The sequence below is a fragment of the Sporofaciens sp. JLR.KK001 genome (assembly GCF_036941055.1).
Lineage (GTDB): Bacteria > Bacillota > Clostridia > Lachnospirales > Lachnospiraceae > Sporofaciens.
Genome location: NZ_JAYMNO010000002.1, coordinates 115,343 through 173,013 on the forward strand (window position 1 = coordinate 115,343; position 57,671 = coordinate 173,013).

The 57,671-nt window shown below is 42.1% G+C and carries 59 protein-coding genes and 1 pseudogene (2 of these 60 running past the window's edge); 11 read left to right on the forward strand and 49 right to left on the reverse strand.

Going from position 1 to position 57,671, the window contains the following annotated elements:
- The 3 genes from VSQ62_RS25750 to VSQ62_RS25760 all read right to left on the reverse strand — a co-directional run.
- Positions 1 to 566, reverse strand: the 5' portion of a protein-coding gene (locus VSQ62_RS25750; RefSeq protein WP_334637915.1) for an ABC transporter ATP-binding protein. The gene continues 112 nt to the left of window position 1, outside the view; the window shows 566 of its 678 coding nt (coding positions 1–566); the start codon lies at positions 564 to 566; its stop codon lies beyond the left edge, outside the window.
- Between the two features lie 99 nt (positions 567 to 665).
- Positions 666 to 1,850, reverse strand: coding sequence for a sensor histidine kinase (locus VSQ62_RS25755; protein ID WP_334637916.1), 1,185 nt, complete (start codon positions 1,848 to 1,850; stop codon positions 666 to 668).
- On the reverse strand, positions 1,847 to 2,518 hold the full coding sequence (locus VSQ62_RS25760; RefSeq protein WP_334637917.1) for a response regulator transcription factor: 672 nt from the start codon (positions 2,516 to 2,518) through the stop codon (positions 1,847 to 1,849). The genes VSQ62_RS25755 and VSQ62_RS25760 overlap by 4 nt, the downstream gene beginning before the upstream one ends.
- A 647-nt stretch (positions 2,519 to 3,165) precedes the next feature.
- Between VSQ62_RS25760 and VSQ62_RS25765 the strand changes: the two genes are divergently transcribed.
- Entirely contained in the window at positions 3,166 to 3,507 is a 342-nt protein-coding gene (locus tag VSQ62_RS25765; RefSeq protein WP_334637918.1) for a hypothetical protein, read from the forward strand.
- Between the two features lie 92 nt (positions 3,508 to 3,599).
- Here the strand turns inward: VSQ62_RS25765 and VSQ62_RS25770 are convergent, their stop codons facing one another.
- The 21 genes from VSQ62_RS25770 to VSQ62_RS25870 all read right to left on the reverse strand — a co-directional run bounded on the left by VSQ62_RS25770 (position 3,600) and on the right by VSQ62_RS25870 (position 26,830).
- Entirely contained in the window at positions 3,600 to 4,259 is a 660-nt protein-coding gene (locus VSQ62_RS25770) for a hypothetical protein (protein WP_334637919.1), read from the reverse strand.
- Between the two features lie 100 nt (positions 4,260 to 4,359).
- Positions 4,360 to 4,776, reverse strand: a complete 417-nt coding sequence (locus VSQ62_RS25775; protein ID WP_334637920.1) for an ImmA/IrrE family metallo-endopeptidase — start codon at positions 4,774 to 4,776, stop codon at positions 4,360 to 4,362.
- Complete coding sequence (locus tag VSQ62_RS25780; RefSeq protein WP_334637921.1) at positions 4,764 to 5,066, reverse strand: ImmA/IrrE family metallo-endopeptidase; 303 nt, start codon at positions 5,064 to 5,066, stop codon at positions 4,764 to 4,766. Before VSQ62_RS25780 ends, VSQ62_RS25775 begins: the two co-directional genes overlap by 13 nt.
- A 42-nt stretch (positions 5,067 to 5,108) precedes the next feature.
- Complete coding sequence (locus VSQ62_RS25785; protein ID WP_334637922.1) at positions 5,109 to 5,432, reverse strand: hypothetical protein; 324 nt, start codon at positions 5,430 to 5,432, stop codon at positions 5,109 to 5,111.
- A 688-nt stretch (positions 5,433 to 6,120) separates the two neighbouring features.
- On the reverse strand, positions 6,121 to 7,521 hold the full coding sequence (locus VSQ62_RS25790) for an ATP-binding protein (RefSeq protein ID WP_334637923.1): 1,401 nt from the start codon (positions 7,519 to 7,521) through the stop codon (positions 6,121 to 6,123).
- A gap of 58 nt (positions 7,522 to 7,579) precedes the next feature.
- Positions 7,580 to 8,089, reverse strand: a complete 510-nt coding sequence (locus VSQ62_RS25795) for a YkgJ family cysteine cluster protein (protein WP_334637924.1) — start codon at positions 8,087 to 8,089, stop codon at positions 7,580 to 7,582.
- Between the two features lie 144 nt (positions 8,090 to 8,233).
- Positions 8,234 to 9,130, reverse strand: coding sequence for a phospholipase D-like domain-containing protein (locus VSQ62_RS25800; protein ID WP_334637925.1), 897 nt, complete (start codon positions 9,128 to 9,130; stop codon positions 8,234 to 8,236).
- A 16-nt stretch (positions 9,131 to 9,146) separates the two neighbouring features.
- Positions 9,147 to 10,940: an ATP-binding protein gene (locus VSQ62_RS25805; RefSeq protein WP_334637926.1), complete on the reverse strand. Its 1,794-nt coding sequence runs from the start codon at positions 10,938 to 10,940 to the stop codon at positions 9,147 to 9,149.
- Between the two features lie 9 nt (positions 10,941 to 10,949).
- A complete protein-coding gene (locus VSQ62_RS25810) occupies positions 10,950 to 12,683 on the reverse strand; it encodes a DEAD/DEAH box helicase (RefSeq protein WP_334637927.1) in 1,734 nt (577 codons plus the stop codon).
- A 4-nt stretch (positions 12,684 to 12,687) separates the two neighbouring features.
- Positions 12,688 to 13,839 (reverse strand): aminotransferase class V-fold PLP-dependent enzyme, encoded by a 1,152-nt coding sequence (locus tag VSQ62_RS25815; RefSeq protein ID WP_334637928.1) that lies wholly within the window; start codon positions 13,837 to 13,839, stop codon positions 12,688 to 12,690.
- Positions 13,839 to 17,429: a DUF6079 family protein gene (locus VSQ62_RS25820; protein ID WP_334637929.1), complete on the reverse strand. Its 3,591-nt coding sequence runs from the start codon at positions 17,427 to 17,429 to the stop codon at positions 13,839 to 13,841. The genes VSQ62_RS25815 and VSQ62_RS25820 overlap by 1 nt, the downstream gene beginning before the upstream one ends.
- 9 nt (positions 17,430 to 17,438) lie before the next feature.
- On the reverse strand, positions 17,439 to 18,308 hold the full coding sequence (locus tag VSQ62_RS25825) for a DUF4007 family protein (protein WP_334637930.1): 870 nt from the start codon (positions 18,306 to 18,308) through the stop codon (positions 17,439 to 17,441).
- A gap of 1 nt (position 18,309) precedes the next feature.
- Positions 18,310 to 20,043 carry a phosphoadenosine phosphosulfate reductase domain-containing protein gene (locus tag VSQ62_RS25830; protein WP_334637931.1) on the reverse strand — a complete coding sequence of 578 codons (1,734 nt, stop codon included), beginning with the start codon at positions 20,041 to 20,043 and terminating at the stop codon, positions 18,310 to 18,312.
- A 24-nt stretch (positions 20,044 to 20,067) separates the two neighbouring features.
- A complete protein-coding gene (locus VSQ62_RS25835) occupies positions 20,068 to 20,283 on the reverse strand; it encodes a helix-turn-helix domain-containing protein (protein ID WP_334637932.1) in 216 nt (71 codons plus the stop codon).
- A gap of 282 nt (positions 20,284 to 20,565) precedes the next feature.
- The gene (locus VSQ62_RS25840; RefSeq protein ID WP_304973926.1) at positions 20,566 to 21,498 is read right to left on the reverse strand and encodes a tyrosine-type recombinase/integrase; all 933 of its coding nucleotides are present in this window, start codon (positions 21,496 to 21,498) and stop codon (positions 20,566 to 20,568) included.
- A gap of 82 nt (positions 21,499 to 21,580) precedes the next feature.
- Complete coding sequence (locus tag VSQ62_RS25845; protein WP_334637933.1) at positions 21,581 to 22,390, reverse strand: tyrosine-type recombinase/integrase; 810 nt, start codon at positions 22,388 to 22,390, stop codon at positions 21,581 to 21,583.
- A gap of 525 nt (positions 22,391 to 22,915) precedes the next feature.
- Positions 22,916 to 24,388 (reverse strand): transposase, encoded by a 1,473-nt coding sequence (locus VSQ62_RS25850; protein ID WP_334636582.1) that lies wholly within the window; start codon positions 24,386 to 24,388, stop codon positions 22,916 to 22,918.
- Between the two features lie 146 nt (positions 24,389 to 24,534).
- Positions 24,535 to 25,635 (reverse strand): tyrosine-type recombinase/integrase, encoded by a 1,101-nt coding sequence (locus VSQ62_RS25855; protein WP_334637934.1) that lies wholly within the window; start codon positions 25,633 to 25,635, stop codon positions 24,535 to 24,537.
- Positions 25,636 to 25,723: 88 nt separating this feature from the next.
- A complete protein-coding gene (locus tag VSQ62_RS25860) occupies positions 25,724 to 26,077 on the reverse strand; it encodes a TnpV protein (RefSeq protein WP_334637935.1) in 354 nt (117 codons plus the stop codon).
- Between the two features lie 20 nt (positions 26,078 to 26,097).
- Entirely contained in the window at positions 26,098 to 26,616 is a 519-nt protein-coding gene (locus VSQ62_RS25865) for a tyrosine-type recombinase/integrase (RefSeq protein ID WP_334637936.1), read from the reverse strand.
- Between the two features lie 19 nt (positions 26,617 to 26,635).
- The gene (locus tag VSQ62_RS25870; protein ID WP_334637937.1) at positions 26,636 to 26,830 is read right to left on the reverse strand and encodes a DNA-binding protein; all 195 of its coding nucleotides are present in this window, start codon (positions 26,828 to 26,830) and stop codon (positions 26,636 to 26,638) included.
- Positions 26,831 to 27,021: 191 nt separating this feature from the next.
- On the opposite strand from VSQ62_RS25870, the gene VSQ62_RS25875 reads away from it, so the two are divergent.
- Entirely contained in the window at positions 27,022 to 27,447 is a 426-nt protein-coding gene (locus tag VSQ62_RS25875) for a hypothetical protein (protein WP_334637938.1), read from the forward strand.
- Between the two features lie 148 nt (positions 27,448 to 27,595).
- Positions 27,596 to 28,060 (forward strand): helix-turn-helix domain-containing protein, encoded by a 465-nt coding sequence (locus tag VSQ62_RS25880; RefSeq protein WP_334637939.1) that lies wholly within the window; start codon positions 27,596 to 27,598, stop codon positions 28,058 to 28,060.
- Positions 28,061 to 28,518: 458 nt separating this feature from the next.
- Here VSQ62_RS25880 and VSQ62_RS25885 read toward each other — a convergent pair whose 3' ends face one another.
- Positions 28,519 to 29,895, reverse strand: coding sequence for an ATP-binding protein (locus VSQ62_RS25885; protein WP_334637940.1), 1,377 nt, complete (start codon positions 29,893 to 29,895; stop codon positions 28,519 to 28,521).
- Positions 29,896 to 29,983: 88 nt separating this feature from the next.
- Positions 29,984 to 30,196: a helix-turn-helix domain-containing protein gene (locus VSQ62_RS25890; RefSeq protein ID WP_160260579.1), complete on the reverse strand. Its 213-nt coding sequence runs from the start codon at positions 30,194 to 30,196 to the stop codon at positions 29,984 to 29,986.
- Between the two features lie 448 nt (positions 30,197 to 30,644).
- Here VSQ62_RS25890 and VSQ62_RS25895 point away from each other — a divergent pair, with 448 nt between their 5' ends.
- Positions 30,645 to 31,007: a SymE family type I addiction module toxin gene (locus VSQ62_RS25895; protein ID WP_334637941.1), complete on the forward strand. Its 363-nt coding sequence runs from the start codon at positions 30,645 to 30,647 to the stop codon at positions 31,005 to 31,007.
- Positions 31,008 to 31,110: 103 nt separating this feature from the next.
- On the opposite strand, the gene VSQ62_RS25900 is transcribed toward VSQ62_RS25895, so the two are convergent.
- From VSQ62_RS25900 to VSQ62_RS25920, 5 genes are all read right to left on the reverse strand, one after another.
- Positions 31,111 to 31,425, reverse strand: a complete 315-nt coding sequence (locus VSQ62_RS25900; protein WP_334637942.1) for a hypothetical protein — start codon at positions 31,423 to 31,425, stop codon at positions 31,111 to 31,113.
- A gap of 19 nt (positions 31,426 to 31,444) precedes the next feature.
- Positions 31,445 to 32,794, reverse strand: coding sequence for a plasmid recombination protein (locus VSQ62_RS25905; RefSeq protein ID WP_334638518.1), 1,350 nt, complete (start codon positions 32,792 to 32,794; stop codon positions 31,445 to 31,447).
- A 356-nt stretch (positions 32,795 to 33,150) separates the two neighbouring features.
- A complete protein-coding gene (locus tag VSQ62_RS25910; protein WP_334637943.1) occupies positions 33,151 to 34,128 on the reverse strand; it encodes an AAA family ATPase in 978 nt (325 codons plus the stop codon).
- A gap of 98 nt (positions 34,129 to 34,226) precedes the next feature.
- Positions 34,227 to 35,303 carry a tyrosine-type recombinase/integrase gene (locus tag VSQ62_RS25915; RefSeq protein WP_334637944.1) on the reverse strand — a complete coding sequence of 359 codons (1,077 nt, stop codon included), beginning with the start codon at positions 35,301 to 35,303 and terminating at the stop codon, positions 34,227 to 34,229.
- Positions 35,304 to 35,321: 18 nt separating this feature from the next.
- A complete protein-coding gene (locus VSQ62_RS25920) occupies positions 35,322 to 35,516 on the reverse strand; it encodes an HTH domain-containing protein (RefSeq protein WP_016283686.1) in 195 nt (64 codons plus the stop codon).
- A 246-nt stretch (positions 35,517 to 35,762) separates the two neighbouring features.
- Here VSQ62_RS25920 and VSQ62_RS25925 point away from each other — a divergent pair, with 246 nt between their 5' ends.
- Together VSQ62_RS25925 and VSQ62_RS25930 are read left to right on the forward strand one after the other, a co-directional pair.
- The gene (locus VSQ62_RS25925) at positions 35,763 to 36,245 is read left to right on the forward strand and encodes a helix-turn-helix domain-containing protein (RefSeq protein WP_334637945.1); all 483 of its coding nucleotides are present in this window, start codon (positions 35,763 to 35,765) and stop codon (positions 36,243 to 36,245) included.
- 62 nt (positions 36,246 to 36,307) lie between these two features.
- Positions 36,308 to 37,318 (forward strand): Abi family protein, encoded by a 1,011-nt coding sequence (locus VSQ62_RS25930; protein ID WP_172537395.1) that lies wholly within the window; start codon positions 36,308 to 36,310, stop codon positions 37,316 to 37,318.
- Positions 37,319 to 37,590: 272 nt separating this feature from the next.
- Here the strand turns inward: VSQ62_RS25930 and tuf are convergent, their stop codons facing one another.
- From tuf to VSQ62_RS25960, 6 genes are all read right to left on the reverse strand, one after another.
- Entirely contained in the window at positions 37,591 to 38,778 is a 1,188-nt protein-coding gene (gene tuf / locus VSQ62_RS25935; protein WP_334637946.1) for an elongation factor Tu, read from the reverse strand.
- A 117-nt stretch (positions 38,779 to 38,895) separates the two neighbouring features.
- Positions 38,896 to 41,013, reverse strand: a complete 2,118-nt coding sequence (fusA, locus tag VSQ62_RS25940; protein ID WP_334637947.1) for an elongation factor G — start codon at positions 41,011 to 41,013, stop codon at positions 38,896 to 38,898.
- A gap of 13 nt (positions 41,014 to 41,026) precedes the next feature.
- Entirely contained in the window at positions 41,027 to 41,497 is a 471-nt protein-coding gene (rpsG, locus tag VSQ62_RS25945) for a 30S ribosomal protein S7 (protein WP_334637948.1), read from the reverse strand.
- Between the two features lie 273 nt (positions 41,498 to 41,770).
- Positions 41,771 to 42,193, reverse strand: a complete 423-nt coding sequence (gene rpsL / locus VSQ62_RS25950; RefSeq protein ID WP_334637949.1) for a 30S ribosomal protein S12 — start codon at positions 42,191 to 42,193, stop codon at positions 41,771 to 41,773.
- Positions 42,194 to 42,331: 138 nt separating this feature from the next.
- The gene (locus tag VSQ62_RS25955; RefSeq protein WP_334637950.1) at positions 42,332 to 43,483 is read right to left on the reverse strand and encodes a phosphotransferase enzyme family protein; all 1,152 of its coding nucleotides are present in this window, start codon (positions 43,481 to 43,483) and stop codon (positions 42,332 to 42,334) included.
- Positions 43,483 to 44,409, reverse strand: coding sequence for a nucleotidyltransferase family protein (locus VSQ62_RS25960; protein ID WP_334637951.1), 927 nt, complete (start codon positions 44,407 to 44,409; stop codon positions 43,483 to 43,485). Before VSQ62_RS25960 ends, VSQ62_RS25955 begins: the two co-directional genes overlap by 1 nt.
- A 202-nt stretch (positions 44,410 to 44,611) precedes the next feature.
- Here VSQ62_RS25960 and VSQ62_RS25965 point away from each other — a divergent pair, with 202 nt between their 5' ends.
- On the forward strand, positions 44,612 to 45,526 hold the full coding sequence (locus VSQ62_RS25965; protein WP_334637952.1) for an AraC family transcriptional regulator: 915 nt from the start codon (positions 44,612 to 44,614) through the stop codon (positions 45,524 to 45,526).
- 51 nt (positions 45,527 to 45,577) lie between these two features.
- Here VSQ62_RS25965 and gnpA read toward each other — a convergent pair whose 3' ends face one another.
- The 9 genes and pseudogenes from gnpA to VSQ62_RS26010 form a co-directional block, all read right to left on the reverse strand.
- A complete protein-coding gene (gene gnpA, locus VSQ62_RS25970) occupies positions 45,578 to 47,785 on the reverse strand; it encodes a 1,3-beta-galactosyl-N-acetylhexosamine phosphorylase (RefSeq protein WP_334637953.1) in 2,208 nt (735 codons plus the stop codon).
- A 35-nt stretch (positions 47,786 to 47,820) separates the two neighbouring features.
- Positions 47,821 to 48,552, reverse strand: a complete 732-nt coding sequence (nagB, locus tag VSQ62_RS25975; RefSeq protein WP_334638519.1) for a glucosamine-6-phosphate deaminase — start codon at positions 48,550 to 48,552, stop codon at positions 47,821 to 47,823.
- A gap of 114 nt (positions 48,553 to 48,666) precedes the next feature.
- Positions 48,667 to 49,248, reverse strand: a pseudogene (locus tag VSQ62_RS25980) (carbohydrate-binding family 9-like protein); the annotation flags it as partial.
- 177 nt (positions 49,249 to 49,425) lie between these two features.
- A complete protein-coding gene (rpsR, locus tag VSQ62_RS25985) occupies positions 49,426 to 49,692 on the reverse strand; it encodes a 30S ribosomal protein S18 (protein WP_101695879.1) in 267 nt (88 codons plus the stop codon).
- A 29-nt stretch (positions 49,693 to 49,721) separates the two neighbouring features.
- On the reverse strand, positions 49,722 to 50,177 hold the full coding sequence (locus tag VSQ62_RS25990) for a single-stranded DNA-binding protein (RefSeq protein WP_334637954.1): 456 nt from the start codon (positions 50,175 to 50,177) through the stop codon (positions 49,722 to 49,724).
- A 21-nt stretch (positions 50,178 to 50,198) separates the two neighbouring features.
- On the reverse strand, positions 50,199 to 50,486 hold the full coding sequence (gene rpsF / locus VSQ62_RS25995) for a 30S ribosomal protein S6 (RefSeq protein ID WP_334637955.1): 288 nt from the start codon (positions 50,484 to 50,486) through the stop codon (positions 50,199 to 50,201).
- 106 nt (positions 50,487 to 50,592) lie between these two features.
- The gene (locus tag VSQ62_RS26000) at positions 50,593 to 50,787 is read right to left on the reverse strand and encodes a DUF951 domain-containing protein (protein WP_334638520.1); all 195 of its coding nucleotides are present in this window, start codon (positions 50,785 to 50,787) and stop codon (positions 50,593 to 50,595) included.
- A gap of 16 nt (positions 50,788 to 50,803) precedes the next feature.
- Complete coding sequence (srtB, locus tag VSQ62_RS26005; protein WP_334637956.1) at positions 50,804 to 51,673, reverse strand: class B sortase; 870 nt, start codon at positions 51,671 to 51,673, stop codon at positions 50,804 to 50,806.
- An 18-nt stretch (positions 51,674 to 51,691) separates the two neighbouring features.
- Complete coding sequence (locus VSQ62_RS26010; RefSeq protein ID WP_334637957.1) at positions 51,692 to 53,062, reverse strand: L-cysteine desulfidase family protein; 1,371 nt, start codon at positions 53,060 to 53,062, stop codon at positions 51,692 to 51,694.
- Positions 53,063 to 53,230: 168 nt separating this feature from the next.
- Here VSQ62_RS26010 and VSQ62_RS26015 point away from each other — a divergent pair, with 168 nt between their 5' ends.
- Genes VSQ62_RS26015 through bilS form a run of 4 tightly spaced genes read left to right on the forward strand, consistent with a single transcriptional unit; the run spans position 53,231 to position 55,792 of the window.
- Complete coding sequence (locus VSQ62_RS26015; protein ID WP_334637958.1) at positions 53,231 to 53,626, forward strand: zinc ribbon domain-containing protein; 396 nt, start codon at positions 53,231 to 53,233, stop codon at positions 53,624 to 53,626.
- Positions 53,627 to 53,639: 13 nt separating this feature from the next.
- Positions 53,640 to 54,461, forward strand: a complete 822-nt coding sequence (locus VSQ62_RS26020) for a DUF5685 family protein (protein WP_334637959.1) — start codon at positions 53,640 to 53,642, stop codon at positions 54,459 to 54,461.
- A gap of 53 nt (positions 54,462 to 54,514) precedes the next feature.
- A complete protein-coding gene (locus VSQ62_RS26025) occupies positions 54,515 to 55,231 on the forward strand; it encodes a J domain-containing protein (RefSeq protein ID WP_334637960.1) in 717 nt (238 codons plus the stop codon).
- 36 nt (positions 55,232 to 55,267) lie between these two features.
- The gene (bilS, locus tag VSQ62_RS26030) at positions 55,268 to 55,792 is read left to right on the forward strand and encodes a flavodoxin family protein BilS (RefSeq protein ID WP_334637961.1); all 525 of its coding nucleotides are present in this window, start codon (positions 55,268 to 55,270) and stop codon (positions 55,790 to 55,792) included.
- A gap of 218 nt (positions 55,793 to 56,010) precedes the next feature.
- On the opposite strand, the gene VSQ62_RS26035 is transcribed toward bilS, so the two are convergent.
- From VSQ62_RS26035 to VSQ62_RS26045, 3 genes are all read right to left on the reverse strand, one after another.
- Positions 56,011 to 56,415, reverse strand: coding sequence for a sugar transporter (locus VSQ62_RS26035; RefSeq protein WP_502957842.1), 405 nt, complete (start codon positions 56,413 to 56,415; stop codon positions 56,011 to 56,013).
- 142 nt (positions 56,416 to 56,557) lie between these two features.
- Entirely contained in the window at positions 56,558 to 57,235 is a 678-nt protein-coding gene (locus VSQ62_RS26040; RefSeq protein ID WP_334637962.1) for a 3'-5' exonuclease, read from the reverse strand.
- Positions 57,236 to 57,319: 84 nt separating this feature from the next.
- On the reverse strand, positions 57,320 to 57,671 hold the 3' portion of the coding sequence (locus VSQ62_RS26045) for a DeoR/GlpR family DNA-binding transcription regulator (RefSeq protein WP_334637963.1). Its footprint extends 419 nt past the window's final position; only the last 352 of its 771 coding nucleotides appear in the window; the start codon falls outside the window, past its right edge — the gene reads right to left on this strand; the stop codon is at positions 57,320 to 57,322.

Consider the following 57,671-nt stretch of genomic DNA (forward strand, 5'->3'; position numbering starts at 1 on the left):
CGGTTGGAAAGCTTTAACATATCAATAATTTCTTTTGAATTTTTTTTGTCCAGATTTCCAGTTGGCTCGTCCGCCAGAAGCAGCGCCGGACGATAAATCAGTGAACGTGCAATCGCCGCCCGTTGCTGCTGGCCGCCGGATAACTGGCTTGGCAAAGCATCAAGCTTCTCAGCAATGCCCAGAGTACGGATAACCTTCTCAAAATATTCCTGATTTGGCTTTTTCTTGTCAAGGGCAAGAGGCATGAGGATATTCTTCCGCACTGTGAGAGTAGGAATCAGGTTATAAAACTGGTATACAAGTCCTACTTTCCTGCGCCGGAAAATTGCTGCCTGTGTTTGGTTTAGTTTTAAAAGATCCGTTCCGTCTATGATAACCTTCCCGTCCGTAGGCTTATCCACACTGCCGAGAATATGCAGCAGAGTAGACTTACCAGAGCCGGATGCTCCGACAATTGCCGCAAATTCCCCTTTGCCAACAGACAGATCAATCCCATCCAGTGCTGTTACTTGATTGCCGCCGGAACCATATACCTTTCTGACGCCCTCACATTTCAAAATTTCCATTCTGTACTTCTCCTTTCTTCTGCATATCTCTGCAATTTCCATGACTGCCGCACCGACAAGGTACTCTCCATTAACAGTATAGCAAACGAAAGTTACAACTCAGTGACCATAAAAACGAATCTCAAAAAATGCGCCGGCATGCGGCTTATTCTTTGCCCGTATGGTTCCATTCTGGCGTTCGACAATTTCTTTTGACAGGGACAATCCTATTCCAATACCACCTGCCCCTGCATTCTGTCCGCGATAAAATCGCTCAAAGAGATGCGGAATATCCTCTTTTGCAAATCCCGCCCCCTCATCCCATATCAGAATTTCTGTATATAGTGGATTCTGTGCGTAGGAACAATGGATGGTTCCCCCTTGATTATGCTCCATGCAATTTTTCATTACATTCATTATTGCCTCCATGGTCCAATCCAAATCAACAATAACAAGCATCTCACCCAGTTCTGATATATCTATGGAAGTGCCAGAACTGACAAACAGTTCCTGCAGGTTATCTGCTGCAAGGACAAGAAGAGTAAAGACATCTACCTCATTCTTTTGTAAAAGCAATGTTCCTGCATCAAGCCGTGATAAGACCAGCAGGGCTTCCTCCAAATGAGTCAGCCGCAAGAGCTGTTTCTCTACCTGTTCCAAATGTCTACTTTCAGGCTCTTGCTTCACCATCTGGACAGACAGGGAAATAGCAGTAATCGGGGTTTTAATCTGATGTGCAATATTGGCCAGATTCTCTGCGAAATCATTCCTTGCCCGCACCGCAGATTCCTTCGCCTGATAGAGAAATGTCACTGTTTTATATATCTCATCTTCCAGTTTAGAAAAATCATCCTCCCCAGACGTGGAGAGAATGACCGCTTTTCCAATATTCACCTGTTCCAGATACTCCGCTAACGCCCAAATACGCGCTGTTTCTATTTTATTCCGATATGAATAAGTAAAAAAATAAAGTAAAAGTCCCAGCATAAAACCCATTATTACAAATAAAACATTTTTTTCATAAGTAAAATTCGAAAAATCAGATATATGATATCCCAATTCAGATAAAACATCAGCTTCCATGGCATCGTCAGGAATTCCCTCTGTATATGCTTTTAATGCCGCAGCAATCATTTTTTTCGCCTCAGGCACCTGCTCCGCCACTTCACCGCATACTGCATTTAACAAGTCAAACTGAAGCCGGCTGCAATGGCGAGAGACCAACAAGGCAGAGACAGCAGCGGCAATCAGACTGACAGATAATACAAATCCAAGTGTAACTAACATATTCTTTTTTCCGCTCATATGTCATCCTCCATGCGGTATCCTACACTTCTGACCGTTTTTATACATCTCGGCTGGTAAAGCTTATCCCTCAGCCGTTTCATGGTAACCGTCAGGGTATTATTGTTCACATAGTTTCCATTTACATCCCATACCTGCTCTAGTAATTTTTCCCTGGTAATCGTTCTCCCCTTATTTTGCATCAAATACAAAAGCAACTGATATTCCGCTGCGCTTAGCGATATTTCCTCAGAATGGCAGGAAACTGTATGGCGGTTTTGGTCAATAATAATACCGGCACAGGAAAGATATTGGTCCGCTTCATTTCCTATTCTGCGCCGCAGCGCCTGAATCCTTGAATACAATACCTCTAATTCAAATGGCTTCACTACATAATCGTCCGCACCGTTTTTAAACCCCGAAACAATATCCGCACTGTCTCCGCGAACAGTAAGAAATATAATAGGCAATTCCTTCCAATTACTGCGAATCCACTGACATAAACTGTCTCCATGCCCATCCGGCATATTCCAGTCCAGCAAGACAAAGGCCGGAACATGGTCTCTTAATATCTGTCTTGCCTGTGCAAGCGTCGCACAAATCGTTACCTTAAAATTCTTTTGCTCCAGATATTCTTTTACAGCAGATGCAATATTAGGGTCATCTTCGATATAATATAAATCAACCATAGCAGATTTCCACCTTTTCTGTTTATATTCGTTGGATTGGCTAATAATGTCCAATAAGATGTATTTCACCCACGGCAACACTACCTGTTCGCTTAGGAAGTTTGCTATTATAAGTAAACATCTTATATATTATAGCAAATATAAATGACAGTTTAATGACTAATCTTTAACTTCTTGTCCAAAATCATTGTATGTAAAAGCAGCTCATCAAATCCTGTCTGATACTTTTCTGCTACAATCAGCACATTAAATGCCTTGTGGTATCTCTGAATGTCTCCACAATTATTTGTGATTTCTGACCGATATTATAAGGATGCAACTCTTGATAAAATAAATTTCTCCTCAATCGCCTATCTCGTTGCTATATACATGAAACGGATGAAGCGATCCGTCCCCCTGTTCCTGTCCAAATATTTCCAGTGTAGTTGCCTTTGGCGTAGCAGTAAACGCAAAAAAGGATAAATTCTTATGTTTGCCTTGGGTGAAGTGGTAAACTAAAACTGGATACAGGGATGCAAAAACTGGACACAATGATATAATCTATATACAAAGGTAATATCATCCGTGGACGGCTATCTTCGCCTTTACCGTGCCGAAAAAGGACTTCCGCCCAGAACACGCGGGAAGAAAGCCGGGAATGTCACGCCTTGCGGTTGGCAAACGAATTAGAAATTAATGTGAATGAGATATGCGCCGCCAGTCCATTTTCCAGCGCTATTACCGAAGAAGAAATATATCTCACGCTCCCCGATGGACTAAATGGCGCTCTTGACGGAAACCGGGTAAAGGTATATCTGAAAAATTCCCTATATCCACTTATGTATCTGTTTGGGAAAAACAGTATGCCCGATGTGGATAACCTGTTGACTTCATTTTATCAGCTAGACGATGAAGCTAGAAAGGAAGTAGTGGAAACGATACAGTTCAAGTTGCAGTACCACAAAGACAAAGAGCGGGCAGAACAGGTAAAGCAAATAAAAGGTTGGTAAAAAATGACTCCAGGGAATTTAATCATTCACTGGAGCTTTATAAATACATCCCTATTAAGACTCTTAATATTACATAGCCTGCTTACCCCTTTTTAAACAGTATGATTTTCCCTCCACACTGCCTTTATACTTGATATAGCATCTCGTTTTCTCATAGCTTTTAAAATTGATTCTATCTCTTTAACTGATATCGAAGTGTTTTGTTTTTTAGCAATTTCCTCTATGAGCTGAGTGCCATTAAGTATTTGCAACGAATATTGACCTAATCGCATTCGCCTTTTCGCTATATCACGCAACATTTCAATATCTGAATCCTCAGCTAATAAGATAGGCATCTGCAAATAGGATGCCATTAAAATCATATGAACATCCCCCATACTGCTACCTTGCTTATGTGTATTATATATGGTTTGTCCTTTATGTAAACACAATTTCTCTACTTGCTTTAGACTATTCATTGCTTCCAAAGCCAATCTCATATCTTCATATAGTACACCGTAATAAGCTTCATACGACTGTTTATCAATTGCATCTTTTTGAAATTCATTATACTGAATTACTCTTATATACTTTTCCTCAACTAAACGAACAAAGTATGAATGTAACGATAATTCATGTTCATAAATATACGGATGCGTAACAGGAATGTACTCTAACTCAGCCAATACCTTTTTTATATTGTCTATTGCCTTTCCCTCTGAAGATAACTTTTGAAGAAAACAGGTGTCTACAATAACCTCAGTTCTCCTCATGCTTATCTCCTTCTATAGAAATATCCACAATATCATCAGTCCCATTTATATCATCAATATCAAAGTCGCTCTTTATCCTATTAATAGTATAAATGCTCAATTATCTGCCCTTTTCAACTGTTTCCAACAAATTTCTTAAACCAGGAATTGTTTTCTTAGCGGTCACTCTATCTAACATTGTATTCTGATCTTTTGAAAAAGCATTGACCAAAGGCAATATGGTTTCTTCATTCTTCAAAAGAACATCTCCAAACTTCTGAGTGATTATTTTTGTTTCAATGACCCTCTTTCTTACAGATTCGTATGGAACCATATAATCATTCATTTGTAACACTATGACACGAATCAAATCCACAAGTCTAAGCCTGCTAGGGTCAAGACCCAACTTTTCCATATGCACCCAAAAAGTTTTCCTAAATTCTTTTGCTGGCATTAACAATTCCGCTGCAAATCTATTAATTATTCGTTCTTCTATCTTACTCTCTAATACACCTCGTTCTCCAGCTAACTCCCACACTTGGGTAGCACCCCCCATACATGTCCCAACTCATGAGCAGCCGCAAAAACTTGTTCAGCAACAGTCTTTGCAGTATTAATATATACAAAGTCCTCTAATTTATCTTTAACAAAACGCTTTGTATGAAAACCACAGTTAATTTCATTTTCTGTTGGATAATATACAACTGTACAATGCTTTTCCAAAATTCCAAATATATCATCCTTAATTATCATGTTATTTAAAACATAATCTGTTCTAACTTTTTCTATTGCTGTTGGAATTTGTTCCACTATCTTTTCCCAATTCATTTGCCACCTCAAAAAAGCTGTACTTTCGTACAGCTTTCCCTTTTATATAGCTTCTCTAAGTTCCACATATTCATCCATCAAATCCAATATTTTATCCAAATTATCAGGATTACTAAACTCTTTCATATACTGCAAATCCGGCACCAAACTGTCCGATTCATGATTAATCAATTCACTCTTTGTTGTTTTAAGAAGACTTGCCATCTTATCTAATTCAACTGGAGGAATTATAACCTTTCCTTCGATAACATTCCACACATCTTTAATTGAATACCCCAAATGTTTGGCAAAGCTATCAAGACTAATGTTAGCTTCCAGCATACACGTGCTGATGTTAACGCCAAGCCTTCTTCCTACGTTAGCCATATTACATCCTCCTTTATAATCCTCACTACAAAACATCTTCAGCAAAATAATATACAATATTAAAAATTATAGCATTAGTGCATTGACCCGTCAATCACTTTCTTATATATCTATGCTGATTTTATGCTGATTTTCCGACACTTATGCCGTATTGTTATTTATATCGTCTATCCTCGTTTTTATTATAACACATTTTAAACCTTTCATGTATTTTTATTTTTTCCATTACCATTATATTCATATGCAGTAATATTTCTACGATTTTAATCCTTTACGGCACCGTTTTGGCACCGCTTTACATTTTTTCACTGTTGCAAAATTTCAAAAATGGCTTCCCGATTTCTCGGAAAGCCCCATAAAATCTAGCTTTTTACTAATTACTCAATGATAGTAGCAACCCTTCCAGAACCTACTGTTCTACCACCCTCACGGTTTTCTGTGAGGGAAATCGGTGTGATTTTACTTGATTTATAGGGCTTTTTCAGTGATTTTTTCTTTGATATGCGCCTTGTATCTGACGTTTTTCAAATTTTTGTTATCATGGTGTTATCACGAAAGCATTTCAATCTCTATTGTTGTATGCCTTTATCATTTTCAATTTTCCCATTTCAGACACCATAGATATTTTGGGGTAGTTTTGGAGTCATTTTGGGGTAGTTTTGGGGTAATTGGAGTGCAATAGCCAAAATCATTTTACTTCCCAATAGCCTCCCCGTGAAGCACCTATATGCTCGATCAATCCTTTACTTTTCATTTTTTTCAGCTGATATTTCACGCCATCTTCTGAAATCATTAACAGCTTTGACAATTCCTTTCTTGAAATATACGGATTATTACGCAAAGCATTCAGAAATACTTCTTCTGTGCGTTGGACATATTGTTCAGCTGCTTGTGAAACATCATTTATTTCACTTTTATTATCTCTGTTTTCCCCATAGTTCAAATTTTTCAATATAACTGTAAATTCCACTCTTGATGAGATAAACTGCGGCGCTTTACTTTCATCATAATTATTTGCATTCTTGTATGCATTTATTATCTTCGTCAGTCCACTGCCCTTACGCTCCATATATCCTAACCGCTGAAACACATCTGCCAAAACAGGATTGCGCCTTGTCGAAGGAATTGCATCTATAACCCGTTCCTGTACCAAGGTTCCGTCCGGCATTCCTCCGGGCGAGTATATCACCATCCGATCGTCAAACATATCTATATGGACTTCACTGCCATTTACCAAATAATCCCGATGCACCAATGCATTAACTAATGCTTCAAAATAACTCCGTTCACAATATTCCGGCATATCAATCCTCGAATTGGCTGTCTTTTTCCACATTGTTTTCATATTTCTTTTGATAAATGCAACTCCTTCATTCAAAAGACTGATTAAACTTCCTGAATATTCTGCATCATCAAAAGCATCCATAATGCCGCCACCCTTATCCAATCCATTCCATCTTGTGCAGAAAACCCTTGACCATCTAATAGGCGAATCATCTGCCAGCAATGCTCCGGCATTTGTAAGTTTTCCCTTATCATCTACTAAACCAAATGACACCAGCTCTTTATCATCCAAGCTTTCTCCTGTCCATGCTTTATACCGCTCGCGTAATTTGCTGAACGCATAATCCGATACGCTGTAGGTTGTACCCAACGCATCATAGGATGAATTCTTTCCACGCAGCACCAATCGCTTTAATTCTGTTGCGTCTGCTTTCACACTCTCATTCCCCAGACGGACATATGCTTCCATTACACCGTCTGCCAAATAATAATACGGAGTTTCCTCCCCCTGTCGAATGTTTAACAAAATCAATGTTTTATTATCTTCCGTTCTAAAAAAACTAAGATGAAATTCCGGAATCGGGTCAAGGCGTGTCTTTATCTGCTCACTGATAATCTCTGCATCTTTCTCTGCATCCAAAAGTCCTCTTACTTCATTATCATTTGAGACGCCAAAAATCAAAGTTCCACCAATGCCATTTGCAAAAGCGCTGACACTTTTGCACCAACTTTTTGGTCTTTTCACTTCCAATGCAAGTTTTTTATCATAATCCGTTGTCTCACCAATAATATCTTTTAAATTCATCCTGCCCATCTCCATTATATATTCACCACACACAATTTTCTGACATTCATTAAATGATTTATCTGCGTGTTCTAAATCTATACTCCTGCTTTAATCTCTCAAATATTTCAAAAGCTACTGGACATATTTCTATCGTATCCAATATACTCAGCAAACTTGATAATCTTTCTGGCTGGTCGGTATATGGATATTTTTTACAACTATCAGGCTTACAATCGCCCAATTTACAGTTACCGTCTTCCTGCAAAAAATCACATGGTTTATGCTTGGTCTGATAGTTTATGCCATAATCTTCTTTTTCCAAGTAAGTATCAATAAACTGTTCAGGCGTTATTTCTAAATGTTGTGCATCCCTATCAATATCTTCTGCCGGAATACTCCCCTTATACATCTTGCAGCAGTTTCTGCATTGGTTGCAATCGTAGTCTGCAAAGAGTTCTTTATGTAATCGTAAGAATTGACTGTCTAACTCGTCCTCATCTGCATGACATTTCAGGAAAGTACGGAACTTAAAGTTTTCGTTTTCTTTTTTCTTGGCTTCTGCTCTTACTTTGTCTGGTTGTAGCATACATCTTCCCCTTTCTCTCATAAAAACAGTTTCTAATATTTCAATTAAAATACAATTTTTAGTATAGCAACAACGAAGCAATCAAAAATTTTCCATATATTCTCAATTTATAAACCATTCCCTCTGCTCCATTTTATCACTTGTTCAACGTAGGCGGACCCTCTGTGAGAAATTAGGTTTATCAATCATTATCTCATCCATCTGCAGTTCTTCTACCATACTCAATAAATTCGCCAAGAGCTGTTTTACATCCTTTCTATAGGGCTTTGGGTCTGAAACAAGGGCATTATGCAATTCTTCAGTAATTGCACCGAAAAATAAACATCCTCCATGTTCTTGCAATGTATTCACCAGCCATAAATAAGCATTGCTCCATCTGAACATGTCTTTTAGCATTAACATATCACCACTGTATACAATATCCAAAAAAGCAATATATTCTCCTATTTTAAAATCTACCTTATCTGGAAATTCATGCGAAAACAATGTAGTAATCTTTGGATTAAATAATTTCTTAATCTCATCACTCCATGTATGCTGTTCTTCAGACCTATGCTCAGCCAAGTTCAGATATTGATTTTTCAGCTTGCAATATACCTCATCATCAATCAAAATTGCATCCGTATATAAATCCTCAATTTTTTTCATATCAGCTTCATCAACATCTACAAACGTTCCCAATTCCATATTTCCATGTCGAATCAAGTTTAGTCCTGCATTTGTAGCATTTGCGCTTCCTATAAATCCTCTTTTTCCATCCACTATGTATGTCTTAGCATGTAAATCAAACCTGATAAAAACTTTCCACCTCTGACTTCTGCAAAAATCTATGACAGAAAAATCTGTACTGCCTTTTACGATATCATCCAGCCTGAATCTGAGCATGATCCTCTTTTCCGCCACGCAATCTGATATGTGGCTATTAAGCAGCCTGATCGCATTTTCTTTACAGTATGCTGTAATAATCTGCACCGATTCAGTGGCATTTTTTAACTCCCTTGTAACCGCTAATATAATCTCATTCGATAGTAAAATTGACATATCTTTTTCCTCTGTATCACTTCCTCGGACTCAACTGTTCTGTAATATAGTTATTCAATTTGTTATACCAAATTGTCATAAGCTTATCATTTTGTTCACTCTGGTACGCATTCGTTTTGCGTATTGACTGGAAAAATGAAGCCAAAAAAAGTTCGAATGTAGTTTTGGCATCTGGTGAATCATATAATTTACTCAAAAAAGAAGTATAAAACTTATGGCTTGTATTAATTGTAATAACTGTAGTTGACAGTACTGCCTTATAATCAAACGCCGGACTTCGCTCTCCCCTATTTGCATATTCAAATATAACCTTATTATTAAAAAAATTTGATGCCTGTTCATCTGTTACATTCTCAAATCCAAGGTTTTCCAACTCTTCTTTTCCTATCTGGACAACTTCATCCGGAGAAACAGTATCTAATGGGTTTTCTGCTGCATCTTCTTCATCTTCATCCAGTTCTTCTTCTGTTTCAACTGTATTTATAATATGCGTTGCCGGAACATTCATGTCATCGAAGGAGCGCGTATTTTTTCGTGTTTCCTCATTCTTCTTATACATTGCATGAATCGTTTCATGAATTACATCGTACAACTGATTCCACATAGGCTGTACTTCTTCTTCATAATCAATATCCGCTTCTGCCATCTTTTTTAAATCCACATACTGCTTATTATTTGCTACGCCAAATGCTTCATCTAACTCTGGCGTAAAAATAATTTCACATCCCCACCAACGGTGCTGTGGTTCATTGGTATCACTATAAAAGTCAAACTTCCCAAAATCAATTTCCCTGTTCGCCCTTATTATAGAAATTCCTTCTAATTTACTCGCATGTTTACCAAATGGAGCTGAACCGGGATTCCCGCTTGGAAACGCTGTTTGATCATAAAAATAAGGTTTCACTATGGAAAATCTCGCTATAACCTTAGATGAAGCCACTTTCCCATCTCTATCTATATATTTTACTGGTATATCAACCTCACCGCTTCCAACACCATCTGCTGTATATAGTTCAAATACTGGCTCTAAATCTGATTCTTGACCATATTTGTAAATTTCCCTCACTTCGCTTTGACGACACATTACCAAATTCTTTTCCATCAGAAATAGCGGATCGTTTGGCAACACATCAATTGCGCTTTCCTGATTTTCGTCGCATATTATTTTAATCTCACACAGTCCTTCATGAATAAAATGCCTAAATTTTCTACCCAATGCAAACTCAAGATGCTCAGTCAACGGACCTCTTGTCCTTGGTATTACACGGTCACAATGTTTCCATACCACTAGAGTGCCAGACAGGGTAAAGTCATAGCTCTCTGTCAGGGTTCTATACGATATATACGGAGCATATTTTTCAGGAACATTAATAAGTTCTGGATCTTCAATTTCTGTCTGTGTACCGTCTTTCACTTTATTAATATCAAGAAATACTTTATGACAATTTCCAATACCGTTTTGCCAGGAGTATACTTCCACCTCCGGACAAGCGTGTAAAGACGCTTGTGGCAATCCTACGCCAAATCTTCCCATTCCTTTTCTTGCCTGCCGTGTGGTAGCGCCAATTCCAAGGCATCGTCCTAAAATATCAACATTCATGCCCTCTCCATTATCAAGAAATCCAATTTCAGTAACAACTTTTCTTCCAGACAAAGGATTGATTGACTCACTAATGATCATAAAGACATCTTTAGCATTCGCCTCTACCGAATTATCTACAATCTCTGCCGCTGCACTTTCAATATTCTTATATCCTGTATTTCTAAGGGCATCCCCCATATTTTTTATATCAACAATGCTATTTGCCATATTTTCCTCCTAAACCCGCCAATAATCATTAAAATGTGAAAATGCTGTTTCATTATCAAATACCTGCAAATTGTCGTCAACATCTATTAATTGGCAGCTTTCATTGCCCCCCATCAATGGTCCCCGCAAACCACGTCCAAGCATTTGACTGTATAGTACGATTGATTTTATTGGTCTCGTAATAAAAACACATCTGATATTCTTAGAATCAAACCCTGTAGTCAGCACCTCATAATTAATGATAATATCAACATTGCTCTGCCTATCTTTAAAAGCTTCAATTGCCTTTCTCCTATCAACAGTATCCAAATCGCCCACCACTAAGCTGTTTGGTATATCCTCTAGCGTCAGCATTGCTGACAACATTTTCGCATGGTCTACGGAACAGGCAAAAACAATTGTCGGAATCCTTTTTATATGGAGCACTCGAAGTTTTTGCATAATCGCAGTATTACGTTTTTTATTGGCAGCAAGGACTTCCAACTGCTTATCTGTGTATTCTTTTTCGTTATATCCCAAATCTTTTAAAGCTGTACTCAAAATTGCCAAGTCATTCTTTGAAAACTCTTTTTCATATGTCAAACGCTCTGGAATGATCTTAGACAATATTCTTCTTTCTTGAAAATATTGAATGATATTTTCTTCCGCCACAGAATTTAAAGCCTTAAGTTTTCCCATATTTACCTGATTTATTATATCTGCATCAATGTGGATAAGTTTTCCGCCAAACATATTCGTCAATAAATTATTGTCATATGATGCTTCCGTTGTTCTTCCGGGTGTCGCCGATAATCCAACCAGTGCCCTATTCTCATAGCTTTGCGGCATCAGCATCAAATTTTCAATTATGCGTTTTGTCTTATCTGCGGCAGCCTTATGTGCCTCATCAAACACTAACAACCGGCAATCCTTTTTTAACCTCTCAAACAATGTCGGATTAGAATCATATAATGACATAAGCTTGGACAAGCCGCAAAAAGCAATTCCGTTTAACTCTTCTGACATATCCTGTATCGTGTGGCTTCCCCACAATTTGTACACATTGATTTCTCCATCGCCTAAATGTCCCCAGACATCATAAAATGTCTTGCAGGCTTGCTCTAACAGTTCAAATGTATGGGCTATCCAAATAACCAATCCCTTTTTATGTAATGTAAATTCAATATAATTTGTTATGATATGCATTGCGGTTTTTGTTTTTCCTGTACCCGTTGGCATATGAATAAGCATTCTTTCTTGTACATTTCCTGAATTTAGATTATATAGCGCCCTCTGTTTTATATAATACTGATAGTCCAACAATTCATAAAACTGTTCTGTTAATGCATTGACAACATTAAGAACAGTTGTATCATCCTGCTCTTTGTTAAATATTTTTTCGGACAACCCCCACATCTTAGCCAGATATAAGGAAATGCGATTATTATTCCATAGCTTCTTTGATATCACCTCAATCAAAACCCTCGGATTGCTTTCTTGTTTCTCATTTCCAGTTAGACATTCATCACGAATCGAAAAAATATCCGATTCTCTCATATTGAGCAGTAAATTTTTTCTAAATGACCTGTCCTTTAAAATAGAGGTTCCATATAAAGAATCAATCATGCTTATCATTCTTTGCTTTGTAAGTAATGTATCTGTGTCCGACATCCACTCCACTAACAATTCAATCATTTTCTCGCCCACATACCCTCGTAATTCAGAGTGCTGAAAACCATATAAATAATCTAAATAATTTGACATAGCCTCACTCCAATTCTTTCAACGCATCTATCAGTCTATCCAGTTCTTCTTTTGAAGTAAACTGGCTTAATCCAACTCTTACCGTTCCTAAAAACTTTTCATCTTTAAGGTGCGAATGAATGTGCGGCGCACAATGATAACCGGTCCTAACCGCAATGTCATAATCTTCATCCAGTATCATTCCAACATCATCAGACTTATATCCATCCACCACAAATGATATTATCCCGACATGCCTATCTTTATCGTTCGGCGAAAAAACTTTAATGTGGGGCATCGTTAGCAGTTTCTCTAGTAAATACTCTGTCAGCATTTTTTCATGCTCGTAAATCTTTTTTACATCCAAAACATCTAACGCAGCTTTTAGTCCAGCAATCGCTACCACATTACTACTGGCACTTTCATATCTGGCTTCATTTCCTTTTGGCATCTCTAGGTTCAATGAATCACTTCCGGTTCCTCCTACAATAAAATCATTTAAAGGAATATGCGCAGCATTGATAAATCCTCCCACCCCAAATGGTCCATATAAACTCTTATGTCCTGCAAAAGCAATGATATCTGTTCCTTTATTTTTTCGAACATCGTACTCGATCAAACCAAGCGATTGCGCCATATCAAGAACATTGACGCTTCCATATCTTTTACTTTCACGAAATATCTCATCCACCGGCAGGATGTAGCCTGTTACATTACTGATATGCGTGCAAAAAACTGCTGCAGGAGCTTCTTTGCAAAAAATATACGGTAATTTGTCAATCTCTATTTCGCCTGTCGCATCATCCATCGGTATTTCCCTTAAATGAATGTTTTTTCGCTTAGCAAGATAGTACAATGTCCGTGCCACAGCATTGTGCTCATATGGCGAATAGTAGACATAGCTGTTGTCCCTGAGTCCTAACCCATTGATTATCTGATTTAATGCCACTGTTACAGATGGACAAAATACAACCGACGCATCCTTATCTGCTCCAACTAAATTTTTAAGCTTTTCTTTTGTCTCAGCTATCATCCCACTGACGTACTGAGCTTTTCTATAAGCTCCACGTCCTGCATTTACTGCATAATTTCTATTTACTTCATCCATTACTGCATATACCGTTTCCGGTTTTGGAAATGTTGTAGCCGCATTATCCAAATAAGTAAATTGTTTCATTAACCAATCACCTTCTCTATCATTTCAAGCAAAATAGCCACTCTGTCATTGATGCTCAAATCATCATATTCTTCCAATGCGTCTTCAATAATATTGCGAAGCACCGTTCCTGTACTTTCTGTTACAGAATCGTAATACTTTTCGATGACCTTGCCATTCTTTGCAACAAAAGACAATTTCAGCTTGTCGTCTGTTTTTTGGTCTTTTAAGCCTTCTACTTCCTGCTTAACCGTCTGCAGAACTTGTATATACTCTTGATATGACGTATCATGCCAGTTCTCTACATATACATCTGTTACAGCCTTTATCAGCTTCTTGGTTACTTCTGTATCATTATATACATTCAAATTTTCAATTACAGACATCAGATTCGTTATACGTCCTCCATGCAGACCGCTTTTAGAAATAACGCTCTGGTTCTCATACCATGTTCTCACAACATGATATAACTCCTGATTCTTCCTTGTTGCAAATACTTCACAAGTTCCTGCTGTCGCAATTTGCAGCTCCCAATCAAAATAATCATCAAAGGCTGTCTTGCATTTATCTATCAGAATATATGTTTCTTCCAATTCGCCTTCTGTATGGAATACCTCCGGAAGCTTTACAAACAGATCTTCATATGGGTTAAAATCAACCTTTTGCAGCAACTTCCGAACTTTAGCAAGATACGCTTTTACATCATCAGCTTTTTCATATCCTGAAAAATCAGATGTATTTCTTGTTATCGGTGGCAGTGCCCTAAACCATCTCTGCATACATATCAATATATTCTTAATGCGATTTACAGATAAATTTCTGTTATCCTGTACGCCGAACAAAATATTTAAACTTTCAATGTACTTTTCTTTTTGCAAATCAACCTTAGACATAAACAAATCATAATCTTCCGGCATTTCGCACATATTAACTACAATTTCTGCTGTTATCTGGACTTCCATACCTGAAAAGTATACAACAATATCTTCATTTCTCCGTGAAAGCAAATAACCCATATAGATAGGCAGCACACCTTTTCTCATTCCATATGGTTCTGAAATAAGTTCTTGTATCAAGCTTCCTAAATTTCTCTTTTGTTCAGAACAAGACTCAATAAACCCCGCCATAAGGAACAATACTTCCTTAATCTCCACATTTGGCATATCCGACTTGATTCCGGTTCCGCAGAACAGAGAGCGGTAAATTGTCGCTTCCTGATTCGTTCCTCCATAAAACTGTTCGTTGTCCTCATGGTCAAGAACTGCCTGTATAATGTTTAATCTTGCTTTTTTAGTCTGCCCCGTTACAATACTGTGACGGTTAATCATTTCATTATTAATTAGTGGTGTTTTATGATAGATAGTTTTACAACAGCTATTCACTACTTTTTCCACTTCTTTAGCCTTCTTGGCGGACAAACTTCCCCCATTCAAATAAAATAACCTGCATCCATCATCTTCTTCGTACATTCCGTAGAGAACTTCTTCTAATTCCCTAGATAAATCCTCCTCAAGAACAGGTAACTCTCTCTTTAAGATTTCATTGTCGGCCATAAAAGAACGATTGTTTTTAAGTTCCTGTAAAATCTCATAATCCAATGCCTGCTTTAACATATTGAAAGTAATCTTGGGACAAATTACAATCAATTTCCCACAGTTAAGTTCTTTTATATGCTTTCTTACTTTTGTAGAATCAATTTTAGCCAAACTATACAAGGACAGGACTTTCCCGTCGGCAAAACTATCAGCCTCAAATAATACGGATGCATCCATTATCCTTAAAAACGCTTCCGCAGACATATATTCATGCCTATAATATCTTGTCATTGTATGGTCGGCATTATATTTACGGGGAATAATATAATATTTCTTCGTAATGCTTTCAAATACTTTTCCATAATTTACCCTGTCGCCTTTCAGGCTTCTCTGTCTCTTGATTTCCGACTTCAATGCAGAACCTGCTCTGGTCTTAAAAACAAATTTATTTGTTGAACCTTTCTTATAAACAACTTGGGATGCAGCCAGCCCTTCAATAATATCCCTCGCATTTGAAATACCCGTTGCCAGTGCCAAGGTATTTTCATCTGCCGGCATTTCCTCATCCTTATTTACAATTAGAAAAACAGCCAATGCCTTAACTATCTTCTTTTGTTCCTCTGATACACATTTTGATAAAGCATGTTCTGCATTTAACCACTCATTATGAACATGCTCATTCATTATTTCCTTCTTAAACAGACCTGAAAAATAATCATAAATCAAGTCTGCGCCAATACTCCAAAGCGCTTCTCTACTATGATTAGCAATATATCTTGCCATACTATTAGGCTCATCATTTGATATGAATGTAAACAAAGTCCTTTCATTTTGTGCAACCTTTTCACTAATGTTAAGAAGCAGATATGCGCTTACAGGATTTAACGGATAACAGCCCTCAAATATAATTTTTTTGAAATCTTTCTTATCAAACTTACTTTTAAATGCCGGTATCTGATAGAATGCTTCGAGCTTCGCATCTCCCAAATAAAATGCATAATCTGGAATATCCTTCATCCGTTTTTCATCCCTGATAATGGCATTTTTGATAAGCTCATAATTATTTTTTGATGAAGTAACAAACAACTTTTCAATAATTCTGCCCTCGATACCAGTAAACGCATTGATTGTCTCTGTTGATATATACTTGCCATATTCCTTAATACTCTTGTGCGCCACCATCGTAATGAAAATTTGGGCATTCGACGAATCATTTGCCAGCTCGCACATGTCTTGAAGCAATTTCATGTTTGTACCAGACGCAATGCCACTTTGACTCTCAATATATTTACTGAACTCGTCAAAAACTATGTAAATTCCGCTATATCCAAACTCCTCCGCTAATTTTTCACTTACGCTTTTATATAACAGAAGCGGTTCTGATACCGCCATTGGATTAAACTCGCTTCCTGATGTTAATTGCGGATAAACAGATGTAAATATTGTTAATTCTTTCTTTGAGAATGCCGCCAAACCAGCTTTTAATTCACCGATAGATAAACCATATTCATTGATTGCACGAATAAACAACTCATATGTATCTGGATATTCCTCTTCCCAACTGACTATTTTCTCAATGGCAAGTGAATAATAAGTATCCGAAATCAAGCCTGTTATATGTTCTCTCTTTAATGCATCATTAAGCCCATACAAAAAAGCCTGATTTAAATCTTCCTGCGTATTCGTAATCAAGACAGGTAAAAATCTACCTTTCTCTTTCCAAATAGTTTCAATATTATCAGCAGCAGCCTCTCCTATATCATCTACTGTTCTTATTTTTGAAATCAACTTATCAACGACTTCTGTATTTTCAGGATTTCTCTCCATTGATACGATCGCTAACAACACTAAGAGCAAGTGTGATTTACCTTTTCCGTATGGTCCAATCATTAAAGAAGCTTGTTCTTTGTTGTCCTTAACAGCCGTCAAATATTCATTCAAGAAGCTTATGGACGATTTTGTAGGAATATATCTAAGTATCTTATCTCGGTTGTTCAAATTTAAATATAAATTAATCGAATTTTTATAATTTTCATCAAATCCGATTATTTCACTTAAACAATTTACTTTACTCATTGAATGCTCCTATCTATGTGCTTCGTAATACGCTTTCATAACTTCTTCCCGAGTCATATCCGAAACTTTATATATCATGTCCAATCCTGCTGTCCTATCTACCCTTATATATTCCATTGCATCCAGCTTATCCAAATACTCATTAACCGCCATACTCCCAATTTGATATATAGAACATATGCTCCCAGTCCCTTCCGATACTTCGTCTATAGAAATGAAGTCCTTTTCACATAGATGCCCTGCCAATTCATACAAGATATTCCATTCCGTCACCTTCCTTCTGTCCGGCTGTGACTTTGTATAATTTCCATCTGTATTCTTTATTAAATCCAACTGAGCAAACGGCGAGATATTTTTATCTTCCGGATCAACCATTTCTTTTACTTTGCTATACATACTCAAAATTACATCAACATCACTTCTCAATGACTTTTCGGAAAACGTCATATGATTTGTATGCTTATTCAGTTCTCTAATTAAAATCTGCACAATTTGTTCTTTTTCCATGTCTTCAATATCACAACGATTAAAGAACACGTACCAGGCAGTCGCCTCTTCAGCATTATGGACTATGTTTGAATGTAATACCCATAATGTAAATATATCTTCAAAATAAGCATCGTACTTTTTAATTACTTCACCACAATCAGTCAAATTTGCTCCTGATACACCTTTTTCTACTATTAGACCAAATACTTTTAACCAATATCTTAAAGACTTGACCATATTATTACCAATACCAAATACATCCGGGGCATCTTTACCCAAAAAAACTACAGGATTCTCTTTAACCTGTGTGATTCCCTTATTCAGCCAGCCTTCTCGCAAAACAAACTTTTCATGTCCCTGAAGCCTGATTTTTATTTTTTCATCCGCCATACTAGCTCCTCTTTATGCATAATACTTTTCTCATATAGCACCCTGCATTAAAATGCCCCACACACTCTGTGCAACGCACACATCTATTATCGTCTATTGAATATATGGCTTTGCCAGTTCCATCGTCTTTAACGCTGATCGCATCGTGTCTGCATACGCTTTCACACGCCTTACAGCCCAAACACATTTGATATTTGGTAAGCTGGCACTGCACCTTACCTTCCGCCACACTTAATGTCCTTGCACCCGCTATGTGGATATTCTTGATTGTTACCTTAAGTTTTGTACCTCCAATACGTCCTTGTAATATTAATGCCACCATGCCATTAGAACCAATAACATAAACCTCACCTAATCTTTTATTACCAAGTTCTTTGTTAATCACTCCAAATGGCTTAAATAATTCATATAGTTCATCACTAATTGGACGTTGCAATTCATAATTAAATGCATTCTCCTCAGTTGCACAAGGCTCAAATGACACAATAGAAGTCTGTGCAGCATCAAGACCATTCCCCCCCTGACGGGCTTTCCATTTTCCATCATTCACATAATCTTCTGCATCTAATTTTCCTACTTTTTTTGCAAATTCTAATAATATGTCATGCCAATATACATACCGCTCATACAAATGTACTTTTGATAAAAATTCTGACCAAGCTCCGTTATTTGGACAACACCAACATCCTACTCTTGTATAACCCAATCTATATGCATGATTAAAATCAATTCCTGTTGTAAGAATATAAAGCCAAACATCATAATCAATCCACTCAATGATTGGTGAAACTACTATCTGCTTTGCAATCTTAGGACTTTCACTCTCACGCTCATACTTACTTCTACTTGTTGATTCGTTATGTCGAATACCTTGAAAGCTCAAAATATTTGTCTTATCTTTAAATGCTGATGCAATTGTTTTCTGGATTGCCCCGGTTTTAAAAACAGTACAACACCACCTCATAACGCGGCTAGGAGGACCAACAATCTCACATAATTCCTCAAAATTTTTTTCTCTATTCTTCGCAGTTAATATTCTAACGCCTTTTGACTCTTCATTCTTGTTAAACCGCTTCTTATATTCAAGAGTTGTTGGGAACTCCAATGTAGTATCCCCAAATACATGCAATACCTGATTTGTTCCCAATGCAGTATTTACAATATGAGACGTAACCGTTGAATCCTTCCCTCCGCTAAAAGACACCATCATATCCCTAATTTCAAATTTATCCTTATACGTCAGAACAAACCTCATTGCCTCTTCAGTAATATAATTATATCTATCTGTGTTAGTCTCAACAAATAAAGCTATATTCTCTTCAAAGTACGATTGATCGATACCCTCCGCCAAACTATCATATGCTTCTTTTATAGACTTAATCTTTTCAAGAGACCATTTGTTTATTTCAGTTACGGAAATCTTTTCTTTTTTTCCATTTATAATATATGCCCCACCGCCATACCACACCGATGCACTATCATAACAATAGGGGTTTTCCTTCTCCTGTATCAAAGCCAACAACAATCTTTCTTCTGGAAAAACAGGTCTTATATCTGTTGCAATGTACTTACTTTCACTTCCGCACTTTGGACATACTGACTCAAAAATCGGAACATTGCAATGGCTACACCAATACAAAGTTGTAGACATAACTGTTTTTTCCTGACAAGAAGCTTTGACACATTTACTAGTGTTCATCGGTATTTTACATTTCGGGCAAATTCTTTCTACCATGATAATTCCTCATTTCTACATACCCTATTTTTCCTCTCTCTTCTCATAGGTCAGCACTATATCATAACCTAATGCTTCCATCATCTGAACAAAAGTTTTATTCACAACTCCCTCCCTCTTCTTAATGATGCGATTTACGTATTGTCCAGTTGTACCTATTGCTTCACCTAATTGTTGCTGTGTCATTTTTGCCTCCAAACACTTAATCTTAGTATCAATTTCAATGTCATTTCTAACCATATTTGTTTTCCTTTATAATATGAATAAGATTGTTTTTCAATACTTTATCAGTATAATCCATATAATATGATTTTTCAAGAAACTTTTTAGACCAATTTCATTGCTGCCTATATTCTACAATTTGTATACAATTTCTTCCCTCACAATCTCCTCTGCCCTCGCCCGAATATTATTCATTCTCCGCAAAATCCAAACTTCAAAGAAATCCAAACTTTTACTCATAACCTCAATGAATACAGTGTTTTGAGGGGAAAAAGTTTGGATTTCTTTTTGGACGTATACTTACAGGCCGCAGAAGCCAGACAATGTTCCATCGTTGTTTTTCCACTTTTTATTCGGAGATTTTTCTCTCTCCATCTCCAAAGTGGCAAGGGCGCTTGCTTTTTCTTCCGTTGTTATATCAAGATATTTCATTGTTGTTTCTAACTGCTCATGGCCAAGCAGAAAGCTGATCTGAACAATACTAATGCCATCCTCAAGCCAGTGGGATGCTTTCGCATGCCTGAATTGGTGGGCATGTGCGCCAAGTGGCACCTCTGGACATTTCTCATGGGCGATTTTCGCACACAGCTTAATCCGCTTATCAAGTGCGGGTTCAGAAAGCTTTGTTTTCCGTCCTCCCACACGGGAATAAAAAAGATATGCTTCCGGTTCTGGCTTCTCGCCATGGAATTCTTTCAGATATATACGGATATTTGCAACGGCACGCGGAAGAAGATACGCTGTCCTCATTTTTCCGCCTTTTCCCAAAAGTATAATGTAGGGCTTTGGCTCATCCAAATGGATATGGGATATCTTTATGGACCGTATCTCGTCAAGACGTCCTGCAGTGGCATAAAGCACAGTCAGAAATACAACGTCCCGTTTCCCTGTCCTTGTTGAGAGATCCGGCGCGGAGAGCATTGCCGCAACAGCATTCCGTGTAAGCCCACATACTTTCTTTTTGGTGCATTTTTGCCGTTTGATTTTTTTCGCTTCCTGATAAAGATATAAGTATTCGATATCTTTCTCTCCCAGATATTCAAGGAATACCCGCAGTGACCCCAACCGTACATTGCAGGTGTCCGCGCTGCACTGGCGGGTTTCTTTCAGCCAGAGTATCCATTTTTCAAGCCATGCCCTTTCAAAGCATTCCCGGCTGAAACAGTCGGGTTTTATATTCTCCGTTTCCAGAAATGAGAGGTATAAAACCAGGCTGTCCTTGTATGATTTCAAAGTGTGTCTGCTGTTTGTGAGGAAAGTTGGGGCATATGTATTTAAAAAGTCAGAAATAAAGTATGCGATTTTGGCAGATTCATCATTCTTTTTCATCGGGTACCTCCGGTATGATCTCATTGAAGCCGGTTTCCGTTTTTTCCCGAAGGATATCAGACATTCCCGGCACAATGGAATAATAGTATAACGTCGCGTTTATTTCGCTATGCCCCATGGATTTTGAAAGATAAAGGAGCTTTTCGCTGAACCCGAAGGCATCTTCCTCCCACCGGTTGATGTTTTCTACCGCATAATGATGCCTAAGTTCATACGCCACGGGCCTGTTGTTTTTGCCGTTTGCTTTTTCCCACAGCTTTCGGAATATATAGACCACCCATTGCCTGGAATAACCGTTGCCCATCGCATTCTCAAAAAAATATGTCCTCCCGGGATAAATTTTCTCCACTTCCCGGTCGTACTGTTTCAGCAGGTCTGTCATGCTGTCGTGGAGGGCCACATAATGCTGGGCGTATCCTTTTGTTTCATGAATGTTAAGAACCCCATGTACCAGGTCGACTTCGCTTCGTTTCAGTTTCCGGGCTTCTGTTGTCCGTATGCCGCTGCTGTATAGAAGCCTGAAAAATACAGGGCACGTCATTTTGGGGAGGAGAAATTTGGGAGAGGGCTTATAGGGGACTATGCTGTCGCATTCATGGAAAAAATTTTGCAGTTCTTCTCTTGTGAATGCATGTGGAACTCGGGTCCTTTTTTCTGCTTTCGGAACCGGCATAGGCAGGACGTCTGTCATCCTGCGCTTTTGAAGATAACTGATAAAGCTGCGGATTACCCCTGTCCGTGTAATACAGGAGGATTTTGTTTCTGTATCACGTTTCTGACACCACGCATCAACCATTTCCTGGCATAAGGCCCTGCCTCAAAGTACCTTAGATTTCGCGCCCTTACTTCACTCCAGGAACCAGACGATTCCTGGTAAAACACATACTTTTCTATAAGGTCAGCAAACCCGGATTGATAACTCACCATTGGAACACCTCCTCACTGACAGGAAACTCTCTGATGCCGATTGCGCATTCCCGTAAATGGCTGATATCCGCCGAAAGATAGTGGTTCAGCGAGTCTGGATCGCTGTGTCCAAGAGTGGAACTGATGACAGGGGCTGGGATGCCGGAGCCTGCAAATGAAGCCGCCAGGTTATGACGGAACAGATGCGCCCCTTTCCTGTCACCTTTGTTTTGAGCACTCTCGGAAACTCAATAGAGAATAAGCAGGAAAGGGTTGATTTTCAGAAATGAGAGGGATAAGGGATGGATGATTATGGGGCTTGAGCAGTCCAGAGAGCGTAAAGAATAAAAATGTGCATGACTTTAAAACCTGTCGGAAAACAGGCCTGAAAGAATCCAGAAGCAGGAAACTTGGTTTATGCCGCTGCCTGCACCTGCTGTTTATAGCGGGCATCCAGATGGATGCAGATTCCAATCATGGTCGTCATGAAAGAATAATGCTCCTTTGTGTGTATGAACATACGGTGCAGTCCGTAATCATTGAGGATGCGGTTGTTGATACGTTCCGTGGCGGTGCGTTGATTATAAATCTTCTTATAAGCATCTGTGCCGCGGGGGACGTCGGTGTAAAGCCGGATATCCCATTCGGGCCGGGTCTTGACGACTCTCCCATATTTGGAATCGGTGCAGGAGTTTTTACATTTGGAACAGTGATCTTTCCCATAGGGGCAGCGCCACATGAGGTAACCGCTGGATTTGTCATAACCGTTAGGCTTCATGCGCAGTTTTTCCTGACATAAGGGCGTTCCATCTTTGTCAATGGTGATGGTATCAGGAATTGTTTTTGGCCGGCCGCATTTGTCGTTCAGGTCGATGAAGGCCCGTATTCCCCTGTTTTTAAGGATCCGGTAGGTGGGGTAATTGTCCATTGCAGAATCCAGGCACATATTCGAGGTGGAAACAGCCGGCATATGTTTTTCTAGTTCATGGAAAGCGACAAGGAAATTGACCGAATCATGACGCTTTGCACTGGTAAAACGCAGAAGCAGGGGGAGATCTGTCCTGAGTTCACTGTTATAGCAGGATAATTGGAACAAAGTGTAGCCGAAGTAATATTTTTCCAGGTCGCTGTCCCAGCCCCAGGAAGCATCGGGGTCGGGGAAATGCCGCAGGTTTTCCGGTGCGCCAACCCTGTGGTGCCCGCGTGGGCAGGCATGGGTATGCACGGCGGTGCCGTCTCCGGAAACCGTAAGGTGTTCCCTTGGTATGAGACCGGATTCCATGGAAGGCAGGACAGCCACGTGATAGAAGAAGCGCTGCAGCCGCCCTTCAAAGTTAAAAGGGATATCCTTCCCGCTCATGAGCCGTTTTTCGATAGATTCTGTGATTTTGGGCTTTGCCTCCTGTGCTTTCTGTTTTTTGCCTTTGGGCTTATCCGGCTTTTTGGTGTTCCAGGAAGCCGGAAGCAGTTTGTCCCGCGCATATAAGTCCGTTGGCGGTGCAGTCCAGAGCCTGTCCATGAAGTCAAAATAAGAACCGAGGGGCGGCAGGGAATCCGTAGTGCAGCCGATGAGAGCGGCAAGGAGGCGGTCATGTTTGAGCCTGTCGACCCAAAGGGTAAGGGATAGCTTGGCCAAACCTTCTGAAAATAGAAGAAAGAAAAGGATAAAAGACCTTAAGATTTGTGGCTGGTTCTTAGCGGGCCTGCCAGTGTTGGAGTAAAAGGGCAGAAGGAACTCCATGGCCTTATCGGTATCGAAAAGGCGGAGTTTCTGCCAAGGTTTCCAAAGCTCCGTATGGAGCCGGACTCTTTCAGAGGAATCGAAATGGACTTTGGATTCGTTGAGAAAGTACTTGTAATCTTGCATGGACTGCCAGTACTTGATCATAAAGTGCACCTCCTAGTAGTTTAGTTTAATGCTGTGCGTGTGGCACAGACGCTTCTTAACTACAAGGGGCGCGTTTGGTGACTGGCGTATATGGTCACCAAACGCGCCGCACATTTTGACTTATATGTCAATACTTTTTTGAAAATTTAACAAAAATGTTTTCCGGGATATGGAGGAAAGCAAAAAAGAAGAACATGAAAAAAGAGCGGAAATTCGGGCTTAAAGAGTTTCCGAGACTGCTCGTTTTGGCGTATGGAGGCAGCTTCATATACTTTTGGGGCTATATTTCCCACTGTGCCCGGGCTGATCGGTCTACAGGGGGTTGTTCTACAGAGAAAAATGTGTTCATCGTTGCTGTCGGGGCGTTCTTGTGTGGCATAGTCAAAAATAGCATTGCCGACTGCTGCCGTGAGGGGGAGGAGCAGTTCTTCACCAGTTTTTTTCTGGGCGATCCGGATCTCCTCTTTCTTCCAGTCTATGTCGGAAAATTTCAGGGCGGCCACATCGCTGGATCTCATCCCTGTAAAATAAAGGATAGTGCCAATGGCACGGTTGCGCAGGCAAAGCCCACCCTCACTGTCGGAAAGTACGCTGCGAACAGCCTGGGTTTCCTCTTCCGTAAGATACTGGATATTTTTTCGCCGGCGATGCAGATTGGGAAGGTATGTGAGGATGCGCCTGGCAGAATCGAAATAACTGCCCGTCTGTGCTTCAAATACAGATGCGATATTAACCTTTGTGCTGCTGCTGAGCTTTTTGCGGGAGAAATAATCCAGGACATCCCGCTCTGTCACATCCTCCAGTGACCGGAAGCCGGAGGACTGCAAAGCTAATAAAAGGCCGCTGCAGGCAGAGATACTGGCCCTTACTGTCCCCGTTTTAAGGCCGCGCCTGTAGCTTTCTTTTTCATAAATATCAAGCAGGCTTTTAAACTCCTCGATCAACTGTGTGTATGCCCCGAACCTGAAAAGCGGATTACGTTTCCCTTCTGATAAGCTACCATATTTGCTGTAACGGTGAAAAAGATTATAAATCGTTTTTCGGTTTGCCTGTGTTTCCGGGGACGAAGTCTGCGCCACCCTTATCTGACAGGCAGCTTCAAAAGAAGCAAAATGATAAATGTTCTGATGGTTTTCCAACCAGCGGATTTCGCGTCTAACACATTTCATATAATTCTGGCTGTATCCATCCTTCTGCATGTCCTGAAGAAGATCTTCATAAGTTTTGTCTGAATGAAATAAATTCATCTATATCACCTCCATCATTATGATAGCTGGAGATGAAGAAAAAAAGAAATCCAAACTTTTTTCCTTCAAAACACTGCATTCATTGAGGTTATGAGTAAAAGTTTGGATTTTTTTGAAGTTTGGATTTCAGGAAAAATCCAAAAGTTTTGATTTGTCCTACCCAAAGCATTTGATCCTGTGCCTTTAACTGCTCCGTCACGCCCTCCTGTTTTGCCATCTGCTCCACAAGTAAATCAAATCTCTCCTCTGCCTGTTCCTGTATCATCAACAGATGCTTCTTTAATTCGCCAGATAACAGTAATCCCGAATAAATACCTCTCCTATGATTGTCCAAATAGGATTTCCTCATCAGTCCAAATTTCCTCAACTCTCCCTCCGGCTCCGGATCAGGAATTAAGTTCTGTATCAAATAATCTCCACATTTTTCATACGTTAAATTCATAGCATTGTCCTCTCTCTTTCTTATAAGCTAATATCATGCTTTTTATTAGTTTTTTGTTTTTCCTGTGTATCTCTCTCAATGCGTTTTACTTTCGTGCAGGGATTATCTTTTAAGTTGTAAATCTTTGCTGCATGGGTAAATAATGCCGTCATCTGATTTTGAAGCATACGCTGATAAGTTTCCTTAAATCCTTTGGATCGTATCTTGTTCTGCCACTGAATAATATCCGCTGGTGTTATACTATCCATAGCCTTATTACCTAACAGCGGGATAATATGATGTTCAATCATGTAACGCTTATTCCGAATCGTGCGCTGTTTCAACTCGCCATCTTTATCCCTGAAATATACCTCTACAAAATCTGCCAACTTCATGTTCATATCTGTTTTTGACGCCAACAGCGTATTGCGCTCCCATTCCAAGGCTTCCTTTTTACTTGCAAATCCCCGCTTCTTCTTATGCTTTTTCTTGCCCTGCCAGTCCTCCATCCATATCTGTGAAGTCCATGTGCCTTTTTCCATATCTTTGGATACTGCCATTGTATAATCACTCCCTTCTTTATCCGATATTTCTTTTGCCGAAGTAAAATCTTTCACTCCAATATGTACGGGGTACTTTTGCCTGTACCGTCATATATCCAGCAGCCGACAACTCTTCGTTAAGCTGACGGATAATGCGATACCCTTTCTGTTTTGACACGCCCAACTCCTGAGTGACATCATCAACAGTCATCATATAGTTTGTCTTTTCCATATCAATTCTCCTTTCGCATTATATTTTCTCCAATTACGCATTTCGTATTATGATTAATCTAATATTATTACTTGTTGTTTATTTTGTCAATACTATTTTAAAATTATTTTTTGATATTTACGAATTGCATAATACATCGTGCGATGGTATAATATTGTTTATAAGACAGATTAGGAATTGGGGGCATTATCATGGAGGAATTGTTAGTTTATGCTATTTTGCTTTATGAGGAATTAGTAACAGAAACCGACTACAATAAACGGCTTGATGAATTATTTCTCAACAACCCCGAAAACGATGATTTTCTTTATTTGGAATGGGAAACAGACATTAAAAAAGCTATTATTTATATAAGGACACATATTGATTACAAAAAGCTTGACCTTGAACGGTTTGGCAGAATTTTAATGAGCAAATTAGAGACGATTTATGCAAACTGCTCGGATATTGAATATTTTGCAAATCGAATGTATAGCTTATGGGAAAGTCTTCCCGGAAATATTCAGGACATAGAACCATTTTGGACTCTATGCTATGCCGATGACCCTTTATCATGGGGAGATGAAAAACAGAGCAGAAACATTTATGAACATATGCTAAGTTACTATAAGGATTAAGTGAATATAACAAAAGATTGAAAAACTGCGTAAAAGTGTTGAAAAGAAACATAATCATAAAAAGTGAATTCAAAAACCTTCAGTTTATTGTAAGAACACATTTATAAAAATTAAATAAAAAACATTTAACAGAAAGGAATGTAATTACATGGGTTATGGACAGAATTTAAAAGATATTTTGGACAACAAGGGAATGACAGTAAAAGAACTGGCACTAAAGGCAAAAATTGCGCCTACAACGCTTTATTCGATTATCCAGCGGGACACTGCTATTCGTTTTGACACTGCACTTAGAATTTCTAATATATTGGATATCCCCATTAGTTCTATCTGTAAAGATAATCCCTATGACGATATCGAAACCTTACCGGCACTTCCATCTGACAATGAAAAGTGGAATATTAACAGTCATAAGAACGCCTATATATCGGATCGTACTGCCCGCATATTGAAAAAATTCGATTACACAGAACTGCCTATGGTAGATGAGTTGATTGCGGATTTATATGTACTGGACGATATAACCAGACGAGATCTGTTTGAATATGCAAAAATGCTGAAGAAAAATCATACCTCTCCCGAAAGAGCCGCTGATCTGAAGGATATAAAGTAGAAAAACAACGCAGGAATAAAATATCGTAGCCATTTTGTAGCCACTTTAATTCTCTAAAGTGGCTTTTCACATAAAAAGGCTTTCGGAGAAATCCCCGAAAGCCTTGATTTTACTGAATAAATTATAATTACTCGATGATAGTAGCCACACGACCAGATCCAACAGTTCTGCCACCCTCACGGTATTTGAATAGCGTTTTTTGTGGTATTTTCTATGCTTTTTATTGCGGAAAACAGCGTAAAATCGTTGTTTTTGTGTAGCGTATTTTTATTTGCATGATTTCTTGGCACCGTTTTGGCACCAAAATGATTTTCTCCTTATCGACTTCATTTACATGGTGCTAGCACCATGTCTATAGCATCATCAAGGAAAAATCAAGAAAATAATTATCTACTACTCGCTTACTTATCCAAACAAACGCACTTATCACTTCATGAAGTTCAATTACAAAATATAATCTATTTTACTTTTCTCCAAGCAGATGCCGGACCAAATTTTCCGGGAACACGTTCTAACAAACCTGCCTTTTTCAACCTTTTAAATACGTTTTTCATCATATTCTCTGATTTTATACCGGTTAAATTTCTCCCTTCTTTATTCTTAATCTCTTCATGTGTTTCTAAATAATCCATAACCATTTCTTCTGGGGAAGCCAACTTTTCATGTTTGATGACTACCAAAACAGAATTCTCATTTTCGATTATATAAGGCTCTTTTAATCGTAAACGTTTCATAGCTTCAAAAGCCGTATTTAACCCCTCTCCGACATCCTTATTAGGTGCTTCAGGAAACTTATTGATTATACGAACTAATTTAGGATTCCGAGCTGATTGCGCATCAAGTATATTTTTTACTGTAACAGAACCCGGCAATTTTCCCGGACTCTCAATCTCTACTCTATTATCATAAATTCTTATTTGTATATCTGTCGCAATGCTATAATCTCTATGTAATACCGCATTTGTTATAATTTCATGCAACGTTTCCTCTGGATATACAACATTCTCAAATTTCTTATCCAATTTACGTATTGATTCTACTATTTCTTTTGATTTAGCTATTGCTGCATATATCTGATTATAAGCACTACCCTCAATTGTTAGTGGAGTTCCATCAAGATAATCTCTATCGGCTTGTTCAGAAGTTTTATATCTATATATTTTAATCGCAGATCTTTTCGGTAATACAATTTGCGGTTCATCCATAAACAACAAACTTCCTGCAACAGTCAAATGTCCTTCTTTATATAACCTCTGTTTCTGCAACCACTTTTCTTTATCAATATTGGGAACAACATTGTCTGAAAATAATTGAAATGCCTCTGAATCCTCTACATCATCAATACTTGATTCTCTAACTAATTCATTTTCAAATTGTATTATACCCTTATCCAGTTTTAATCTATCTAATTTTTCTTGCGTATCAATCGGCAATTTTTGAGCATTTTTTCTAACATAAGCCATTTGATTTGTCGCATAAATAATATCATTTGTTTTTAATATTGTAATTTGCATTACGTACGTTTTAAGCACAGGATGTTGCAAATAACATATTGAATAGTAATTTGACAAAGGAGCTAAACTTTCTAGCATTTGTATAATGGAATTGGCTTCCTCTACATTTACAAATCCATTCCATTGTCTACATTTTGTTTTTGTATTTTCATCTATACCAACATAAATATCACCGCCGCTTGCATTAGCAAATGCAGAAACACTTTCAGATAATTTTGCTGGTTTTATCATTTTTGATTTTATATCATTGAAATAATTCTCCTGTACATTAACTAATTCTGGCAACTTCATTTCACTTACTATAGTTTCTTCATATTGCATAATATTTTTACCCCATTTTCTTTTAATTAATATATATACATGATATTAACATCATTTTTTAAAACATTCACAATGAAAATTTAGGTTATTAAATCACTTTCCCCGTATCTCTCAAAGTAAATGTAGCATCAAAATCACAATCCAACAACTCCGCTATCTTTCTCAATTCCTTTTCCGAAAAGTTATCATCTCTCAATTTATTGCTCAAATTATTTCCACTATATCCAAGCATTTGTGCCAAGTCCTTAATCTTCATGTTTCTTTCAATTAGAAGAATACGGATTTTAGAAGCCATAGCCATACAATCACCTCGTTATGCTTTTTCAAAGATTATACATGAATAAATGTGAAAAATCAAAGTATCATGTGTTTCTTAACTTATTTCTTACCGTATGCTATTGACTTTTCACATTTTTATATGTATAATCTCATTTATACGTGTGATATTTTTATTATATTTGTGATTTGAGCGAGGTGATGTGTAATTATTAAATTTTTATAAACTTCCACTATATTATGCAAAGGCGGTGATACTCATTTTAGAAATTGAAAAAAATCTTTCCCGATACATAAGACGGGAATATGAAAAACTGGAATCACAAGACAAGCAACGGAGCTTTATCGAAAATTTCCGATTTCTTATGATGTCAAGCGACACAGACTTTCAGAATTTTTATTCTAAGAGAAGCCTAAATGACCGGGAATTTTATTCTATTGTGGATTCCCTCTATCAGCTAAATAATCTTTGTATGTTAGCAGAATTTGTTTCATATAACAAACCTCTGCTCTTATATGAATTACAAAAGATAGGGAACTGGCAAGGTCATATTGATTTTACCGAACCTTGCAGACTAGGGCATGATACCATGCTTGCCAGAATATTTACTATCCTGCAACACTTCAATTTGAGTACAAATTTCTCTTACGAAACGCACCCTATTCCTACCCGAAATTTAAAAGTACAAGAGGCTTCTGGCTATCAGACCTCTATTCCTAAAATTTCTTTACAAGGAAAGTGGGTAGAAGATTTTGGCTTCCCTATCGGCTCTCATATCTCCGTTGAATGTTTTCAAAACAAACTTGTTATTTTTAGCACCGAAAAGCCTAAGTAACTGGCTCGGAACACAAATAATGATAAATTTCAATATTGGCTATATGTTTGACGTAACAATGCCGGAGAATGACTTTCTATCATTGTCATTCTCCGGCAATCTTTTATTTCTCTAACAATTTCTCAATCTTCCATTTCTGCCCTTTCAAATCGTTCTGTTTTTCATAAAGATTGTTCCGCTCTTTGCAGAGTTCTTTCATTCGCTCCAACTGCGCCCGCACTCCCTCCCGGCAATCCGGCTCTATCTTCTTATATTCCCCGGTAAGATTACGGATTGTATTATTGTTTTCTTTTATCTGCTCCGAAAGGCACACCCAGTCTATCAGATTTTGCACTTCCTTATCTGTTTCGTAAAGGTCTGTATCTGCTACGATTTTAGCACACAGCCGTATCATAACTTTCTTTTCCATATCAGTCATATCTATCAATCCCCCTTTCCTATCGGCTCAATTCAAAGGCACGTTTCGGACGTTTAATTGCCCTTTCTGCCTGTTCTATTGCCTTTGACCGTTCTACTATCGACTGCACTTGTTCTCTGCCTAAATGACGCTCCAAACATCCTAAATCAGTCGCTTTTTCCTGCAATCGGTCTATGGTGTCGCTCTGCTCCATGACCTTATCCGTCAAGCGGCTAATCTGTTTCTGTTGTCCGTCCACTTTGGCGGTCAGCTTCTTGCTTTGTTCTGCAAGCTGTACGCATTTGATAGTCAGATTTTTTACCACTTCTTTCAATTTCTCCACAAGCGGTAAAGCCTTTTTATCCCGGTATGCCTTTGCGCTCATCAATGCCCCCGGCTCTGCCAACTGCCATTTCACATCTTCATCATAGGCATGAATATTGCGCTCCATGACTTCCTTTGACTGCACCATTTTGTTGATTTCCTGCTGTAACTTTTTCTGCTGTTTCTCCAATTTTTCATTTTCGGATAACAGCTTTTCTTTATCCCCTGTCAGTGTTTCCGTTTGCTCTTTCAGCAGATGATTTGTTGCGGTAAGTTCCGATACTTCCTGCCGGATTGCTTCGCCCTCTTTCCGTATCTGCTCCGTTTCCTGTCCTGCCGCAATCTGCTGATGAAGAATATTGGATAATTCCTTTTTACTGCCGGAGATTGTCTGTTCCAGTTCCGCAACCTCTTTCTGTCGCTCCTTTTTCTCAAAATCCAAAACAGATAAATGCTTCTCATGTGTTCCCTTTTTCTCCCACTCAATATCATACTTTAGCATAATATCCGCAAGCCGTTCTTTTTCTGCCGCTACCCACTGGTTACGCTCTGTTTCGCTCCTTGTGCCGCCTTTGAAGCCGAGTTCTGCCAGTGCCTTTTTTAATGATACCCTTGTTTCAAGTCCCCGCTTGCTTCCAGTCGTATAGGGTATAAAATCTATATGCAGATGTGGCGTTGCTTCGTCCATGTGAAGATAAGCAGAGAACACCCTCAATGTAGGATTGCGCTGCTGAAAGTCCTGCATATATTTATCAAGTATTTTTGCCGCAAGCTGTCCGTCCTCTGTTTTTGCTCCCATATCGTCTTTATTCCCAATTTGCAAAATAATCTCATGGAATGGCTTTTCCTGTTTGCCGGAACAGATTTTCTCATAGTAATCATCAATCCGGCGGTCACTTCTGGTCTGCTTTTCATTGTATCGGGCAAGTGCTTCATCAAATAATTCGTGGTATATGTCTTTGATATTTTCGTTGCAGTATTCCACGTTCAGACAACTCCGCTCCGGGTCAGTGTTCTTTGCGTGGAATTTTCTGCTGTTATGGTTGACAGAGCCTTTCCCTGTCATAACGCTGATTGTCCGCTTCAATAAATTTTCCTTTCTCCCTATCGGGTAATGAGCGCCGGATACGGCGCATAGCCTTTGTTACTTTCTGCGAAAGTAACGCAAAAGCTCTTTTGTCAGCTACGCCAACAAAAATACAACCCGCAAGCGGGTTTTGCGCCCTGCCGGGGGCAAGCTGTCCGTTGGACAGCATACCGTCCTAACGGACGGGGCGGCTTTTCGCCGCCTTGATACCGCCGCTTTCCGGCTTTCTCCCAACAGCGCAACATTGCAATGTCTATAATTTTTGCAACCTTGCAATCTTCAAGAGTGCAAAATTCTAATACTCTGCATTGTTGCGCTGTTACCTTGCCTGTCCGTCACTGTTTGATTTTATCCAGTTCCCAATACCATGTATTGTTTATCCGCTTTGCCCGGACACCTAACTCTTTCTTTGCATTTTCCAGTGTCCGCTTCGATATGCCCTGTTCGTCTGCAAGACCGAAAATCTCATTGCTTTGCATGGCATTGTTTGCTTCTGCCAGTTCCCGGAGTAACCGTTTCGCCTGTTCCATTTTATTTGCTTTGGGAGCAATGCCGCCTAAGACTTCATCAGCAGTAATCTCATAATCTCCGAGCCATTGAAAACCGTCCTCCGACAATGCAAATGCTTTCGGGTGTCCGAACGCCGCAAGGTTGTTTTTAATCTGAACCACAGCCCTTATATTTTCTTCCCCCTCTACTCTGCCGACCAACAAAACACTTCTAGCGACTGCAAAGAAATCAATCGAACCCATTCCCCGGTATGCCGCTTTATTTCCTGCCGCCTTGTTCATATGCCCGACAAGGACAATCGCACACTGGTATTTCTCTGCCAGTGCCGCCAATGTCTTTGTCATATCCCTTGCTTCGTTTGCCCGGTTCATATCCATACCGCCGCCCAAATAGGCTTGTATCGGGTCTAAAATCAACAGCTTTGCGCCTGTTTTGATAATAGCTTGCTCTAACCGTTCATCTATCATGGAAAGTGATTTAATCTTTTCATCAATGACCGAAATTTTCCCACAGTCTGCCCCCGCCTGCTCTAACCGGGGCTTTACCGTATCGGCAAGCCCGTCCTCTGCACTCTGATAGATTACATTCAAAGGCTCTGTCAGTTTCATTTCACAGTCTATATCCTCTCCTTTTGACAGTTTCGCCGCTATATTCAGTACAAATGTTGTCTTTCCATCGCCCGGGTCGCCTTGAACAATAGTCAGCTTGCCATAAGGGATAAACGGGAACCAAAGCCAAGAAACTTCCTGCGACTGTATCTCCGACAATTTGATCAACTGCAATTCTGTTTTTGTTTCTTCCATAATGCCCTCCATTTCTGAAAATCGTTGTCAATGGAAGAAACCTCTGCTATACTTGTATTGTGAGTACTGATAACAGAGGTTTTCCAGTTATCACAGCCCTAACAGTTGCCGCTGTCGGGGCTATTTCCTTTTTCATTGTCGAGTAAGTCTGCCACTCTCCGTTGCTGATTAGGATATAAATGTCCGTAGGTATTCAATGTAATACGAATATCTTTGTGCCCTACCCTCTCTTTTATCAACAGCGGTTCTATACCCTTATTGATTAAGTACGCCACATGAGAATGTCTAAGGTCATGTACCCGGATATTCTTCACTCCGGCTTTTGCTATTTGGCGTTTCATCTTATGCTGTACCGCTTCCTGCACGATTGGGAAAAGTCTTTCATCGTCCGGCATACCATAGTGACCGTCAACAAAGTCTTTAATCTCCTTTTTCAAAAACTCCAGGATTTCAACGGTTCTTACCGACTGCTTTGTTTTCGGTTCTGTAATAACGTCCTGCCTGCCAGTGCGATAATAAGTTTTGGTAATGCTGATTTGATTATTTTCAATACTTATATCGCCTTTTGTCAAAGCTAATAATTCGCCAATCCTACAGCCCGTCCAAAAGAGGATTTCAAAGATTAAATAATATCGTGTTCCCGGCTCAATCGTTTTAATAAATCGCTGATATTCCTCTGTTGTCCAAAAGTCCAAACTTCTTGAATCGGAATTTCCCATGCGCTTCACTTTCTTACACGGATTTGTATGCAAATCATAAATGCGTGACGCATGAGTAAATATACAAGTCAACTGATTTTGTATCATTCTCAAATAGCTTTCCGAAAATCCCTTTGTCTGCATTTCGTTCTGCCACTGTATAATTTGTGAAGCGGTAATCTCACTCAACATCTGTTCGCCAAAATACGGAATAATGTGTTGCTCCATCATATACCGTTTATTCTTCATGGTGCGGTCTTTTAACCCATTCTGCTTATCCTCAAAATAGACCTCCATAAATTCGCTCAACTTCATATCCATGCTTCGGCTACTGCTCAATTTCTTTTGCCGCTCATACTCTAACGCTTCTCTTTTTGTTTCAAATCCCCTCTTTCTTCGCTTTTTCTTCTCTCCCTTTGCCGTTGTTTCAAACCATTGCGCCGACCACTTTTTCGTGTCTTTCTCCTTATAAGCCATACTGTCACGCTCCTCTCTTTAGCTTATTGATAACTCATAACCGTACATTTTCTTTGCCCAAAATGCCCTCGGAATACGTCCTGCCATTGTAATATACCCCTGTCCTGCAAGTTCCCTGTTCAGTTCTTTTACAATCTTGTAGGCATGAGATTTTGAACAATTTAACTCTTTGGCTATATCTTCCGCACTCATCATATAACGGTAGTTTGCCACACGTTTGTCCTCCTTTCCCCTTTTAGAAATTCATTACAATATTTGTATTTCATATGTGTACGAATTTCGTATATTCATATTATCACCTTATACATATAATGTCAACACTTCGTAAAAATATTTTTACGAACTTCGTATTTACATTTTTTCTATTTTTCTCTTTTATGTTTTTCGTATATGTGGTATGATGATTAATAAGATTTATGTTTTTCGTAATTATTCAACATATGAAAATAGGAGGTCACTATGGGTGATGGAAAGAAGCTGAAAGAAATACTTGATAGTAAGAATACAAATGTCCGTCAGATTGCAAAGGCTACGGGAATTAGTGCTACAACACTATATTCTATTATTCAAAAGGATTCCAATATCCGATTTGACTTTGCTTTACGGTTGGCAAATGAATTAGAAATTGATGTGAATGAGATATGCGCCGCCAGTCCGTTCTCCGGCACTATTACTGAAGAAGAAATATATCCCACGCTCCCCGATGGACTGAATGGGGCTCTTGACGGAAACCGGGTAAAGGTATATTTAAAAAATTCACTATATCCGCTTATGTATCTGTTTGGAAAAAATAGTATGCCCGATGTGGATAACCTGTTGACTTCATTTTATCAGCTAGACGATGAAGCAAGAAAGGAAGTAGTGGAAACGATACAGTTCAAATTACAGTATCACAAAGACAAAGAGCGGGCAGAACAGGTTAAACAGATTAGAGGATGGTAATTTCATCCTTAAAATGTTATTATATACATGTTACAGATATATGCTACAAGGAGATATACTAAATGGCAAGCGATAAATCTTTTCTAACTTATAATCAACAAATGAAAAAACTTCGCACAGATAAAGGGATTGTTTGTAATGGAACCCCACACAAAACATCTCTGGTACGTTCTGGGTATTTTAATATGATTAATGGTTACAAGATGCCTTTTACTTGTGGCACGGATGTTTCTGGAAATCACATCTATTTTCCAAATACAAACTTAAGTCAAATTAATAGCCTAAAAAAATTTGATGAATCATTAAGATTATTTTTACTCAAATATATTACACAAGTCGAAGAAGAAGCAAGAACATTAACTGGTTACAAATTTGACCAATGTAATGATAATGGAAAAATACCGTGGTATGAAACAAGCGCATATTCCCTCGATGCCACTTTGCAATCTAAAATGAGCACCATCTCATCTGCTTATTCTGAATTAAGCAAGAGCAAATCAGAATATGTACAATTTTATATGAATAATCATGAACAAATTCCAACATGGATTATGATAAAGGTTGTAAATTTTTCCACTTTTATTGATGTTCTTCGCAATAGTAAAGTAAATGTAACTCATGCTATTTGCAAATTATATTCTATGTATGACAATAATAATTTGCCCAATGTAAAACTATTAATTGGTAGTTTACATTGGTTACGAAGAGTCCGAAACTCTTGTGCACACAACGAACGTGTTTATTGTATCCACCAAACTCAAGTTCGGAATAACTCTGCGAGCGGACGCATTTTAGATCCTTATTATACACAACTTCCCGCATCATATAGTCGATGTACCGAAAAAAATATTTTCGACCTTCTTGTTTACTTTAAATATTATCTTCCAAAAGAAGAATTTACACCTATGATTACTGAATTAAAAAACATGTTAGTAGAATTGCAAAACACCCTACAACCAAATGCTTTTGATAATGTCAGAGGTCAAATGGGAATAAAAAATTTGAATATTCTTGATACCTTAATCATTTTACCAAAATCAAAAATTGAGTACCATAAATTCGATACTCTATAATAAATTATTTTTACAAATTTTCTGCAAACCCTTGTCATAAATTTGTAAATGTGGTAATATACTAAGACAGAGATAGCCATATTGATTATGGCTGAAAAACACTCATGCGCATATGTGTATGGGTGTTTTTTACTTTCCAAAATAGTCTATACTTCAAAACTTTATCTCTTGGCACCGTTTTGGCACCACTTTCCACTTTTTCACTGTTGTAAAGTTTCAAAAAGGGCTTCCCGATTTCTCGGAAAGCCCCATAAAATCTAGCTTTTTACTAATTACTCGATGATTGTAGCCACGCGCCCAGAACCAACAGTTCTGCCACCCTCACGGATAGCGAATGTAAGACCCTGCTCCATAGCTACTGGATGAATCAGCTCAACTGACATCTCTACGTTATCACCAGGCATACACATCTCTACACCCTCTGGAAGGTTGCAGACACCTGTAACGTCTGTTGTTCTGAAATAGAACTGTGGTCTGTAGTTGTTGAAGAATGGAGTATGACGTCCACCTTCATCTTTTGTCAGAACGTATACCTGAGCGGTAAATTTCTTGTGGCACTTAACTGTACCTGGTTTGATCAAAACCTGTCCTCTTTCGATCTCTGTTCTCTGAACACCACGAAGAAGAGCACCGATGTTATCACCAGCCTGAGCCTCGTCAAGCAGCTTACGGAACATCTCAACACCAGTTACAACAGTCTTTCTTGTCTCCTCATGGATACCGATGATCTCAACTTCATCAGATACATGAAGAACACCACGCTCTACTCTACCAGTAGCAACTGTTCCACGTCCTGTGATAGAGAAAACGTCCTCTACAGGCATCAGGAATGGCTGATCTGTTGCACGCTGTGGATCCGGGATATACTCATCAACTGTAGCCATAAGCTCCATGATCTTATCTCCCCACTCTCCTGATGGATCCTCAAGTGCCTTAAGAGCAGAACCCTTGATAATCGGGCAGTCTGTGAACTCATATTCCTCTAACTGCTCTGTTACTTCCATCTCTACTAATTCAATAAGCTCTTCGTCATCAACCATATCGCACTTGTTAAGGAATACAACGATGTAAGGAACACCTACCTGACGAGAAAGCAGGATGTGCTCTTTTGTCTGAGCCATAACACCGTCAGTAGCAGCAACTACAAGGATAGCGCCGTCCATCTGAGCTGCACCTGTGATCATGTTCTTAACGTAGTCAGCATGTCCTGGGCAGTCAACGTGTGCATAGTGACGCTTCTCTGTCTCATACTCAACGTGTGCTGTAGAAATTGTGATACCACGCTCTCTCTCTTCCGGAGCCTTATCAATGTTCTCGAAATCTACTACCGCGTTACCTTCAACTCTCTCTGCCAGAACCTTTGTAATAGCAGCTGTCAGAGTAGTCTTGCCGTGGTCAACGTGACCGATTGTACCAATATTACAATGTGGTTTGTTTCTTTCAAATTTAGCTTTTGCCATTTTGAATAATCCTCCTTATTACGGTGCCGCTAACGGCATGTTATTATATTTACGTTTACTCGGCTAACATTGATTATATTTCAAATCATACAGTTTTTCAAGCCTTTTCTTACTTAATTAAGCATTTTTATTCGATAATACCTTTTCCTGAACAGATTTCGGAACCGGCTCATATTTCTCGAAGAACATTGAGTAGTTACCGCGTCCCTGTGTTCTGGAACGAAGGTCTGTAGAGTACCCGAACATCTCGGACAACGGAACATATCCGCGTACGATCTTACCGCCGCCTAAGTCGTCCATACCCTCGATTCTTCCGCGCCGGGAATTGATATCACCGATTACGTCGCCCATATATTCCTCCGGCATTGTAACTTCAACCTTCATGATAGGCTCGCACAATATCGGAGCAGCCTTCTTCATAGCGTCCTTAAACGCCAGTGATCCGGCGATGTGGAATGCCATCTCACTTGAATCGACTTCATGGTAAGAACCATCGTATACATTCGCCTTAACGCCTACAACAGGGAATCCTCCAAGGATACCAGCCTGCATAGCTTCCTCGATACCTTCCCCGATCTTAGGGATATATTCCTTAGGAATCGCGCCGCCGACTACTGTAGACTCGAACTTGAATACTTCTTCGCCGTTGATATCCATTGGCTCAAACTTAACCTTACAGTGTCCGTACTGTCCGCGTCCGCCGGACTGCTTCGCGTACTTGCTATCTACGTCAACTGCCTTGGTAAATGCCTCCTTGTAAGCAACCTGAGGTGCTCCTACATTAGCCTCTACCTTGAACTCACGGAGAAGTCTGTCAACGATGATCTCCAGATGAAGCTCTCCCATTCCGGCAATGATCGTCTGACCTGTCTCCTGATCAGTATGCGCACGGAAGGTCGGATCCTCTTCCGCAAGCTTCGCAAGCGACTCTCCAAGCTTGCCCTGGGAAGCCTTGGTCTTCGGCTCGATCGCAAGCTCGATAACCGGCTCCGGGAACTCCATAGACTCTAAGATTACCGGGTGCTGCTCATCACAGATGGTATCACCTGTCGTTGTAAACTTGAATCCGATCGCTGCCGCGATATCTCCGGAATATACCTTGCTAAGTTCTTCTCTCTTGTTAGCGTGCATCTGAAGAATACGTCCGACACGCTCTTTCTTTCCCTTTGTTGCATTCAATACATAAGAACCTGAGTTCATTGTACCAGAATAAACTCTGAAATATGCCAGCTTACCAACGAATGGGTCTGTCATAATCTTAAATGCAAGGGCTGAGAACGGTTCTTCATCAGAAGAATGTCTCTCTGTATCATTGCCATCCGCATCAACGCCTTGAATCGGCGGTATATCAAGCGGTGAAGGCATAAATTCAACCACTGCATCCAGGAGCTTCTGAACTCCCTTATTCCTGTAAGCAGTTCCGCAGCATACCGGAACTGCAGTACACTCGCAGGTAGCTTTTCTTAAAACTGCTTTTAACTCATCAACGGTCGGCTCTTCACCTTCCAGATAAGCCATCATCAGATCGTCATCTAATTCGCAGATCTTCTCAACCAGTTCTGAACGGTAAAGCTCTGCGTCATCTGCCATATCCTCCGGAATATCAACGATTGAGATATCATCTCCCTTATTATCATTGTAGATATAAGCCTTCATCTCGAAGAGATCGATGATTCCCTTGAAATCGTCTTCTTTTCCAATCGGAAGCTGGATGCAGATCGCATTCTTTCCCAATCTGGTCTTGATCTGTTCTACTGCACCATAGAAATTAGCTCCCAAGATATCCATCTTGTTAATAAATGCCATTCTCGGTACATTGTATGTGTCAGCCTGACGCCATACGTTCTCTGACTGCGGTTCAACTCCGCCCTTAGCACAAAATACACCTACTGCACCGTCAAGTACACGGAGTGAACGTTCTACTTCTACCGTAAAATCAACGTGTCCCGGAGTATCAATGATATTGATACGGTGTTCCAACTCACCTTCTTTTGGCTTACAGTTCTCCTGCAGCGTCCAGTGACATGTTGTAGCAGCGGAAGTAATGGTGATACCTCTCTCTTGTTCCTGAGCCATCCAGTCCATTGTAGCGGTACCTTCATGAGTATCACCAATCTTGTGATTAACACCGGTATAATATAAGATACGCTCTGTTGTTGTTGTCTTTCCAGCATCAATATGCGCCATAATACCGATGTTCCTGGTTCTCTCTAACGGATATTCTCTTCCAGCCATTCTTTGCTGCCTCCTAGAATCTATAGTGAGCAAATGCCTTATTTGCTTCAGCCATCTTGTGCATGTCTTCTTTCTTCTTCACAGACGCACCTGTGTTGTTAGATGCATCAAGAATCTCATTCGCCAATCTCTCTTCCATCGTCTTCTCGCCTCTCTTGCGTGAATACAATGTCAGCCAGCGAAGCGCCAGAGCCTGTCTTCTGTCAGCTCTTACTTCGATCGGCACCTGGTAAGTTGCTCCGCCGATACGCCTTGCCTTAACCTCAAGTACAGGCATGATGTTGTTCATAGCCTCTTCGAATACTTCGATCGCCGGCTTGTCGGATTTTGCCGCAACTCTGTCAAATGCTCCATATACAATCTTCTGTGCTACACCCTTCTTGCCGTCTAACATGATGTTGTTGATCAGCTTGGTAACCACTTTATTATTGTATAATGGGTCTGCTAATACGTCTCTTTTCTGAGTATGTCCTTTACGTGGCACGGTCCTTCCCTCCTTAAACATAATTGTGCGGGCCATACGGCTTGCACTGATTAATTCATCGGTACTCACATGTGTCCTCTAATGATACTGTGTAGTGCAATTCTCTATATCTTGCAACTTACTTAATCATAGTTCTGTTTGTGACTACTTAAATTGTAATAAATGAAGTTCTTCTTCTCTTCGTTCTAGCCTTCTAAGTGAAGTTCTTCTTCTCTTCGTTCAGAAGAACAACCTTCACACTAAGCTCACAAATACCTCGCTAAGTGTTCAGGTTTACTTTTTAGCATCTTTCGGCCTTTTAGCGCCGTATTTTGAACGTGCCTGTCTTCTCTTTGCAACGCCTGCTGTGTCGAGTGTACCTCTAACGATATGATATCTGGTACCTGGAAGGTCTTTTACTCTTCCTCCGCGGATCAGGACAACACTATGCTCCTGAAGATTATGTCCTTCTCCCGGGATATAACTTGTTACCTCGATACCGTTAGACAGACGAACTCTGGCAATCTTTCTAAGAGCTGAGTTAGGCTTCTTAGGTGTAGCTGTCTTAACAGCAGTACATACGCCTCTCTTCTGAGGAGCGGATACATCCGTGCTTCTCTTCCTCAAAGAGTTATACCCTTTCTGGAGTGCTGGAGCTGTAGACTTCTTAACAGATGTCTGACGTCCTTTCTTTACTAACTGGTTAAATGTTGGCATTCTCTTTCACCTCCTACGATCATAATAAGTTGCATTCTTGTTACCAATTCCTTCGGGCTGACCTTCGCCCGTCTGCTGCATGGAAACATATTTATACACAAAAAACACGGCGTTTCCGATGCACGCTAGATTAGTTTATTACGAATAGTCTCCCTTGTCAAGGGGTTTTCTATTATTGAACCCATATTTCTTAACAATATCCTGCATAATATCCCATTTCTTCTCCATATCCTCAACCAGCTTGAACTGCGTCCGGCACCGGTCAAGATTGTGCTCTTCTCTGTGGATCTTAAAATACCGGTCCCCCTGGAGATAATCCGTCAGGAAGCGCATACCGCACTCGAAGGTCATCACCTTGGCTCCCATAGGAAGCAGTTCAATCTCCCGGTCCGTAAGCCTTCCAGCGCATCCTTCTATGAAGCCTTTGGCATACAGATCAAACAACTCCATATCACAGGACACTTTCGACAGATCCCTCTCGTCCTCTGCCGCCGTACTTGCGCCGAAACGGATCGAATCCCCGAAGTCATTCATGGCAAGCCCCGGCATAACCGTATCCAGATCGATCACGCAGATTCCTTTCCCCGTCTTATTATCGATCATAATATTGTTAAGCTTCGTATCATTATGTGTTACACGGATCGGCAGCTCTCCCTTCGCCTGGAGGTCCCCGAAATAATCCGCAACCTCCTCTCTGTCCAGAACAAACTGGATCTCATCTCTCACGGAAGCCGCCCGCTCCATCACATCCTCTTCCACTGCCTTCTTGAATACCGCGAATCTCGCCTTAGTATCATGAAACCCTTCGATCGTCTCATTGAGCGTCTCAGCCGGATAATCCGCCAGCATACACTGGAAATTCCCGAACGCCAGCGCGCTCTCATAGAAATGCTCCGGCTTCTCCACCACATCATAGCTGGTAGCATCCGTGATGAACTTATAGGAACGCCAGTAATCACCGTAAGAATCACGGTAATACGGTTTGTTATCGTAGGCAGGGATCACATTCAGCGTCTCCCGCTCCGGATCTCCGCCGTTCTTGATGATCTGTTCCCTCAGAAATGCAGTGACACCCATCACATTCTCCATCAACTCCTCCGGCTTCCCAAAGACGTCCTTATTCATCTTCTGCAGGATGACCTTGATGCTTCCCATGCCGGAGATCTGGAATGTCAGAAGATATGTGTCATTGATATGTCCATTTCCATAGGCACATCCTCTCACAAGCCTTCCGTTATACTGAAAATTAGCAATTACCTCTGCAATCTGAATCGGTGATGCTTCCCCCATTATTCTTCCTCCCATAAATGCATTGGATAGATCCCATCGTCCTTCATCTTCTGAAGCGCTGCAACTACCACTGGTTTATCCTCTTTGTACGTGATCCCATACCACTTATCCGCCGACTTAAGAACAGCCGCCGTTGCCTTCCCTTCTTCCAGGAGACGGCTCACCACCGCCGGAAGGTAATACTCACACTTCATCGGATTGCTTTTAAGCCCTTTGTCAAGAAACGCCGGGAATCCGTCTCTGATCTCATGTAAGATACTCTTCGTAAATCCCCACATATTCATGGACACGACAGCGTCTCCTGAAACTTCCGTCCAGGTCTTGCCGTCATCCTCCGTAAATGCGATCCCGCCATCACGTTTCTCGATCCGTGTCCTCTCCTCGACGCTGATCAGTTCCCCCTGCATATTGATCTCGCAGATGCCGCGTGACACATGTCCATTATCCGTTACCGTATTGCCAAGCAGGTATCCTACCATCGTATAACGGTATTTCTCGTCATCCTCATGTGCTGACAGATAGTCATAGATCAGTCGGAACGCTTCTCTTCCATAATAGTCATCTGCATTGATCACTGCAAACGGCCCGTCAACCTGATCAATACAGCTCAGTACCGCATGCGCCGTTCCCCATGGCTTCACGCGGCCCTCAGGCACCTCATAGCCCGCCGGAATATTCCCGATATCCTGAAATGCATAGGATACTTCCATATATTTCTCGATACGTTTACCAACCTTCTCCCGGAAACCTTCTTCAAATTCCCGCTTAATTATAAAGATCACTTTATCAAATCCTGCCCTTTTCGCGTCATACATGGAAAAATCCATGATAATATGTCCTTCGCTGTCAACCGGGTCCATCTGCTTCAATCCTCCATAACGGCTCCCCATTCCTGCCGCCATGATCACCAATACAGGTTTGTTCATCTTTTTTACCTCCATTTCTTTCTGAACTGTTACAAACCATTTCCATGTATCTGCATTGTATTACAAAGATGTCTAAAAATCTTTATAATATGTTTTACATGATTTGCACTATCTGCACTATCTGCGCTTCCCGTCTTTTCATTTAATCCGAAATACAGTAAAATAAAGTCATACATGTTATTTCAGATAAAGAGGTTACACCATGAGCTACAACGGAATCATACTTAGAAAATCAATATCTATCAGCAAGATCTACAGCATCCACTACTTTGAATATATGAGTGATTTCTCTTTCGAAGGAGAATCCCATGATTTCTGGGAATTCCTCTGTGTTGACAAAGGAGAGGTGATCGTAACGGCAGACACGGAACGTTCCGTCTTAAGGCACGGCGAGATCACCTTTCATCAGCCCAACGAATTCCACAACGTCAGAGCAACCGGAGAGGTTGCCCCTAACCTGGTCGTCATTTCCTTCCGCTGTGAGGACAAAGCAATGGCATTTTTCCGAAGGAAGACACTCAAGATCGACGAAGCAGAACGCAATATCCTTGCCAATATCATCAGCGAGGCAAGACGCTGCTTCGACTGCCGGCTGGATGACCCATACCTGCAGAACATGCCAAGAAAGGAACCGGAGCTGTTCGGCGCCGAACAGTTGATCAGTCTCTATCTGGAGCAGCTTCTGATCCATCTGATCCGCAGATATTCCGATTCCGCAACGCTTCATAAGCAGCTTTCCAATCCCAGGGTGCTCAAATCCACCAAGAGCAAAAGCGATACTGAGATCTTCAACCGGGTCACGGAATATCTGAAAGTCCATATCCACACATCCGTCACCATCGACCAGATCTGCCGCGCTAACCTGATCGGCAGATCCCAGCTTCAGAAGATCTTCAAAGACTGCTGCGGCCTTGGGATCATCGAGTATTTCTCCCTGATGAAGATCAACGCGGCAAAGGAAATGATACGGATGAACCGGCTGAATTTCACACAGATCTCCGAACAGCTTGGCTATTCTTCCATTCACTATTTCTCCCGGCAGTTCAAGAAAGTCACCGGTATGACGCCGTCAGAATACGCACTGTCCATCAAAGCAATGGCGGAGGGAAGCTTCTAGCCCCTCCGCCCTCTCATCTGGTATACTGCTTCCAAGAAGACGCAGCATCTCCTATATAGGATACCATATAATCTCGTTCGCCTTCATCTGAAGGTCAAAACTCGTTCCGTCTCCCTTATATACTGTCGTCTCCTGCGGTTCATAAGTATTATTTACCACGCAGTATTTGCCGTTCTTGGTATAGGCATGCACTTCCACGTTGTAGTTGGTACTGAACCACCGGTGAAGCTCATCTTCCGCGCCGGCAGCCCACAGGATCGCCCGGTACAGAAGCCTGTTGTTCTCGAAGCTGTAGGGAAGTCCGCTGATGTACACGCCCCTCCCCTTGCCGAAGGAATTCGCTGCCAGCTGTACTTCCTTATCCTTCTGGCAGATCACAGTCGTACCGTCAAGCGCGAAGATATTCTTCTTGCCCTCTCCGAAATCAATATCGCCTTTGCAATCCTCCGTGATAAAATGCTCATGCTCCTCCCAGTTATACTTGTCAACATTCAGCGTAAATCCAGTCTCTTCCTCAACACCCAGGACGCCCGACAACTGGAAGAACCGGCCCTGCCACTGATATGCCGCCGGCTCGCCGACTCCGATGAAGCCGCCTCCCCGGTAGACGAATCTCTTGACGGCGGTCACGATCTTCTCATCCTTCCAGTTCTCTCCGCCGGTGTAGGCCGTATTGGCATCTCCCACGTTCAGGATCACGTCAATATCATCCAGGATAGACGGATTCTCCCTGATATCATCGAAGCTGATGAAGCTGACATCAAACGGGGCGCCGCTCAACGCCTCGATCACTCCCGCATAAGAATAATTCTGCTTATAATAGAGCGCATGATGCACCATATGGTTCCCCCACGCGCGCATCTTTCCCCAGCTGTTCAGCACGGCCGCCCGCTTCACGCAATGCGGGACCGTCCCCTTGATATTCTCATACAGAACCCGGAATTCTTCGCAGACCTCCTCTACATAGTCTATAAACTCCGGGAACTCCATCGCAAGCTTCAGATAGCCGCCGTACCCGATACGGTCGATCGGTTTGCGAAGGATCGCCCTTCTTGCCGTCACCCAGTTCACCTTCGCTTCCCTCACAGGATCTCCTCCTTCATGGAAGGTATCCGGGAAGAAATACGGCAGGAACCGGCCTTCCGTATAGCGGACTCCCTCGATATCACTGATCAGCCGCAGGGTCGCACCGTTACCCACACTTCCAACGACTGCATCCAGCCCGATCTCTTTGAATTCATCCATGAAAGGTTCCATTCCGATCCAGTGGTCTCCAAGGAACATCATCGCCTCTTTTCCGTATTCGTGCGTGATGTCCACCATCTCTTTGGCAAGCTTTGCGACCTCTCTTCTCTGGAAATCCTGAAAATCCCGGAACTCTCTGGACGGGATCCGGTAGGTATTGTTCATATATCCCTGATCGATAATATACTCCGGCCGGAACGGATATCCTGCCTCCCGCTCGAACTGCTCCAAGATATACGGACTTACCGACGCCGAATATCCGTACCAGTCCACATATTTCTCTCTGGCAAACTCATCGAAAATCAGTGTAAACTGATGGAAGAATGTAGTATAGCGAATCACATCAATATGCGGATTATCCGCAATATACCGCCGCAGACGCTTCATGGAGAATTCCCTGGTCTTCGGCTGGCGCACATCAAACGTGATCTGCTTCTCCACATCCTGCCAGTCATTGGTCACCGCATTGTACATATGCACCGGATCCCACATAATATAGGCAAGGAAGCTCACCGTATAATCATGGAATTCATCCGCATGTGTGATCACTACATCACCTGCCGCCTCTTCATAATGCCATCTGGCCGCGGCGCCGTCCGCACCGCATATCCTTGTGCCGTCCTTCTCGTCTGCAGGTACGGCCAGACCTGTGGTACGGTCTATGACCTCCCACCATCTCCGGATATCGTCCCGCGAATTTACTGCCAGCATATCCGGATACAGATGGTTCATCAAATGAATCCTTAAGGTATCCTCCGCCGCATTATAAAACGGCGTCATGATATACATCTGCTGAATCTCTTCCGGGTGGGCCTTCGCCCACTCGTTATCTTTCCTTGTAGTATAGTAAGTCGAATACACCTTAGCATCCACAGCCTTAAGCTCTTCCGGATATTCCGTTCCGTCGCAGTCACGGATCGCGTCTGCTCCCCAGCGCTTCACAAGTTCCAATGTCTCCGGAACCACATCTACATCTGTCGGGATCGTAACCCGCCCTCTCCTATGATTATCCATATTCTTACCTCTTTTGACCCGTTTACAGGCTCCCTTTACTGAGGGATCTTAGATAACGCCGCCGCGTCCGCTACCAATGTTACATCTCCATGCATCTGAAGGATCGAAGCCGGAACCGCCGGAGTCACAGGCCCAAAGAACGCCTTCGCCACAATATCCGCCTTGTCCTCTCCGCTGACAACAAGCAACACCTTCTTCGCACGCATGATCGTCCCGATCCCCATGGTATACGCCTGCTTCGGAACATCATCTGCCGAAGCGAAAAACCTCTTATTCGCCTCGATCGTACTCTCCTGCAGATCTACACAGTGCGTCACCTTATCAAACGCATCTGCCGGCTCATTGAATCCGATATGCCCGTTATGGCCAAGACCCAGAAGCTGCAGATCCACCCCGCCAAGAGACTCGATCAGTTCCTCATATCTCGCACACTCCTTGTCGCTGTCCGGTTCCATTCCATCCGGGAGGTTCGTGTTAGCCGGATCAATATTCACCTTGTCAAACAGGTTCTCATGCATGAAGTAATAATAGCTCTGGTCATTGGTACGGGGAAGTCCCTTGTACTCGTCCAGATTCACCGTCTTCACATTGGAAAAGTCCAGATTCCCCTCCTTATACAGAGAAACCAACCTCTCATAAGTTCCGATCGGTGTAGATCCCGTCGCCAGTCCCAGTACGCAATCCGGCTTCAAGATCACCTGTGACGCGATAATATTCGCCGCCTTTCTGCTCATCTCCTTGTAATCTGCTGCTTTGTAGATCTTCATGAATATACCCTCCTGATTATCCTTTCTTTGTTTTATATCCACCCCTGCATAAGGGGAATATAATAAATGTGCGTCCGCATCCTTGTGCTCGCCGATCCTTGCCTCGCCGAAATATTCCGGCATGTGGAAGCTTGGAATCTCTGACCGGATCGGGAAACAGGATGCATAATGCTCAATAGCCTTCGACTCTGATATCTTATAAAAATTGCAGGTGAATCTGCTTCCTATCCCAAGATTCAGAGATCCATAGACATTCTCCAGCACCTGAATCGGAATAAAAATCGAAAAACTCCAATGATCCTCCTCTATCGCCGCCGTGCAGCCAAACAGGTCCAACTCTTCTTTGGAAAAATATGTCCTGTATGTACGCCCGCTGCCATACGCCGCCAACAGCGCGCCGTTCGCATTCGCCTCAAAATTAAGATAAACCGCCGTCTCACGTCCGCCTCTCTGAGGTTCAAATTGGAGAAATGCTTCCATTGCACTGTCCCTGTAAACAGGGTCCAGAAAATTCTCATATGTGCGGAGCGGTTCACTCTCCTCACATACCATCTTCAGATAGAACCCTTCATCCGGAACAAAACCCAGATATCCGTACGTCCTTGGAATAGCCTTCGTTCCCCACAGCAGATGCTCCACATGAAACGGCCTTACATTCTCCAGTTCCTTATTACTGCTAATTACTTCTACTATCATAGACAATCCCTTTAACAGTCCTTTCCCTAATCATTCCCTACTGTTAATGTACCAAAAAAGGCTGCTAAAAGCAAGGGCAGACCGTCAGAAACGGATAATTTTGCCATGCAGGTATCAAAAAGGCTGCCGCCCGGTTAATACCCGGCGCGGCAGCCCTTATACCATACAAGTATTCGCTTAATCCTGTACGTATGGCATCAGAGCGATGTGACGTGCTCTCTTGATCGCTACCGTCAGCGCTCTCTGATGCTTCGCACAGTTACCCGTGATCCTTCTCGGAAGGATCTTACCTCTCTCAGAGATATATTTCCTTAACTTTGCTACATCCTTGTAATCAATCTCATTATTCTCCTTGCCGCAGAATACGCATACTTTCTTTCTTCTGCGTCCGCCGCCTCTTCTCTTGAAGCCGCCTTCCGGGCGATTACCTTTATCGTAAGCCATGGTGTTCAACTCTCCTTTCACATATGATATCAACTAAATGGTAATTCTTCATCAATTCCATCCGGAATATTCATGAAGCCGTCACCTGCATCCGATACCGGAGCCGGTGCTGGTGCCGGTGTGGGAGCAGAACGATATCCTCCGGCATTGGCGTCACTGACAGCCTTGCTCTCGGCAAATTCCTGTTCTTCTACGACAATATCCGTCGTGTATACCTTCACGCCGTCCTTGTTGGTATAGCTTCCGGTCTGGATCCGCCCTGTGATCACAACCTTCAAGCCCTGACGGTAAAATCTCTCGGCATGCTCTGCCTGTCTTCCAAAAGCAACACAGTTGATAAAATCTGCGGTTGCTTCTCCGTCACGCTTAAATCTGCGGTCAACGGCCAGCGTAAATCTGGCGATCGCCAACGGATTCTCTCCTCCCTGTGAGTATCTCACTTCCGGATCTCTTGTCAAGCGTCCCATCAAAATTACTTTATTCATATAATTACCTCTACTTCCCGCTTATGCTTCCTGTCTAACGCATAAATATCTGATCACGTTGTCCATGATGCGGATTCTCTGTTCAATCTCACCCGGGACATCAGCTTCAGCATCGAAGTGGATGAAATAGTAGTATGCTTCTCTCATCTTCTGAATCTCGTAAGCCAGTCTTCTCTTACCCCATTCATCGACATCAGAGATCTGGCCGCCGAAACGCTCTACTAAAGCCTTCACTTTCTCGACTACCTGTGCTCTCTCGTCATCTTCGATCTTTGCACTGACAACAACAGCTAATTCATATTTGTTCATGTCGCCTTTGCACCTCCTTCTGGTCTTTTGGCCCCCGCTCAGCTTATGTGGGAGCAAGGATATATTGTATCACGGATTAATATGATACCATAACAGCGAGCTTGTTTCAAGCTTTTTTGCGCAAATCCTTCGTGTTTTTTTCGACAAGCTTGCGTGCGATCATGATCTGATGCCCGCAGCCCAAACATTTCAACCGAAAATCCGCACCCACCCTCAGGATCTCCCATTCCTTACTTCCGCACGGGTGCTGCTTCTTCAATGTAACGATATCTCCAACTTCGTATGTGTAATCATTCTTCATCATTGACCGCCCTCTTTCACTCTTTCACTCTCACGCCCCTGACTACGAACCGATGATTATCGCTGGCACTGGTACAGGTCGACAATGTAACGATCGTGTCGCTGGTCGTCACCTCGATCCCTGTATCATATAAGGATACCTGCTTCGTCATATTCAGGAAATTCTGATACTCTTCCTCCGTATTAAACTCGGTAAGATACGTATCCGAAGTGTCCAGCACCTCGCCCATGGAATAGATGTGGTATATCAGCTCCTGTCCGTCCGGCGTATAGATATAGAAATACGGATTCGCCTCCCAGAACGCCCGATCCTCATAATCCTGCAGATGCCGGAACATGGAGCCGTCCTTCATTCTGTGTCCGTATATGATCGAGTTCTGATCCCGGAAGTTCGGGTTGTTCTCCACATTCAAGAAGATCGTCCCCAGAGAATTATCATTTGCAGAGAACGTCTTGTGCAAATATTCCTGATTATCCTTCCCCTGGACGATCGGATAATTGATGATCGCCGGTTCCGGATCGAAACGGATCCAGCCGATGGTATCGGAATTAAGCGCCATCAACTCGTCGAAATTCACCTGGTATCTCGGCTGATTCCCGGCATCATCCCCGCCGTCGTCTTTCGTCTCGATCGCAAGATCCCGAATCTTATCATATTCGCTTCTCCCGTCATAATAGCCCTTACCGATCTTGAACAACTGATATGCAGACACGGCAAATACTGCCAGCGCCACGATCAGGATCAAGTTCGACACAATGCCCTTCCCCTTCTTGCCTTTTCCCTTCCTTCGGCGGCCCCTGTGCGGCCCCTCCGCCGAATCTGCTCCTCTGGACGTCCGTCTGCCGCCGCCTGCAGGATTACCGTTCCTCTTTCTGACTTCTCCCATATCATACACTCCTCTATATCATTTCTGCTCCATGATCTCTACGATCGTCTTCTCTGTCTCGACCATTCCCGGAGATGCGATCATCCCCATATGCCTCATGGTATCCTCCGGCGTCTTCCCGTTGATTCCATGGATCTCTCCGATACATACGCCGTCCAGCGCCAGATCCACAGACCTGAACGCCGCATCCACTGCCACGATCCCTTTCATCGTGCAGCCGTGGTTTCCTCCGTCGCAGATCATACCGGTCAGGCCGCTCGCCATATTCTGGATCACCCTGCCTGCCGCCGCCTCGTCTGCGCCCCTCATATATGCCAGACCGCATGCCATCCCCGTTCCTGCCGCGATCCCGCACCCGCAGAATGCCGACAGTCTTCCCGAATACTCCTTGATATACATTGTAATCAAGAAACTTAGCGCCGCTGCCCGCAGGAGAACCGATCCGTCCGCCGCACCCTTCTCCCTTGCCGGAAGACCATAGGGACCTTCACCCGGACAGCCCGCCGTCCGATACCATGCCAGCAGCGGCATCGTCGCGATAATGCCGTGAGCCCCGCTCCCTGTAATACTCATTGCCGGCCTGCTAAGCCCTAATACTCTCGCCTCAATCGCTCCGTTACATAATAGCTGCGCTGTCCGGAGAGGATGCTCCGATATCACCTTACCGCCGTTCTCTTTCAGAAGCCGCTTCGTGATCACTGTCCGGTCAGATGCCAGCCCTTCCTCCAGCAATTCCATATTCATGGCAAAAGCATCCTGTATGAAATCAATCTCCTCTTCCGGCACCTCGTTGACATAACTCAATATATCACGCAGAGAATACCGATGAATCATCGGTATATCCTTGTCTTCGCACACTCTGTCTGCATCAGTTCCGCCCTGGTCAAAGCTTCTTTCTCCTGCACCGCCGTTATATGCATCAGAACTTTCACCGATCCGCTCCCCATTCTTCTCTATAGCCACAATATTCGTATGGCTGTCCCGGATATGTACCGCACACCATTCCTGATCCGTCTCTACTTCCGCATCAATCGTGATATTGGAACCGATATGATCCATAACTACCTCGACCGCGCCGTCATCCACCAGACGCGACGCTCTCTCGTCATCTTCCGGGGTAATCTCTGCCAGAGACTCCAACCCCCGGCCTGCATCAGCAGCCACCGCTCCTAACGCCGCCGCATAGAGATTCCCGAACCTGGCCGAATTCGGGATCCCGCAGGTATAGGCATTCTTATACATACCCGAATTAAGCGCCACGCGGACCTTCTTAACCTCACCTTGAATCCGCGCCCTGGCGCTTGCCACCGCAAAAGCAATCGCCCCCGGCTCCGTCACCCCCAGCGCCGGTTTCATATCATCTTTGATCAATCTTGTTAATCTGTCCATTTCTCTAACTCCGCCAATCATTTACTGTATCCCAACCTGCTTTCTATTATAGCACGAACCGATCTGTGTATAAAGACTTTAAAAACTTTATATATTTTTTATCCGCAATTTATTGACTTTCTCCTTTCCCCGCGTATGATTATAAATAAGTTTAGGAGGTTGATTCACTTGAAAGAAAAATTAATTCGCTTTATGTACGGACGCTACGGAATGGATTCTCTGGGCAAATTTACAATTATTACCGGTGTGGTCTCCATGGTGCTTGCAGGCTGGAATCACAGCATGATCCTGTCGCTTGTATCCTGGTTCTGCATCATCTATTCTTATTTCCGCATGTTTTCACGGAATATCTACAAGCGCTCTTCGGAGAACCAATGGTATCTGAACAAAACATATAAGCTGCGGACCGCCGTTTACCGGCAGAAGAACCTGATGATACAGCGCAAGACCCACCACATCTACAAATGTCCGGCCTGCCGGCAGAAGATCCGCATCCCGAGAGGCAAGGGACGCATAGAGATCCGCTGCCCGAAATGCAGCGCAACCTTTATCAAGAACAGCTAATGAGGATAACTACATGTTTGGATATATCGCAATCAACAAGGCCGAGATGAAATTCAAAGATTATGACGTATATCACTCCTACTACTGCGGACTCTGCAAGCGTCTGAAAGAATCTTACGGCATCCGCGGACAGCTTACTTTATCTTATGATATGACCTTTCTCATCGTACTTCTGACCGGGCTGTACGAACCGGATACCAGGGAAGTAACGGTGAACTGCATCGCGCACCCTCTGGAAAAGCACCTGGCCAGAACCAACGAATACACGGATTACGCCGCCGCCGTCAATCTCATCCTCTCTTATTTCAAATGCAAGGACGACTGGGAAGACGAACGCAGACGGCGGCGTTACATCGAAGCCCGGCTCTTATATCCTCATATGAGAACGATCCAGCAGCAATACCCCCATAAAATTGCGGCCGTATCGGATAATCTCCGAAGACTGTCCGAGCTGGAACGGCAGAACGAACAGAACATTGATCTGATGGCGGGAATCTTCGGCAATATTATGTCAGAGATCTTCGCCTGCCGCAGGGACGAGTGGGAACCTTCTCTCCGAAAGATCGGTTTCTTCCTGGGCAAATTCATCTATCTGATGGATGCTTACGAGGATGTAGAAAAGGATATCGCAGCAGGAACCTATAACCCTTTCAAAGAAGCGTATCAGAAAGACTCGCTTTTTGCAGAAAACAGCCGACATCTGCTGACCCTGATGATGGCGGAATGCTCCCGGGAATTCGAGAAGCTGCCGATTCTTCTGCATGTTGACATTCTTCGCAATATATTGTATTCTGGCGTGTGGTGCCGTTACACAGAAGTAACATCACGGCGCTGAGTTTGCCATACCCAACCGGGTAAGATCATTCAGTCAGTTTCAGGAGTATAACCATGATAAATCCATACAGCGTCTTAGGCGTATCACAGAGCGCCTCAGATGAAGAGATCAAAAAAGCATACAGAAGCTTAAGCCGCAAATACCACCCTGACGCCAACATCAACAATCCCAACAAGGATCAGGCCGAAGCGCGGTTCAAGGAAGTTCAGCAGGCGTATCAGCAGATCATGCAGGAACGTGAATACCAGACTTCCGGCAGCGCCCAGGACGGTTATGATCCGTCGGGTGATTTCGGCGGATTCGGCAGCTTCGGCGGGTTCGGCAGCTTCCGCGGCTTCAGCGGACAGTACCGTCAGGCAGACGCCGGTCCCACCGAATCGGAAGATGACCTTCATATGAAGGCAGCCAGCAACTTCATCAACAGCCGTCATTACCGGGAAGCTCTGAACCTCCTTAACGGGATCAGAGACCGGAACGCACGCTGGTTCTATTACAGTGCGCTTGCCAATTCCGGCATCGGCAACAACGTAATCGCACTGCAGCATGCCCAGGAAGCGCTCCGCCTTGAACCCAATAATTTCCAGTATCAACTTCTGGTCAACCGTTTCCAGAGCGGCGGAAGCTGGTATCAGCGGCAGCAAGACCCCTACGAGACTACATACACCGTCGGAAGCAGTTGGTGTACGAAGCTTTGTATCGCCAATATCCTGTGCAATCTGTGCTGCGGCAGCGGAATGTGCTGCGGAGGCGTACCGGGCGGTTATATCTAAATCATTTCCCCACGATCCAGGAAAGGAGGCCAGGCCATGATCGAATATCTTGTACTGTATCAAAGTGAATCCGGCAATACGAAGAAAATAGCCGCAACTATCTTCTCCCATCTTCCGGGCACCTCAAAAGATCTGATCGATATCACAACCGACAAGACGATCCCGGAAGCAAAGGTCTACTTCATCGGATTCTGCGTACACCGGGGTTCCTGCAGCATGGCCGTCAGCGACTTCCTAAGCGGATTAAGCGGCAAGCAGATCGCCCTCTTCGGAACCTGCGGGATGGGCGATTCGCCCGAGTATTACAGCGCCATTGAGTACAGCGCCAACGCGTGGATCGAATCCGACAACGACTATCTGGGCGCATTTATCTGCCAGGGCAAGATGCCCCACCGGGTCCGCCAGAAATACGAAGCCCTGCGCACCGACAAGAACGCCTCACAGATCAACCTGTGCATCCGCAACTTCGACGCGGCGCTGACACATCCCGACAGTCTGGACCTCGAACACGCCAAGGTATTTGTGGAAAAGATATTGCGGAAGATAAAAGCAGAGGATTAGTACCGTAACGTACCGAATCCTCTGCTTATTTCATGCATTATTCCCGCGAGCAACGAGCCAAGCGGGCATGCTTGCATGCACATTTGGCGACTGCCGCGAGGGTCAAATACCCCGCTGCTCTGCAGCGTTGCAAATTTGATGCCCCGTTGCTTGCAGCGGGGTATTTGACTCAAAAATGTACACGCAAGCACATCCTGTCAGTCCGCTGCCTGCGGGAATCAAATCGGAAGCTCCAGATAGATATCCTTGCCTTCCTTGATGGAAATGATCACCTTGCCGCCCCTTATCGTAGTGACTGCTCCCTGTACGCTCATCTCTGCTGCCGGCGCCGCGGCTTCTTCTGTCTCTTCCGTCGCGTCATCTTCTGCCGCGTCCTTGAAGCCTTCCACATTCTCGGCCGTCAGCGGGCATAAGGAATCGCTCGTCTTTGTTAACTTTGCTCCCAACACCTGACCGATCGTCAGACATCCGTCCAGATTCAGCAGCCCTGAATCAACCAATTCATCAAAGATCGCCGGATCTTCCAGATTCGCCGCCTCGATCGTGATACCTTCCTCTGCTCTGCAGCATAATACTGCCGGATCATTTGCATGTGCCTTTGCGGTCTCCGCTGTAATAGACATACTGATATACCTCCTCTTTCATGTATCCTACCTTCCCGTTAGTTTCAGTATATCCGTCCTGCGTCTCAAATTCCAATCACTTTTCCGCATGAACATGTGATTTATATTTGTATTATCTATAAATCCCGTTATGCTTCCCTTATCAGATATTCTCCGTGTATCTGCATGTGGGATACCCGCTGCAGCCCCAGAACTCACCGAACTTCCCGCTGCGCTTCTTAAGGAACTGCCCGCACTTCGGACAAGTTCTCGTATTCGCCTTCACCGCCGGAGATTCCAGTTCCTTCCCCAGCATCTCGAACACCTTCTGATTCATACGGCAGTCCGCAAGCGCACGGTGCGCCCCGTCTGCTGATATGTGATAATGGGACGCCAGATCCACCAGCTTATAATGGGACAACTGCCAAAGACACTGCCTGGCAAGCGTCAGCGTATCTATGTAGTCATTCGCGATCGTCTTCCCCCAATAATTTTCTGCGTCCCGCCAGATAAACTTCATATCAAACGTGTGTATGTTATGTCCCACCAGGACCATGCCTCCGATGAATTCATTGAACTTCGCCAGCGCATCCTTGAACACCGGCGCATCCTTCACCATGCTGTCGTAGATGTTATTGACCTGCGACGCATAGAACGGAATCGGGCATTCGGGGTTGACCAGAGTCGAGAATTCATCCTCGACCCTGCCCTTCTTCACCTTGACCGCCGAGATCTCTATGACTGCGTCGCTGTTAGAATTCGTCCCGGTCGTCTCCAGGTCGAAGACCACGTAATCCGGCATATATTTATCAAGCTTTCTTCCTCGTTTTTCTCCAAGCATCTTCTCTTCTCCTTTAAGGTACACTTAGCTTCTTATGTGCTTCAAAAGCTATTATACACTTATTTGGATTCAATTGAAAGATGTTTATACGCGCTCTATATCGATCCCCAGGCTTATGAATTTGTTGTATGTTTCATCCGGCAGTTCTACCCCTGTAATGATCTTGTCGATCTGGTCAAGGCTTGCAAATGAACCGAAGGATACCGACTCGATCTTGCCGTGATCTACAAGAAGAATCACTTCATGGGATGACGCGATCATAGACTGCTTAATCTGAACCTCATCAAAATTCGTGATCATGACGCCGTTTTTTATATTCACCGCATCACAGGATATGAATGCCTGATTGAAATTCAAATCCCTGATCATCTTCTCCACCATACTGCCGATCACCGTAAAAAATCCGCCCCTGATCATTCCCCCGCCGATCATCATA

Coding starts and splice junctions, on each gene's coding strand:
- VSQ62_RS25755 (WP_334637916.1), bottom strand. CDS start 1,850: ATGAGCGGAAAAAAGAATATGTTAGTTACACTTGGATTTGTATTATCT.
- VSQ62_RS25760 (WP_334637917.1), bottom strand. CDS start 2,518: ATGGTTGATTTATATTATATCGAAGATGACCCTAATATTGCATCTGCT.
- VSQ62_RS25770 (WP_334637919.1), bottom strand. CDS start 4,259: ATGAGGAGAACTGAGGTTATTGTAGACACCTGTTTTCTTCAAAAGTTA.
- VSQ62_RS25780 (WP_334637921.1), bottom strand. CDS start 5,066: ATGAATTGGGAAAAGATAGTGGAACAAATTCCAACAGCAATAGAAAAA.
- VSQ62_RS25785 (WP_334637922.1), bottom strand. CDS start 5,432: ATGGCTAACGTAGGAAGAAGGCTTGGCGTTAACATCAGCACGTGTATG.
- VSQ62_RS25790 (WP_334637923.1), bottom strand. CDS start 7,521: ATGAATTTAAAAGATATTATTGGTGAGACAACGGATTATGATAAAAAA.
- VSQ62_RS25795 (WP_334637924.1), bottom strand. CDS start 8,089: ATGCTACAACCAGACAAAGTAAGAGCAGAAGCCAAGAAAAAAGAAAAC.
- VSQ62_RS25800 (WP_334637925.1), bottom strand. CDS start 9,130: ATGTCAATTTTACTATCGAATGAGATTATATTAGCGGTTACAAGGGAG.
- VSQ62_RS25805 (WP_334637926.1), bottom strand. CDS start 10,940: ATGGCAAATAGCATTGTTGATATAAAAAATATGGGGGATGCCCTTAGA.
- VSQ62_RS25810 (WP_334637927.1), bottom strand. CDS start 12,683: ATGTCAAATTATTTAGATTATTTATATGGTTTTCAGCACTCTGAATTA.
- VSQ62_RS25815 (WP_334637928.1), bottom strand. CDS start 13,839: ATGAAACAATTTACTTATTTGGATAATGCGGCTACAACATTTCCAAAA.
- VSQ62_RS25820 (WP_334637929.1), bottom strand. CDS start 17,429: ATGAGTAAAGTAAATTGTTTAAGTGAAATAATCGGATTTGATGAAAAT.
- VSQ62_RS25825 (WP_334637930.1), bottom strand. CDS start 18,308: ATGGCGGATGAAAAAATAAAAATCAGGCTTCAGGGACATGAAAAGTTT.
- VSQ62_RS25830 (WP_334637931.1), bottom strand. CDS start 20,043: ATGGTAGAAAGAATTTGCCCGAAATGTAAAATACCGATGAACACTAGT.
- VSQ62_RS25835 (WP_334637932.1), bottom strand. CDS start 20,283: ATGGTTAGAAATGACATTGAAATTGATACTAAGATTAAGTGTTTGGAG.
- VSQ62_RS25845 (WP_334637933.1), bottom strand. CDS start 22,390: ATGGTTGATGCGTGGTGTCAGAAACGTGATACAGAAACAAAATCCTCC.
- VSQ62_RS25850 (WP_334636582.1), bottom strand. CDS start 24,388: ATGATCAAGTACTGGCAGTCCATGCAAGATTACAAGTACTTTCTCAAC.
- VSQ62_RS25855 (WP_334637934.1), bottom strand. CDS start 25,635: ATGAATTTATTTCATTCAGACAAAACTTATGAAGATCTTCTTCAGGAC.
- VSQ62_RS25860 (WP_334637935.1), bottom strand. CDS start 26,077: ATGAATTTAACGTATGAAAAATGTGGAGATTATTTGATACAGAACTTA.
- VSQ62_RS25865 (WP_334637936.1), bottom strand. CDS start 26,616: ATGGCAGTATCCAAAGATATGGAAAAAGGCACATGGACTTCACAGATA.
- VSQ62_RS25870 (WP_334637937.1), bottom strand. CDS start 26,830: ATGGAAAAGACAAACTATATGATGACTGTTGATGATGTCACTCAGGAG.
- VSQ62_RS25875 (WP_334637938.1), top strand. CDS start 27,022: ATGGAGGAATTGTTAGTTTATGCTATTTTGCTTTATGAGGAATTAGTA.
- VSQ62_RS25880 (WP_334637939.1), top strand. CDS start 27,596: ATGGGTTATGGACAGAATTTAAAAGATATTTTGGACAACAAGGGAATG.
- VSQ62_RS25885 (WP_334637940.1), bottom strand. CDS start 29,895: ATGCAATATGAAGAAACTATAGTAAGTGAAATGAAGTTGCCAGAATTA.
- VSQ62_RS25890 (WP_160260579.1), bottom strand. CDS start 30,196: ATGGCTATGGCTTCTAAAATCCGTATTCTTCTAATTGAAAGAAACATG.
- VSQ62_RS25895 (WP_334637941.1), top strand. CDS start 30,645: ATGTTAGCAGAATTTGTTTCATATAACAAACCTCTGCTCTTATATGAA.
- VSQ62_RS25900 (WP_334637942.1), bottom strand. CDS start 31,425: ATGACTGATATGGAAAAGAAAGTTATGATACGGCTGTGTGCTAAAATC.
- VSQ62_RS25905 (WP_334638518.1), bottom strand. CDS start 32,794: ATGACAGGGAAAGGCTCTGTCAACCATAACAGCAGAAAATTCCACGCA.
- VSQ62_RS25910 (WP_334637943.1), bottom strand. CDS start 34,128: ATGGAAGAAACAAAAACAGAATTGCAGTTGATCAAATTGTCGGAGATA.
- VSQ62_RS25915 (WP_334637944.1), bottom strand. CDS start 35,303: ATGGCTTATAAGGAGAAAGACACGAAAAAGTGGTCGGCGCAATGGTTT.
- VSQ62_RS25925 (WP_334637945.1), top strand. CDS start 35,763: ATGGGTGATGGAAAGAAGCTGAAAGAAATACTTGATAGTAAGAATACA.
- VSQ62_RS25930 (WP_172537395.1), top strand. CDS start 36,308: ATGGCAAGCGATAAATCTTTTCTAACTTATAATCAACAAATGAAAAAA.
- tuf (WP_334637946.1), bottom strand. CDS start 38,778: ATGGCAAAAGCTAAATTTGAAAGAAACAAACCACATTGTAATATTGGT.
- fusA (WP_334637947.1), bottom strand. CDS start 41,013: ATGGCTGGAAGAGAATATCCGTTAGAGAGAACCAGGAACATCGGTATT.
- rpsL (WP_334637949.1), bottom strand. CDS start 42,193: ATGCCAACATTTAACCAGTTAGTAAAGAAAGGACGTCAGACATCTGTT.
- VSQ62_RS25955 (WP_334637950.1), bottom strand. CDS start 43,483: ATGGGGGAAGCATCACCGATTCAGATTGCAGAGGTAATTGCTAATTTT.
- VSQ62_RS25960 (WP_334637951.1), bottom strand. CDS start 44,409: ATGAACAAACCTGTATTGGTGATCATGGCGGCAGGAATGGGGAGCCGT.
- VSQ62_RS25965 (WP_334637952.1), top strand. CDS start 44,612: ATGAGCTACAACGGAATCATACTTAGAAAATCAATATCTATCAGCAAG.
- gnpA (WP_334637953.1), bottom strand. CDS start 47,785: ATGGATAATCATAGGAGAGGGCGGGTTACGATCCCGACAGATGTAGAT.
- nagB (WP_334638519.1), bottom strand. CDS start 48,552: ATGAAGATCTACAAAGCAGCAGATTACAAGGAGATGAGCAGAAAGGCG.
- rpsR (WP_101695879.1), bottom strand. CDS start 49,692: ATGGCTTACGATAAAGGTAATCGCCCGGAAGGCGGCTTCAAGAGAAGA.
- VSQ62_RS25990 (WP_334637954.1), bottom strand. CDS start 50,177: ATGAATAAAGTAATTTTGATGGGACGCTTGACAAGAGATCCGGAAGTG.
- rpsF (WP_334637955.1), bottom strand. CDS start 50,486: ATGAACAAATATGAATTAGCTGTTGTTGTCAGTGCAAAGATCGAAGAT.
- VSQ62_RS26000 (WP_334638520.1), bottom strand. CDS start 50,787: ATGAAGAATGATTACACATACGAAGTTGGAGATATCGTTACATTGAAG.
- srtB (WP_334637956.1), bottom strand. CDS start 51,673: ATGGGAGAAGTCAGAAAGAGGAACGGTAATCCTGCAGGCGGCGGCAGA.
- VSQ62_RS26010 (WP_334637957.1), bottom strand. CDS start 53,062: ATGGACAGATTAACAAGATTGATCAAAGATGATATGAAACCGGCGCTG.
- VSQ62_RS26020 (WP_334637959.1), top strand. CDS start 53,640: ATGTTTGGATATATCGCAATCAACAAGGCCGAGATGAAATTCAAAGAT.
- VSQ62_RS26025 (WP_334637960.1), top strand. CDS start 54,515: ATGATAAATCCATACAGCGTCTTAGGCGTATCACAGAGCGCCTCAGAT.
- bilS (WP_334637961.1), top strand. CDS start 55,268: ATGATCGAATATCTTGTACTGTATCAAAGTGAATCCGGCAATACGAAG.
- VSQ62_RS26035 (WP_502957842.1), bottom strand. CDS start 56,415: ATGTCTATTACAGCGGAGACCGCAAAGGCACATGCAAATGATCCGGCA.
- VSQ62_RS26040 (WP_334637962.1), bottom strand. CDS start 57,235: ATGCTTGGAGAAAAACGAGGAAGAAAGCTTGATAAATATATGCCGGAT.